We start from the raw sequence: 56,596 nt of genomic DNA on the forward strand, positions 1-56,596 counted from the left end.
GCCGCAGGGCGGCACGGGTGGGCGCGACGGCACCCCGCAAGCGCCGGGCCGCGCGAACACCCCCCGCCCAGCCCCCAACACCGGGCCACCGCCCAACCCACCGCACGGGTGGGCGCGACGGCACCCCGCCCACCAGCAACACCCGTCACGACACCGGCACGTGCACGGACGACACCCTGCTCGCGACCACCCGCTCCCGCTCCGCCCGCACCGCCCGCTTCCGCAACCGCAGAATCTGACTGACCCCCAGAACCTGCAGCACGAACACCGACGAGAACGCGACGCCGTAGTCGTCCCCCGTCGCATCCAGCAGCACCCCGACCGCGAACAACGTCGTCATGGACGCCACGAATCCCCCCATGTTCGTGATCCCCGACGCCGTCCCCTGCCGCTCGGCGGGATTCGCCGGCCGAGCGAAGTCGAACCCGATCATCGACGCCGGCCCACAAGCCCCCAGCACCGCGCACAGCACCACCAGCAGCCACATCGGCGCCGTAGCCGCCGGATAGACCAGAGTGACCGCCCACACCACGGCCGTCGCCCCCACCGTCCCCAGCGCCAGCGGCAGCCGCGCCCCGTGGTGCCGGGCGATGACCTGCCCGTAGACGAGCCCGAAGGCCATGTTGGACAGCACGACGAGGGTCAGCAGCTCACCGGCGGCCGCCCGGGACAGCCCCTGCGCCTCCACGAGGAACGGCATCCCCCACAGCAGCAGGAACATCATCGCCGGGAACTGCGTGGTGAAGTGCACCCACAGTCCCAGCCGCGTCCCCGGCTCCCGCCAGGAGAGGGCGATCTGACGGCGTACATAGGCCGCGCCCTGATGCGGAACCGGCTCCGGTTCGTACCCCTCGGGGTGATCCCTGAGGAACAGCACCAGCAGCACGAACACCACGACACCCGCCACCGCGCTGCCCGCGAACGCCGCCGTCCAGCCGACGCCGTGCAGCAGCCGGGCGATGACCAGCGTGGAGACGAGGTTGCCCGCCATACCGGCCAGCCCCGCCATCTGCGCGACCATCGGCCCGCGCCGGGCCGGGAACCACCGCGTGCCCAGCCGCAGCACGCTGATGAACGTCATCGCGTCACCGCAGCCCAGCAGCGCCCGTGAGGCGAGCGCCATGCCGTACGACGGCGACAGCGCGAAGCCGAGCTGTCCGGCCGTGAACAGCACGACACCGATGCCCAGCACCCTCTTGGTGCCGAGCCGGTCGACCAGCAGCCCGACGGGTATCTGCATGCCCGCGTAGACCAGCAGCTGAAGGATGGAGAACGTGGAGAGAGCCGAGGCGTTGACGTGGAAACGGTCGGCGGCGTCGAGGCCGGCGACCCCCAGCGACGTACGGAAGATGACGGCGACGAAGTAGACGGAGACGCCGATCCCCCACACGGCGAGCGCGCGCCGTCCGCCGGGAGGGTCCCCGGGCAGCTTGCCGCTCATCGCACCTCCCCCCTGGCCAGGTGGGAGAACCAGCCGACGTGCCGGTGGACGACCCCGACGGCCGCCTCCGCGTCGCCGGAACGCAGCGCTTCGAGGATCTCCTCGTGTTCGGCGAGGGTCTTGGCGATGCGGTCGGGGTGGGAGTGCATCACGGCGACACCCATCCGCAGCTGACGGTCGCGGAGCTGGTCGTAGAGGCGGGAGAGGATCTCGTTGCCGCCGCTGCGGACGATCTCGGCGTGGAAACAGCGGTCGGTGACGGAGGCGGCGGCGAAGTCACCGGCGGCGGCCTGCTCCTGCTGCCGGGCCAGCAGCTCCTCCAGGCGCGCGATGAGCGCGGGCGGCGCGGGTACGGCCTTCCTGGCGGCGTGCTCCTCGACGAGCAGCCGGGTCTCGACGACGTCGGCGATCTCCTGCGCGGAGACCGGCAGCACGAGGGCGCCCTTCTTCGGGTAGAGCTTGATCAGCCCCTCGGCCTCCAGCCGGAGCAGCGCCTCACGCACGGGGGTGCGCGAGACCCCCGTGGCCTCGGCCAGCTCGCCTTCGGTCAGCAGCGTCCCGCCCTCGTAACGGCGTTCCAGGACGCCCTGTTTGACGTGGGTGTAGACGCGGTCGGCGGCGGGGGGTTGCCTCACGGCGGCCATGCTCATGAGGACAGGATAGATACAACACGTACGCGTGGAAGAATCCGTCCACGATACGGACCCGGAAGTCCGGGAGAATCGACCTCCCCCTCCGCACAACCATGCGTCCCGCGTACGAGTCAGTTAGGTGCGGCCCCCTGCCTGCGGCCGCATCTGACTCGGCCGCACGGTACGGCCATTCCAGGTAATCGGGGTATTCGACTTGAAGATCGACATTCGGGGCGTCCGGCTCCGCAGAACCGTCGGCGCCGCCATGACCACCGGTGCCATGCTGGCCTCCGGAGCCCTCTACGCCACGCCCGCGCAGGCCGCCGCCGCGCCGTCCGTCGTCGCCAAGGGCGGCTACGTGATGAACAACGCGAACGGCAAGTCGTTGTACACGAAGGCGGCGGACACCCGCCGCTCGACCGGTTCGACGACGAAGATCATGACCGCGAAGGTCGTGCTCGCGCAGAAGAACCTGAACCTGGACGCCAAGGTCACGATCCAGATGGCGTACAGCGACTACATCGTGAAGAACAACGCGTCGTCCGCGCGGCTGATCGTCGGCGACAAGGTCACCGTGCGCCAGCTGCTGTACGGGCTGATGCTGCCGTCGGGCTGCGACGCGGCGTACGCGCTGGCCGACAAGTTCGGCTCGGGCTCGACGCGTTCGGCCCGCGTGAAGTCGTTCATCGGCAAGATGAACTCCGAGGCGAAGAAACTGGGCCTGAAGAACACCCACTTCGACTCCTTCGACGGCATCGGCAAGGGCAAGAACTACTCGACGCCGCGCGATCTGACGAAGATCGCGAGCAGCGCGATGAAGAGCTCCACGTTCCGCGCGATCGTGAAGACGAAGAAGTACACGGCGAAGACGAAGACCAAGACGGGCAGCACCCGCACGATGGCGCCGTGGACCAACACGAACACCCTGCTCAGCAGCTACAGCGGCACGATCGGCGTGAAGACCGGCTCGGGCCCGGAGGCCAAGTACTGCCTGGTCTTCGCCGCGACCCGAGGCGGCAAGACGGTCATCGGCACGGTCCTCGCCTCGTCCTCGTCCACCCAGCGTGAGAAGGACGCGAAGAAGCTCCTGTCCTACGGCTTCGGCAAGATCTGACCCACTGCGCCACAGGGGCCCATCCGACACGGGTGGGCCCCTTTCGCATGCCTCCGTCGCGGGACGCCGAGAGGGGCCTGAGACCGTGACTGGAAGTCACGGTCTCAGTGTTCACGCAGGTGAGAGCGTTGCTGAGAAATATCCATACACATGGCAATGAACCGTCGCAGCGGTTTCGTTCGCTTTCGCTCGCAGTCGTGAACATCATCGAACTGGCTGGCATATGCCCTCCACCGCGCCCTACGTTCCACAGCGGAGGTGGTTCATATGAACGAACCCAGCAAGCGACCGCGCTCTGCCGAGCGGCACGAGGCGATCGACGTCAGCGACTTCGTGTACGCGGCTACCGGGGCCCGGGTCCGGAGGCTGACGATGCCGGACGGGATGCACTGGTTTCCGGCGGTGGATGTCTGCAAGGAACTCGGACACACCAACTCTCGCAAGGCTCTCGCAGACCACGTTCCGGACGAGCATCGAGACATTCTTGAGACCGTAACTGGAGGTTACGGTCTCAGCATTCCCGCAGGTAGGGAGTGGCGTCGAGACTTGCAAGTCATCTCTCTGCAAGGCCTCATCCTGCTCGTCAACGCCTGCACCAAAGCGTCCTGCGCCCCCTTCAAGCAGTGGGTCGCCGAGGTGATCGAAACTGTCCAGCGAGAGGGTTCGTACTCTCTCGAAGAGGCCGAGGTGCAGCCCTCCGACCCCGGCGCTCCCCTCGCCTACGCCATGCCGGAGCAGGTCGCCGAGGCCATTGTCCGGTTGGAGACGCACAACCTTCGGCTCGATGAGGAACTGGCCGACGGGCAGCGCGAATCGCTCGCTTTGCAGAAGGAGATGCTCGCCGCCCAGCAATCCACGCTCGTCGTGCAGCAGTCCACGCTCGTCGTGCAGCAGTCCACCCTCGCCGTTCAGCAGGCCATGGTCCGGGCGCTGGAACGTATCGCGGACCGGTTCGACACCCTTGTCCTCGAGCGCCGGGCGCCCTTCGGGCACCTCACCGCGCGGCGCACCACCGAGTCCGTCCTTGCCGACTGGCGGCACCGGCTGTCCGTGACGGAGGACGTGTGGGCCGTGGCCGTGGTGATCGCTCCGGTGCTCGTCGAGCAGGGTGAACTGCGCGAGCCACTGGAGTCGATCGCCGCGCGTACGGGGCTTTCCGTGCGGCGTGTCAACGAGTGCCTGCGGCTGCTGCGCAAACACGCCTGCATCTCCTCGCGGGGCGGGGCCGAGGACGACGCCCCGGTGTGGGTGCTTCCGTAGGGCCGCTACAGCAGAAGGGGCGTCGCAATCCGAAGTTGCGGCGCCCCTCCTGTGTCATGAACCTAGTGGATCCATGGGCCTCAGGCCCAGCTGATCAACCTCTTCGGCTGTTCCAGGATCGCCGCCACGTCGGCCAGGACCTTGGAACCCAGTTCGCCGTCGACCAGGCGGTGGTCGAAGGAGAGGGCCAGGGTGGTGACCTGGCGGGGCTTGACCTTGCCCTTGTGGACCCACGGCTGGAGCTTGATCGCGCCGACCGCGAGGATCGCGGACTCGCCGGGGTTCAGGATCGGCGTGCCCGTGTCGACGCCGAAGACGCCGACGTTGGTGATCGTCACCGTGCCGGCCTGCATCGCCGCGGGTGAGGTCTTGCCCTCCCGCGCCGTGGAGACCAGTTCGGCCAGGGACTCGGCCAGTCGCGGCAGCGTCTGGGCGTGGGCGTCCTTGATGTTCGGCACAATCAGACCGCGCGGCGTGGCCGCCGCGATGCCCAGGTTGACGTAGTGCTTGACCACGATCTCCTGGGCCGCCTCGTCCCACGACGCGTTGATCTCGGGGTTCCGCTTGATCGCGACCAGCAGGGCCTTGGCGATCAGCAGCAGGGGGTTCACGCGCAGGCCCGTGAACTCCTTGTCCTGCTTCAGCTCCTCGACCAGCTTCATCGTGCGCGTCACGTCCACCGTCACGAACTCCGTGACATGCGGTGCCGTGAACGCGGAACCGACCATCGCCGCCGCCGTGGCCTTGCGGACACCCTTCACCGGGACACGGGTCTCACGCGCGGTGTCGTACGACACCGGGGCGGGAGCCCGCACCGCCTCGGCCGCCGCCGGGGCGGCCTCCGGCTCGGGCGCCACCGCCGCGTGGACGTCCTCGCGGGTGATGACGCCGTCCGGGCCGGTCGGGGTGACCGTCGCCAGGTCGACGCCCAGGTCCTTCGCCAGCTTGCGCACCGGGGGCTTCGCCAGGGGGCGTTCCCCGGTGGCGCCGTGGCCGTTCAGCTCCGGCCGGGCGGCCGTCTCCGGGGCGGCCGTCTCCGGGGCCGCCGCCTTGCGGGGGCGGCGGCGCGTCGAGGACGTCGCCACTCCGTAGCCGACCAGGACCGGCTGGCGTGCCGCCGGCTTCTCCTCGGGCTCGGTCGGCTCCTCGGCGGGGGCGGGTGCCTCCTCCTCCGCCACCGGCGCGGCGCCGCCCGACACGTCCACCGCGATGATGGACGTGCCCACGTCGACCGTGGTGCCCTCGGGGAAGTGCAGCTCGCGGACCACACCGTCGTACGGGATGGGCAGTTCGACGGCCGCCTTCGCCGTCTCGACCTCGCAGACCACCTGGCCGTCGGTGACCGTGTCACCCGGCTGGACGTACCACTTGAGGATCTCGGCCTCGGTGAGGCCCTCGCCCACGTCCGGCATCTTGAACTCGCGTACGGACGCGTTCGTCATCGTCGTCACGACCCTCTCCCTCAGTACGCCAGCGAGCGGTCGACGGCGTCGAGCACCCGGTCCAGGTCCGGGAGGTAGGACTCCTCCAGACGGGCCGGCGGATACGGGGCGTGGTAGCCGCCCACCCGCAGTACCGGGGCCTCCAGGTGGTAGAAGCAGCGCTCCGTGATCCGCGCGGCGATCTCCGCGCCGGACCCGAAGAACACCGGCGCCTCGTGGACCACGACCAGGCGGCGCGTCTTCTGCACCGACGCCTGGATCGCGTCGAAGTCGAGCGGGGAGACCGAGCGCAGGTCCAGCACCTCCAGGGAGCGGCCCTCCTCGGCGGCCGCGTCGGCGGCCTCCTGGCAGAGCTTCACCATCGGGCCGTACGCCGCCAGCGTCAGATCCGTGCCCTCGCGCACCACACGCGCGGTGTGCAGCGGGCCCGGGATGGCCTCCGTGTCGACCTCGCCCTTGTCCCAGTAGCGCCGCTTCGGCTCGAAGAAGATCACCGGGTCGTCGCTCTGGACGGCCTGCTGCATCATCCAGTACGCGTCCGACGCGTTGGACGGCGACACGATCTTCAGGCCCGCGACATGCGCGAACAGCGACTCCGGGGACTCGGAGTGGTGCTCCACCGCGCCGATGCCGCCGCCGTAGGGAATCCGCACGACGACGGGCATCTTGACCTTGCCCAGCGAGCGGGCGTGCATCTTCGCGAGCTGCGTGACGATCTGGTCGTACGCCGGGAAGACGAAGCCGTCGAACTGGATCTCCACCACCGGGCGATAGCCGCGCAGGGCCAGGCCGATCGCCGTACCGACGATGCCCGACTCGGCGAGCGGGGTGTCGATGACGCGGCTCTCGCCGAAGTCCTTCTGCAGGCCGTCCGTCACCCGGAACACGCCGCCGAGCTTGCCGACGTCCTCACCCATGACCAGGACCTTGGGGTCCGCGTCCAGAGCGTGCCTCAGCGACTCGTTGATCGCCTTGGCCAGGGCCATCTTCTGTGCCATCTCACTTACCCCCGTCCGCGTCCGCGAACGACGCCTGGTAGGCGGCGAACTGCGCACGCTCCTCGTCCACGAGAGCGTGTCCGTCCGCGTACACGTTCTCGAAGATGGCGAAGTGGTCCGGGTCCGGCATGGCACGGACCGCTTCGCGCACTCGTTTGCCCAACGCCTCGCTCTCGCTCTCCAGTTCCGCGAAGAATCCCTCGTCCGCGTGGTTTGCGGACTCCAGGAAGCGGCGAAGACGCAGGATCGGGTCCTTGGCCTCCCAGGCCAGCCGCTCCTCGTCGCCCCGGTAGCGGGTCGGGTCGTCGGACGTGGTGTGCGCGCCCATGCGGTACGTGAACGCCTCGACGAGCGTCGGACCCTCACCCGCGCGGGCCCGCTCCAGGGCCCACTTGGTGACGGCCAGGTTCGCCAGCACGTCGTTGCCGTCCACGCGCACGCCCGGGAAGCCGAAGCCCTGCGCACGCTGGTACAGCGGCACGCGGGACTGCTTCTCGGTCGGCTCGGAGATCGCCCACTGGTTGTTCTGGCAGAAGAACACCACCGGCGCGTTGTAGACCGCGGAGAAGGTGAAGGCCTCGGCCACATCGCCCTGGCTGGACGCGCCGTCGCCGAAGTAGGCGATGACCGCGCTGTCCGCGCCGTCCTTGGTGATGCCCATCGCGTAGCCGGTGGCGTGCAGCGTCTGGGAGCCGATGACGATCGTGTACAGGTGGAAGTTGTTGCCGTTCGGGTCCCAGCCGCCGTTGTTCACGCCGCGGAACATCCCGAGCAGATTGGTCGGGTCCACCCCGCGGCACCACGCGACGCCGTGCTCACGGTAGGTGGGGAAGACGTAGTCGTCGTCGCGCAGCGCCCGGCCGGAGCCGATCTGCGCCGCCTCCTGGCCCAGCAGCGAGGCCCACAGGCCCAGCTCGCCCTGGCGCTGGAGCGCGGTGGCCTCGGCGTCGAAGCGGCGGGTGAGGACCATGTCGCGGTACAGGCCGCGCAGCTCCTCGGCGGTGATGCCGTCGACGTACCTGTCGAACTCGGCGTTCTTGACGCGCTTGCCCTCGGGCGTCAGCAACTGGACGAGGGCGGGCTCGGCGCTCTTCCCGGCGCCGGTGGCCTTCTTGCTGGTGGTGCGCTTGGCGCCGGTGGTGCCGGCCTTCGTTCCGGCGCTGCGTCGCGGTGTGCGCGCGGCAGTGCTCTCCACGGTCACGTGTGCTCCTCCGTCGGTCCGGCCCCCGGGGTTGCCGGCAGGCCAGTGCGGCTCACCTGTTTCTCGACCACCGGGCACGGGGTGGGTGCCACTCGGCCGGGGAACAGGCGTGACAGGTGCCCCGGCGAGCGCCCTGCAAGAGGCACGGTACCCAGTGCTCCACACATCTGTGAAACCCCACCTGACCTGCGATTTTGCTTGGATTTCCAAGTAAATCGGGGAAGGTCTGGAAGGCGCGCTGGTCACAGCCTTGCAGGAGGCCGGGGCAACGGCACGTTATCCCGGCCACCCCGGGCACGGGAAGGGTCGAGTTTCGCGACCGAACGTGGTACTCCGCGCGAGGTGGACAGGGGCGCGACCGGAGCCGGAGGAGGCCGGCCGGTCGCGCCCGGACGGGGTCAGCCCGTCACGCCTTCGATGCTGCCCGCGCCGCCGTCCGCGGCACCGCCGTCCGCGCCGCCGTCCGCGGTGCCGCCGGTCTCCGTGCCGCCGTTCTCGGTCCCGCCGTCCTCGGTGCCGCCGTCCGCACCGCCGGGGCTGGTGCCGCCCGTCTCGGTCGGCTGGGTGGCGGACGGCTGGCCGGTCGGCTCCTCGGGCTGCGTCTCCGTGTACGTCGGCTCCTGCGACGGCGTGTACGGCTGGTCCCAGTTGCCGCCCGATCCGTTGCCGGGGTCGGTGCCGGTCTCGGTGCCCGGGTCGGTCGTCTCCTCGGTCGCCTCGTCGCTGGGGCTCTCGCTGGACTTCTCGTCCTCGGTGCTCTGCGTGACGGACGGGGACGTGTCGGGCTTGCCGCCGCCTCCGCCGCCGCCGTTGTTCATCGCCAGCGCGACACCCGCCGCGACGGCGATCACCGCGAGCACCGCGAGGATCCACAGCTTGCCGCGGCCACTGCCCTGGTTGCCGTGGCCCTCGAAGCCGCCGTCGTCCCCGTTGCCGTAGCCGGAGGGCAGGATCGGCTGCGGAATCGCCGCCGTACCGGCCATGTCCGGGTGCTGCATCGCGGTCGTGCCCGCGAAGCCCGCCGCGGAGGTGCGCGGACCCTCGTGCATGTCCACGGGGCCGGTGTTCCAGGTGCCGGTGTGGCCGCCCTGGTCGTAGAGCATCTGCAGCGCGTACTGGATCAGCCCGCGCATCTCCTCGGCCGTCTGGAAACGGTCGTCGGGCTCCTTGGCGAGGGAGCGCATGACCATGCCGTCCAGCTCCGGCGGGCAGGCGTCCGAGGCCTCCGACGGAGGCGTGGGGATGTCCTGGACGTGCTGGTAGACCACCGACAGCGGTGTCTCGCCCGTGAAGGGGGGCCGCAGTGCCAGCAGTTCGTACAGCAGGCAGCCGGTGGCGTACAGGTCGGACCGGTAGTCGACGGCCTTGCCGAGCGCCTGCTCCGGGGAGAGGTACTGGGGGGTGCCCATGACCATGCCGGTCTGGGTCATCGTCGTGGACGCGCCGTGCAGCGCGCGGGCGATGCCGAAGTCCATCACCTTCACCGCGCCGTTGTGCGTGATGATGACGTTGGCCGGCTTGATGTCGCGGTGCACGATGCCGTGCTGGTGCGAATAGGCGAGCGCCTCCAGAACACCGGAGACGATGATCAGCGCCTGCTCGGGGCCCGGCGCCTCCGCGTTCATCAGCAGGTCGCGGATGGTGCGGCCCTCGACGATCTCCATCACGATGTACGGCACCGACTGACCGCCGACGACGTCCTCGCCGGAGTCGTACACGGCGACGATGGCATGGTGGTTGAGACCGGCCACCGACTGCGCCTCACGCGTGAAGCGCGCTTTGGAGACGGGGTCCTCGGCGAGGTCCGCGCGGAGCAGCTTGACGGCGACGGTACGGCCGAGTCGTACGTCCTCGGCGGCGAACACCTCGGCCATGCCGCCCCGGCCGAGCCGGTGGGTCAGCCGGTACCGGCCGTCGCCCACGAGCCCGCCGTTACCCCAGTTGTCCGGCGCGTCCGAGATGCCGCCGCCAGTCGCCTCGGGGTCGGACGGGCCCTGAGCGCGCTGCTGCTGTGCCATCAGTCCTCGCCGTCGTTTCTGCCCGCGGTGCGCGCGGTGTTGTCACGGTCTTCGTCGGGCCACGCTACAGCCTCGGCGTGTGCCGCCGGTCCGGGACGGGCTCCCGGGTCCGGCACGAGACGGACCGGCCATGAAACCCGTTCTCCTTACTGTCGTGCAAATTCCGTGTACCGGTAGTACGACCGCTGTAACGCTTCCGCGACGCTTCCTTCGCGTACGGTCACGGAACGGGCACCGCGCTTGACGTGTCAGTGGCCTGGGGCAGACTTGGCCGGGAATAGCACATTGGATCTACGACGGATCGGCCACCGACGGCGGCGCCGGAGAGGCTACGGGGGACGCGGAACATGAGCCAGGACGGCGCACAGGGCCAGTACGCGGGGCGGGCGCTCGCCGGCGGACGGTACCAATTGCGGGACCTGCTCGGCCAGGGCGGCATGGCGTCGGTGCACCTCGCCTACGACAGCGTGCTGGACCGTCAGGTCGCGATCAAGACGTTGCACACGGAACTCGGGCGGGAGCAGGCGTTCCGTGAGCGCTTCCGCCGCGAGGCCCAGTCCGTGGCGAAGCTCACGCACACCAACATCGTCTCGGTCTTCGACACCGGCGAGGACGATGTGGACGGCATGACGACGCCGTACATCGTCATGGAGTACGTCGAGGGCCGCCCGCTCGGCTCCGTGCTCGACGAGGACGTACGGCAGCAGGGCGCGATGCCCGCCGACAAGGCGCTGAAGATCACCGCGGACGTGCTGGCGGCCCTGGAGATCAGCCATGAGATGGGGCTGGTCCACCGCGACATCAAACCGGGCAACGTGATGATGACCAAGCGCGGTGTGGTCAAGGTGATGGACTTCGGCATCGCCCGCGCCATGCAGTCCGGGGTCACGTCGATGACGCAGACCGGCATGGTCGTCGGTACCCCGCAGTACCTCTCCCCCGAGCAGGCGCTCGGCCGGGGCGTCGACGCGCGCTCCGATCTGTACTCGGTCGGCATCATGCTGTTCCAGCTGGTCACCGGTCGGCTGCCGTTCGAGGCGGACTCGCCGCTGGCCATCGCGTACGCGCATGTGCAGGAGGAGCCGCCGACGGCGTCCTCCATCAACCGTTCGCTGCCGCCGGCCGTGGACGCGCTGATCGCCCGCGCGCTGAAGAAGAATCCGAACGAGCGTTTCCCCAGCGCGGAGTCCATGCGCGGGGAGTGCCTGCGGGTGGCGCAGTCCTTCCAGCCGGCCCCGCCGAGCATCGTCCCGGGCTCCCAGGGACAGAGCGGCGCGGGTGTCGGTTCCGCGGTGTTCCCGCCGGTCGGCCAGGGCACCCCGGCGCCCACGGGCCCTGTGCAGACGCCGTACCAGCCGGCGCCGACGCCGAACCCGTACGGCACACCGTCCCCCGCCTACGGCTATCCGCAGCAGGGCGGCTACCAGACGCCCGCGCCCTCGCCGTACACGCCGCAGCCGGGCCCGTCGACCCCGGCGCCGTACAACATCACGCCCCAGACGTCCGGTTCGGGCGGCTCGGGCGGCGGCGGCTGGAACAAGCCGGTGATCATCGGTTCGGTCGCCGTCTCGCTCCTCGCCGTCGGCGGTCTGATCACGGCGCTGATGATGAACGGCGGAGGCGGTGAGGACCCGCAGGGCGGTGGAGGCGCCTCCACGTCGGCTTCGACCGGCCCGGTGGAGGGTTACCGCGGTCCGGACACGTCGAAGACGATCGACAAGGAAGAGTGCGAGGAGCCGCACGAGGCGTACAACGACCCCGACAAGATCCGGCTGCCGAACTTCAAGTTCAAGTACATCGGCTCGGTGAAGGAGTGCCTCCAGGCCGCCGGCTGGGGCGACTTCAAGATCGTCGACGTGGACGAGAACACCTACGGCGAGGGCTCCATCCGGGAGCAGTTCCCGCCGGCGGGCACGGACGTCGACCCCGAGGACATGCCGGAGATCACGTTCAAGGTCTCGACGGGCAACCCCCCGTCCTGACCCCGGCCGTACCGGACGACATGACGAAGGGGCCCGGCATCGGATGCCGGGCCCCTTCGCGCTGTCCGTGTCGTCCGGTACGGGCTTACAAGTACGGGTTCACCGGTCGGGGTCTACAGGTACGGGCCGCCCGCGCGCCCGCCCATGGTCGGGTCCTCCTGGCCGTCGCCGACACCCGGCGGAAGGGCGCGGCGCATCTGCTCCAGCTGGGCACGGGCGGCCATCTGCTGGGCGAAGAGGGTGGTCTGGATGCCGTGGAAGAGGCCCTCCAGCCAGCCCACCAGCTGGGCCTGGGCGATCCGCAGCTCGGCGTCGCTCGGGGTGCCCTCGTCCGTGAACGGCAGCGAGAGCCGCTCCAGCTCCTCGACCAGCTCCGGGGCCAGACCGTCCTCCAGTTCCTTCACCGAACTGGCGTGGATCTCCTTGAGACGGACCCGGCTGGCCTCGTCCAGGGGAGCCGCGCGCACCTCCTCCAGCAGTTGCTTGATCATGCTGCCGATCCGCATGACCTTCGCCGGCTGCTCCACCTGCTCCGTCACCGGGATCTCGCGGGAGTCCTCGTCCCCCGGACCTCCGCCGAGCGCCATGCCGTCCTGACCGACGACCAGGATCTGCGGATTATCGGGCGACCGTTCGTTCCTCGGCATCTCCATACGCCCATTGTCGCGCACGGCCCTGTGCCGCTCTGGCGGTGCCCCCGGAAGCGGGATCCCTCTGACGGCCGTATCCGGAATGCCGGACGTGTACGGGGATGCGAGGCTGTCAGGCGTCCATCCGGCCCATCTTGCCGACGGTGCGCACAGGTACCGGCCGGCGCGGGAGGTCACGGTCGTGACTCCATGGCTGCGTGTAGTGGGAGCGACGGTCGCTCTGGTGGCGGGGGCCGCGGTGCTGCCGTACGGCTCCGCCGCGGTGCCCTTCGGCCCGGGGGCGGCGTACGGGGCTCCGTCGACCCGGGCCCCGTCGGCCTCCTCGACGCCCCCGTCCTCTTCGTCGTCGTCCCCGTCGCGCGGGCCGTCGCCCTCCAGGGAGCCGTCACGGGCCGACCGGCCGGGTGAGGAGCGGGACCGGCCCGGGCGGCACAAGGACGCGCCGGAGCGGGAGCGCGGCGATCGGGACGGTACGGACGACGGGGGCCCCGGTGCCGTACCGCGGAAGCCGGGGCGGGCCGACGGCGGTGCGAGCGACCGGCCGGACACCGAGGACATGCCCGGTCCCGGGTACGACGAACAGGCCGTGTCCGAGGCACCGGACGCGGGCGGCACCGTCCCGGCGGCGCCCACGTCCCAGGCCGCGGTACCGGTGCCCTCCGCGACCTCGCGGGCACCCGGGCACGACACCGTCGCGGCCACCGAGCCCGTCCTGCGCATCCTGCCGCTGGGCAGCGGGCTGATGCTCATCGGGCTCGGCTTCGGCCTCGCCTTCGTGGCCCTGCGGATGCGGCAGGGGCGCGGCGCTTCCTGAGCCCCCGCGCGGGACTCAGTTCGGCGTGACCAGCAGGACCTTGCCGATGTGGCCGCTCTCCTCCACGACCCGGTGGGCGGCGGCCGCGTCCGGCATCGGGATCTCCCGGTCGACGACGGGACGCACGTGTCCGCCGGTGACGAGCGGCCACACGTGCTCGCGTACGGCCGCCACGATCGCCGCCTTCTCCTCCAGCGGCCGGGCCCGCAGCGAGGTCGCGCTGATCGCCGCGCGCTTGGCGAGCAGGGCGCCGATGTTCAGCTCCCCCTTCACCCCGCCCTGCATCCCGATGATCGCGAGCCGCCCGTTGACGGCGAGGGCCCGCACATTGCGGTCCAGGTACTTGGCGCCCATGTTGTCGAGGATCACGTCCGCGCCGGTGCCGCCGGTGGCCCGCTCCAGCTCGGCGACGAAGTCCTGCTCGCGGTAGTTGACCAGGATGTCGGCGCCTAGTTCGGCGCAGCGCTCCAGCTTCTCCTTGGTCCCGGCGGTGACGGCGACGCGCGCGCCGACGGCCTTGGCGAGCTGGATCGCCATCGTGCCGATGCCGCTGGAGCCGCCGTGCACCAGGAGGGTCTCACCGGGGCGGAGGTGGGCGACCATGAAGACGTTGGACCAGACCGTGCAGACGACCTCCGGGAGCGCCGCGGCCTGGTCGACGGTGAGTCCTTCGGGGACGGGCAGCAGCTGCCCGGCCGGTACGGCCACCTTCTCCGCGTAGCCGCCGCCGGACAGCAGCGCGCAGACCTCGTCGCCGACGGCCCAGCCGCTCACCCCGTCGCCGAGCGCGGCGATCCGTCCGGAGCATTCGAGACCGGGGTAGGGGGAGGCGCCGGGCGGGGGGTTGTAGAAGCCCTGCCGCTGGAGGATGTCGGCCCGGTTGACGGCACCGGCCACCACCTCGACCAGGACCTCACCGGGACCGGCCACGGGGTCGGGGACCTCGTCCCACACCAGGGCCTCGGGTCCACCGGGTTCGGGAATCGTGATCGCATGCATGAGGGGACGGTACTCCTGGGGAGGCGGTGGGCCGCGTTCATCGGCCCGGGGTACGTCCGGCACCTGCCGGCCACGGCGCCCGCGCGTCCGGCGGGAGTCCGGCGACCGTCGGGCCCCGCCTGACGGTCGGGCCCGGCGACCGTCGGGACGGGCGACCGTCGGGACCGCGCGCCCATGATGAGCCCGTGGGCCGCCTCAGACACGATCCCGCCGACCGGCCGCGGAAGCCCGGCCGCCCACCCCGAAAGCCCGGCGGCCGGCCCGATCACGAGCACGCCGTGAACCGGCTTGGGAAGTCCGTCTTCGGCCCGTGACGCGTCCACCGCCGGCCCACCCGACGAGTCCGGCTTCCGCCCGCGAAGCATCCGCCGCCGGCCCACCCGGCCGGTCCCGCGGTCGCCCCCGTCGCGAGCCCCTCCGGGGAGCACGGCGGCGGGCCGTCGGGCGTTCGGCGTAGGTCCGGGGACGGGGCGTTCTCGGTCGTGCGGCCGGTTCCGGGGAAAGCCGTGTGCGGGACCGATGAGTTTGCGGGACGGTAAAGGTCTGTCCATGCGTAGCCCAAGCACGCGGAAGGAACCGAAGCATGAGCACGCAGACGTCCGGCCTGGCGATCGAGACCGCGGGCCTGGTCAAGACCTTCGGTGAGACACGAGCCGTCGACGGTGTCGATCTCGCCGTACCGGCAGGCACGGTGTACGGGGTCCTCGGACCGAACGGCGCCGGCAAGACCACCACCGTGAAGATGCTCGCCACCCTGCTGCGGCCCGACGGCGGCGAGGCCCATGTCTTCGGCCACGACATCGTGCGCGAGGCGGACGAGGTACGCGGCCTGGTGAGCCTCACCGGCCAGTACGCGTCCGTCGACGAGGACCTCACCGGCACCGAGAACCTGGTCCTGCTGGGCCGGCTCCTCGGCCACCGCAAACCCGCCGCCCGCACCCGCGCCGCCCAGCTCCTGGAGGCGTTCGGCCTCACGGATGCGGCCGGGAAGCAGGTCAAGCACTACTCGGGGGGCATGCGGCGCCGTATCGACATCGCCGCGTCCATCCTCAGCACCCCCGACCTGCTCTTCCTCGACGAGCCGACGACCGGGCTGGACCCGCGCAGCCGCAACCAGGTGTGGGACATCGTGCGCGCGGTCGTCGCCCAGGGCACGACGGTGCTGCTGACCACCCAGTATCTGGACGAGGCCGACCAGCTGGCGTCCCGGATCGCCGTCATCGACCGCGGCAGGGTGATCGCCGAGGGCACCAAGGGCGAGCTGAAGGCGTCCGTCGGCGCCGGCTCCGTCCATCTGCGGCTGCGGGATCCGGAGCGGCGGGACGAGGCCGTACGCATCCTGCGGGACCTGCTCACCGCCGAGGTGCAGCGGGAACCCGACCCGGTGGCGCTGACCGCACGCCTCGGCGTGGCGGCGAGCGAGACCGCGGCCGACCAGGCCGCGCGGGCCCTCGGTGAACTGGCCCGGGCCGGCATCACCGTCGACAGCTTCTCCCTGGGTCAGCCCAGCCTCGACGAGGTCTTCCTGGCGCTGACCGGACACGACACCGGTCAGGGCGCAGGCCCCGAGACGAAGGACGAGGTGGCGGCATGAGCACGGCCACGAGCACCGAGAGCAAGGAACTCGCCCCGGTCAGCACCGAGTCGCTGGCCGCACTGCTCGTCGCGAAGGAGCGGCCGCCCCGGCCCGGCTCCCTGTCGACCTCGCTGACTTTCGGATGGCGCGCGATCCTCAAGATCAAACACGTCCCCGAGCAGATGTTCGACGTCACCGCCTTCCCGATCATGAACCTCTTGATGTTCACGTACCTCTTCGGCGGTGCGCTGGCGGGGTCGCCCCGTGACTACATCCAGTTCGTACTGCCCGGCATCCTCGTGATGTCGGTCGTGATGATCACCATGTACACCGGGATCTCGGTCAACGTCGACATCGAGAAGGGCGTCTTCGACCGCTTCCGCTCGCTGCCGATCTGGCGGCCGTCGGCGATGATCGGCTATCTGCTCGGCGACGCCCTGCGTTACACCATCGCGTCCGTCGTCATGCTCTCCGTGGGCCTGCTCCTCGGCTACCGGCCGGACGGCGGCATCGGGGGTGTGGTCGCGGGGATCGCGCTGCTGCTGGTGTTCTCGTTCGCGTTCTCGTGGATCTGGACGATGTTCGGGCTGATGCTGCGCACCGAGAAGTCGGTCATGAGCGTCAGCATGATGGTGATCTTCCCGCTCACCTTCCTGTCCAACGTCTTCGTCGACCCGAAGACCATGCCGGGCTGGCTGCAGGCGTTCGTCAACAACAGCCCCGTCACCCACCTGGCGTCCGCGGTGCGCGAACTGATGGCGGGCGACTGGCCGGCCGACGAGATCGCCTGGACGCTGGGCTGGTCCGCCGCGTTCGTGCTGGTCTTCGGACCGGTCACGATGCGGCTGTACAACCGGAAGTAGGGGCGGCCGCGGGGCCTGGGCGGACACGCGGCCGGGGGCAGGCGCGGCTGGACAACCGCGTGGGGACGGCCGTACGGCAGCCGCGGGCGGATGCCGCCGCCGTACGGCCGAGAGCCGCCGGCCTCAGCTGCGGAGCGGGCGGAAGTCGGGGGCGACCTGCGTGCCCGGCGACGCCCGCACGATGGTGATCAGCCGGTCCGTCAGCTCCAGCGTCCCGACGTCCCGGTCGTCGTAACCGAGCACCCGGTGCCCGCGGACCACGCTCACCACCAGGTCGCCGAGCTCGCGGGGGGTCTTTCCCACCTCGGCCTTTATGACCGGCCGCTCGACCATGTCGAGCCCGGAGCCCTGCTGGATGAGGTCCTCCATCACCATGCCGGCCGCGGGGCTGAGCACGGAGAGGCCCAGCAGCCGCCCGGCCGCGCTGGCACTGGTGATGACCGCGTCGGCGCCCGACTGCTTCAGCAGCGGGGCGTTCTCCTCCTCGCGCACCGCGGCCACGATCTTCGCGCCCCGGTTGATCTGCCGCGCCGTCAGCGTCACGAGGACAGCCGTGTCGTCGCGCTGGGTGGCGATGATGATCTGCCGGGCCCGCTGCACCTCGGCACGCATCAGCACCTCACTGCGCGTGGCATCCCCTATGACGCCCGCGTAGCCGTCCGCCGTGGCCGCCTCGACCGCCTTCGCACTGGGGTCCACGACGACGACCTGCTCCTTCCTGAGCCCGGTCGCGCAGACGGTCCTGATCGCGGACCTGCCCTTGGTGCCGAACCCGACGACGACGGTGTGATCCCGCAAGGTGGACCTCCAGCGGTTCAGTCGCCACTCCTCCCGGGTGCGTTCGGTGAGTGCCTCGAGGGTGGTGCCGACCAGGATGATGAGGAACAGCACGCGCAACGGCGTGATGACGAAGATATTGGTGAGCCGTGCAGCGTCACTGACCGGCGTGATGTCGCCGTATCCGGTGGTGGAGAGGGTGACGGTCGCGTAGTAGAACGCGTCGAGGAAGTCGATGGATCCGTCGGCGTTGTCGTTGTAGCCGCCGCGGTCGGCGTACACGACGAACGCCGTGACCACCAGCACCACCAGCGCCAGCGACAGCCGCTTGGCGACCTGGCGGATCGGGTGCTCCACCAGCTGCCTCGGGAGTCTCACCCGATGGGTCACCAGATGTTCGTCAGCCTGGCGGGCGATGGCGTCCTGGCCCGGAAGTTTCACGTGAAACACACCCCGATTCCCCCGGATGCCCAGGGCAGGTCGAGCAGTTCCGCCTCCTGGCCGGGCCGTGATCCGCCCGGAGGTACGACGGCGAGCGCGTCGGCCGCCGCGATACCGCGCAGCATGGCCGGGCCGTTGTAGAGCAGCGGCAGCGCCCGGTCGCCGCGCAGGGCTACGGGGATCAGCCGGGTGTCGTACGGGTGCCCCTGCACCGCGTCGCGCAGCGGCAGCGTGTACGGCTCGGGGGCGGGGCGGGCCGCGAGGGTGCGCAGCAGCGGCTCGGCGAGGGTGAGCAGGCCGGAGACGGCGGCGAGGGGGTTGCCGGGCAGCCCGACGAGGTGCTGGTCCTCCTTGGTGCGGGCCAGCAGCATGGGATGGCCCGGGCGCACCTTGACGCCGTCCACGAGGAGTTCCGCGCCCATGCGGCGCAGGGCGGGGTGGACATGGTCGACGGGGCCCGCGGCGGTGCCGCCGGTGGTGACGACGACATCGGCCTCGGACGCGGTGATCGCCTCGTACAGCGCCTGCTCGGTGTCGCCGACCCGGCGTACGGCGGTCACCTCGGCGCCGAGTGCGCGCAGCCAGGGCGGCAGCAGCGGGCCGAGCGCGTCCCGGATCAGCCCGTCGTGCGGGAGCCCCTCGGCGAGCAGTTCGTCGCCGAGGACGAGCACCTCGGCGCGCGGGCGGGGGACGGCGGTGAGGGTGTCGTAGCCGGCGGCTGCCGCCATGCCCAGCACGGGCGGGGTGATCAGGGTGCCGCTGGGCAGCAGCTGGTCGCCGCTGCGGCACTCCTGGCCGCGCGGGCGGATGTCCTGGCCGTGGGTGACGGTGTGCGGCGGCCGGGTGGCGGCGGTGACGTGCAGCCGGCCCTTGTCGTCGGTGCGGCCGTGTTCGCTGCGCAGTACGGCGGTGGTGTCCTGGGGGATGCGGGCGCCGGTGGCGATGCGGACGGCGCCGCCGTCGGTGAGGGGCTCGTGCGCGGTGTGCCCGGCGAGGACGCCCTCGTCCCGTACGGACCAGGGGCCGGGGCCGGAGACCGCCCAGCCGTCCATCGCCGAGGTGTCGAAGGAGGGCAGGTCGGTGAGGGCGGTGAGAGGGGCGGCGAGGGTGAGGCCCAGGGCGGAGCCGAGGGGGACGGCGACGGGGGGCAGACAGCCGGTGCGCCGTGCCGTGCCATGACGCGGAGCGCGTTCGGCGACGGCGCGGGCCTCGGCCCAGTCGGTGGCTTCGTGGCGCGGGCGGCGGGGGGCGCCGGTGGGGCCGCCGGGGTGTTCCTTCACGAGGGCGAGCGCCTCCTCGACGTCGAGGTCGTCGCCGTTCTGTCCGGCCCGGGCGGCGCGCGCGGTCATCCCGCGTCCGGGCGGGGCTCGGGAGCGGTGCCGGCGGGGGGCACGGGGTCCGGGGCGTCCGGGGTGTCCTCGTCGGCCCAGCGCAGGGCGAGCGCGGTGGCCTTGCGGGCCGCCTCGGCGACCGCCTCCGGGCCGCCGCCCGCGTGCGCGGCCGCGTAGCCGACGAGGAAGGTGGTCAGCGGTGCGGCGGGCCTGGCCACGCCGTGGGCGGCGTCACGGGCGAGGTCGAGCAGTACGCCGGTGTCGACGTCCAGGTCGATGCCCAGCTCGTCCTTGACTGCGGAGATCCATTCATCCAACACGTGTCCATGCTCCCTGATGCGTGCCCTCGCGGTGGCGATGTCGTCCCAGGTGTCGCAGTCGAAGGACGCCACCGGGTCGGGGATTCGGGTGAGGTCGAGCGAGCCGGTCAGCCGGCGCAGGGGGAGCCCCGCCAGATCGCCGTGGCGGCCGGTGAGCACGGCCAGTTCGCGGCGCAGGGAGGCGGTCCGGTACGCGGCGACGAGGGGCTGGTCCCGGCCGTCGGCGTCGGTCAGCAGCACACCGTCGGCGGTGGCGCCGTGGCCGAGGGGTGCCAGCAGTCCCCGGACCGTGCGGTGGTCGAGGAAGGGCAGGTCGGCGGAGAGCAGGACGACACGGTCGGCCGTGGTGTGCCGCAGTCCGGCGGCGAGCGCGGCCAGCGGGCCGCCGCCCGGGGGTTCCTCGCGCGCCCAGATCACGGGCCGGGCGGTGGGCCGGGGGCCGGCCACGACCACCGTGGTGCGGGCGCCGGCGCAAGCGGTGAGCACCCGGTCGAGCAGCGCCCGTCCGCCGACGCGCACTCCGGGCTTGTCCGCGCCCCCGAGCCGCCGGGCGGCGCCGCCCGCGAGCACGACGGCGTCGTACGCGGGACCGGGGTCCCCGCAGGCGCCGCCGGACGGCTCACCGGAGGAATCGCCGGGTGGCTGATACTCGGTCACCCTCCGAGTATGCGTGCCCCCGCGATCACAGGGAACGCGGGGGCACGAACAGACGCTCGCGGAGCACCGGTGACACGGTCCGGACTCCCGTAGTCCGCGGCGGCACCCGCCGATTCACCGCGGCCGTGACAGCACCGTCACCGGCTCACAGGGTCCGCAGCAGCACCGCCGGCTGTTCCACGCAGTCCGCCACATACCGCAGGAAACCCCCCGCCGTGCCGCCGTCGCAGACCCGATGGTCGAAGGTGAGCGAGAGCTGCACGACCTGCCGCACCGCCAGCTCGCCCTCGTGCACCCACGGCTTGGGGACGATACGGCCGACGCCGAGCATGGCGGCCTCGGGGTGGTTGATGATCGGTGTGGAGCCGTCGACGCCGAACACGCCGTAGTTGTTCAACGTGAAGGTGCCGCCCGTGAGATCCGCCGGCGTCAGCGCGCCGGTGCGGGCCGCCTCCGTCAGCCGGGCGAACTCGGCCGAGAGCGACTCGGCGTCCCGCGTGTGCGCGTCCCGGACGACGGGGACGACCAGCCCCCGGTCGGTCTGCGCGGCGAAGCCCAGGTGGACGGCCTCGTACCGGACGATCTCCCTGGCCCCGGTGTCCACCGAGGAGTTGAGCTCGGGGAAGCGGGCGAGTGCGGCGGCGCAGATCCGGGCCAGCAGGGCGATGACGGAGATCTTCGGCCCGCCGGCCGCGTTCATGACGGCCCGCGCGCGCATCAGCCCGGTCGCGTCGGCGTCCACCCAGCAGGTGGCATCGGGAATCTCGGTACGGCTGCGGGAGAGCTTGTCGGCGACGGTGCCGCGGATCCCCTTGAGGGGGACACGGGTGACGCCGGGGGTGTCCGCCGTCGGTGCCGGGGTGCGGGTGCGCGGTTCGCCGGCCGCCTGCTCCGGGCGCGCGTGTGCGGCGGCGCGCAGGGCGTACTCCACGTCCGCGCGGAGGATCAGCCCCTCCGGTCCGGAGCCGGTCATCTCCCGAAGATCCAGGCCGTTCTGCCGGGCCAGCCTGCGCACCAGCGGGGAGATCACGGGGACGGGTCCGTCCGCCGCGGCCGGGGTGCGGTCCCGCCCGTTCGCGGCCGGGGCGACCAGGGCGGCCGGGGCGGCCGGGGCCGTCTCCGCCGGACGCACCCGGCGGCGCCGGGCCGGCGCCTCCGAGGTGCCGTAGCCGACCAGGACGTTGCCGGAGCCCTCGGCGGGGGCCGTGGCCCGCTCGGGTTCCGCCTCCGCGGGGCTCGCTTCCTCGGTCCCCTCGCCCACCGCCACCGTCAGCAGCGGGGCGCCGACGGGCAGTTCCGTGCCCTCCGCGCCGAAGCGGGCCGTGACGACTCCGCCGTAGGGGCAGGGCACGTCCACCATCGCCTTGGCCGTCTCGACCTCGACGACCGGCTGGTCCACGGCGACGACGTCACCGACCTCGACCAGCCAGCGCACGATCTCCGCCTCGGTGAGCCCCTCACCGAGGTCGGGCAGCTTGAACTCCAGCACCTGTGCCATCAGCTCTCGGCCTCCCACTGCAGACGCCCCACGGCGTCCAGGATCCGGTCCACTCCGGGCAGGTGGTGGCGCTCCAGCATCGGCGGCGGATACGGCAGGTCGAACCCGGCCACACGCAGCACCGGCGCCTCCAGATGGTGGAAGCAGCGCTCCGTGACCCGGGCCGCGATCTCCCCGCCGGGCCCGCCGAAGCCACCCGACTCGTGGACGACGACCGCGCGCCCCGTCCGCCGTACCGAGGCGCTCACCGTCTCGTCGTCGAACGGCACCAGGGAGCGCAGATCGACGACTTCGAGGTCCCAGCCCTCGGCCCGGGCCGCCTCCGCCGCCTCCATGCAGACGGGCAGGGACGGCCCGTACGTGATGAGCGTGGCGCTCCGGCCCGAGCGCCGCACCACCGCACGGCCGATCGGTTCAACGGCCGACGGCTCCTCCGGGTTCCAGGAGTCCTTCGACCAGTACAGCCGCTTGGGCTCCAGGAGGACGACCGGGTCGTCGGAGGCGATCGCGGCGCGCAGCAGCCCGTACGCGTCGGCGACGGTGGCGGGCGTGACCACATGGAGCCCCGGAGTCGCCATGTAGTACGCCTCGGAGGCGTCGCTGTGGTGCTCGACCCCGCCGATGCCGCCGCCGTACGGGATGCGGATCGTGAGCGGCAGGGGCAGCTTCCCGCGCGTGCGGTTGCGCATCTTCGCGACGTGCGAGACGAGCTGCTCGAACGCCGGGTAGGCGAACGCGTCGAACTGCATCTCCACGACCGGCCGCAGCCCGTACATGGCCATGCCGACGGCCGTGCCGAGGATGCCCGCCTCGGCGAGCGGCGTGTCCGTGCAGCGGTCCGCGCCGAACTCCTCGGCGAGTCCGTCGGTGATCCGGAAGACACCACCGAGGGTGCCGACGTCCTCGCCCATGACGTGCACGGACGGGTCGGCGGCCATGGCGTCGCGCATCGCGCGCGTGAGGGCCTGCGCCATGGTGGCCGGCTTGACGGCGACGGTGGTCATCGCTGCGCCCCTTCCGGTGCGGCCCCGGCCGCCAGCTCGGCCCGCAGCTGCTCGCGCTGCTCGAGGAGCTGGGGGGTGGGCTCGGCGTACACGTGCGCGAAGAGGTCCATCGGGTCGAGCGCCGGGTCCTGGTTCATCCGGGCGCGCAGCGAGGCGGCCAGGGTCTCGGCGTCCTGGCGGGCGCTCTCCACGGCGGCCTCGTCGAGCACACCGCGTGCGGTCAGCTCCCGCTCCAGCAGGGCGATCGGGTCGTGCCGCTTCCAGGTCTCCACCTCGGCGTCGACGCGGTAGCGGGTGGCGTCGTCGGCGTTGGTGTGCGCCTCCACGCGGTACGTGATCGCCTCGACCAGCGTCGGACCGCCGCCCGCGCGGGCACGGCGTACGGCGTCGGCGAGGACCTCGTGCACGGCGGCGGCGTCGTTGCCGTCGACCAGGCGGCCGGGCATCCCGTAGCCGACGGCCTTGTGGGCCAGCGACGGGGCCGCGGTCTGCTTGGCGAGCGGTACGGAGATCGCGAAGCCGTTGTTCTGGACGAGGAAGACCACCGGCGCCTGCCAGACGGCGGCGAAGTTCAGGGCCTCGTGGAAGTCGCCCTCGCTGGTGCCGCCGTCGCCGACCATGGCGAGCGCGACCACGTCGTCGCCCTTGAGACGGGCGGCGTGCGCGAGCCCCACCGCGTGGGGCAGCTGGGTGGCGAGCGGGGTGCTCAGCGGGGCCACGCGGTGCTCGTGGGGGTTGTAACCGGTGTGCCAGTCGCCGCGCAGCAGGGTGAGGGCCTCGACGGGATCCACTCCGCGTGCGACGACGGCGAGGGTGTCGCGGTAGCTCGGGAAGAGCCAGTCCCGCTCGGCCAGGACGAGCGCGGCGGCGACCTCGCAGGCCTCCTGGCCGGTGCTGGAGGGGTAGACGGCGAGACGGCCCTGCTTGGTGAGGGCGGTGGCCTGCGCGTTGTAGCGGCGGCCCTTCACCAGCTCCGTGTACAGCCTGCGCAGCAGCTCCGGGTCGGCCTTCGCGGCCGCTTCGGTGCCGAGCACGCGGTACGGCTCCGCGTCGGGCAGCAGCGGCGCGGGGTCGGTACGGGGCTGCCAGGCGGGCGGCGGGGTCGGCCGGTAGGCCCCCCGCTGCTCCATGACCGTCATGACGGCACCTCCTCGTGGGAAGACGTCAGGCGCGGCGTCTGTGACGCGCCTCACCAACCGATTGTTCGGTCGCCGGCACATTTTGGCTACGGGTGGCGCCAGGCTGTGGACAAACGGTTCTCCACAGCCTGAGATGGATGCAGGACGTCCACGGCGGAGAGGTGGGGGCGGGTGGCAGCTGAACAAATGGCCGAGGGCCAGGAGGGGGGCGGCCCGCTCTCTCCCGCGCGGCCCCTGGACGCCATCGACCAGGACATCCTGCGGATGCTCCAGGCGGACGGCCGCGCGTCCGTGCGGTCGGTCGCCGAGCGGGTGCACGTCTCCCGCGCGAACGCGTACGCGCGCATCAACCGGCTCGTCGAGGACGGCGTGATCCGCGGCTTCGGGGCCCGCGTCGACCATGAGCGGGCCGGTCACGGGACATCCGCGTACATCACCCTGAAAATCGTCCAGAACACCTGGCGCACCGTCCGCGAGCAGCTCAGACAGCTCCCCGGCGCCTCGCACATCGCGCTGGTGGGCGGGGACTTCGACGTCCTGCTGCTGGTGCACACGCCCGACAACCGGGCGCTGCGCGAGCTGGTGCTGACCCGGCTGCAGGCGATCCCCGAGGTGCAGAGCACACGCACCCTGCTGGTGTTCGAGGAGGAGGACCTGGAACCGCAGGGGTGAGGGCTCAGGACGCCTTGCGGAGGCCTCCGAAGGCCACCTGGGTGACCGCGTCGGCGACCTCGCGCTCGTTCATACCGCGCCCGTCCGGCCGGTACCACTCCACGATCGAGTTGATCATCCCGAAGACCAGCCGGGTCACCAGGCGCACCTCTATGTCCTCGCGCACGTCCCCGTCGGCCGCCGCCGCCTTCAGCAGGGCGGCAACCCGGTGGTCGAAGTCGCGCCGCCGCTCCAGCGCCCACCGTTCGGTGTCGGTGTTGCCGCGCACGCGCAGCAGCAGCGTCACGTACGGCAGCTCGGCGATCAGCACCTCGACCATGCGCCGTACGACGTACTCCAGGCGCTCGGCGGCGCGCCCCACGCGCGCGTGCTCCTCGTCGAGGATGCCGAAGAGGCCGTCCAGGGCCCGGCTCACCGCGCGGCGCAGCAGTTCCTCCTTGCCGGCCACGTGGTGGTAGATCGACGACTTGGAGATACCGGCCGCCTTGGAGAGGTGCTCCATGGAGGTGCCGTCGTAGCCGCGGTCGTTGAACACCTGGACGGCGACGGACAGCAGCGTCTCCGGGGTGTACGTGTCGCGCTTGGCGGTGGTCACGAGGTTCCCTCCCGCTTGTCCGAGGCGTAGGCGTGGCGGTACAGGGCGAGGGAGGGCGCGTAGCGGCCGGACGGCTCGCACTGGTGCAGGTTGTCCAGCACGGAGCAGGCCCAGCCGCCGCCGAGGCGCCGGCTCCACTCCAGCGGGCCCAGCGGATAGTTCACACCCAGGCGCATCGCGGTGTCGATGTCCTCCTCGGTGGCCACGCCCTTGGCGACGGCGTCGTGCGCCAGGTCGATGATCCGGGCCACCGTCCGCGCGACGATCATTCCGGGGACGTCCCCGATGACGCTGACCTTCTTGCCGAGGGCCTGGAACAGGCCGGTGGCCTCGGCGACGGTCACCGGGGAGGTGTTCGGGGCGTGCGACAGGGCGATCCGCGTGGCCGCGCGGTAGTCGAGCGCGAGGTCGAAGTAGACGACGTCGCGGAACTCCACGGAGGTCTGGCCGTCGGCGAGCACCAGTTGGCCGCCGCCGGGCAGCACCAGCCGGGTGCCGTTGTCCTCGGCCTCCTCACGCACCTCGATGCCGGCCTCGCGGATCAGGGCGAGCAGTTCCGAGGCGGGCTCCAGGTCGCCCTCCGCGACGACGTACGCGGGCGGTGCGGCGGGCTCGGCGGTGTGCGGTTCGGGGCGCTCGGCTCCGTCGCCGTGGTCGTACCAGCCATGGCCGGTCTTGCGGCCGAGGCGGCCGGACTCGACCAGGCGGCGCTGCGCGAGCGAGGGGGTGAAGCGCACGTCGTGGAAGAACGACTCCCACACCGAGCGGGTGACCGACTCGTTGACGTCCTGCCCGATGAGGTCGGTCAGCTCGAAGGCGCCCATGCGGAAGCCGCCGGACTCGCGCAGGACCGCGTCGACGGTGGCCGGGTCGGCGCCCTGGGACTCGTAGACCGCGAAGGCCTCGGCGTAGAAGGGCCGGGCGACGCGGTTGACGATGAAGCCCGGGGTGTCCGCGCAGGCGACGGGCGTCTTGCCCCACGCGCGGGCCGTCTCGTACGCGCGTGTGGCGTGGGTGACGTCGGTGGTGAAGCCGGAGACGACCTCGACGAGCGGCAGCAGCGGCGCCGGGTTGAAGAAGTGCAGGCCGACGAAGCGGCCGGGCACGCGCAGGGCGCCGCCGATCGCGGTGACGGAGAGCGAGGAGGTGTTGGTGGCGAGCAGGCAGTCGTCGGGAACGACGTCCTCCAGCGCGCGAAACAGCTCCTGTTTGACGTCCAGCCGTTCCACGACGGCCTCGACGACCAGGGCGCAGTCGGCGAGTCCGGTGAGCTCGTCGACGGGCCGCAGCCGGGCCCGTGCCGCGTCCCGCCGGTCGGCGGTCAGGCGCTCCTTCTCCACCAGCCGGTCGAGCCGGGCGCCGATCGCGTCGGCCGCCTGACGGGCCCGCCCGGGAACGGCGTCGTACAGCCGCACGGGATGGCCCGCGATCAGCGCGACCTGGGCGATTCCCTGGCCCATGGTGCCGGTGCCGACCACGGCCACGGGACTGCTGAGGTCGAGTGCTGTCATGTGCGCGATCCTCCCGCACGGGGTTTTCCACAGATGCGGCGGACCCCCTTGTCCCGACCGATCGTTCGGTTACTCTAACCCTGACCGCCCGTTCCTGACTACGTTTCCGCACCGGTCCATGAACTCGACGAAGAGTTCCTGAGACGAGGAGTTGGTCCCGCATGGCCGCCGAACTCACGGCGCACGAGCTGATCGCCCGCCACCGCCCCACCCTGGACCAGGCGCTGGAAGCGATCCGCACACGCGCGTACTGGTCCCCGCACCCCGAGCACCCCAAGGCCTACGGGGAGAACGGCAGCCTGGACATGGCGGCGGGCAAGGCCGCCTTCGACGCCCTGCACGGCACCCGCCTCGACCTCGGCCAGCCCGGTACGGACGGCTGGGTGGACGGCGAGACCTCCCCGTACGGCATCGAGCCGGGCGTGACCTACCCGCACGCGGACCTCGACGAACTGCTGCCCGCCATGAAGGCCGGGATGCGGGCCTGGCGGGACGCGGGCGCGGAGACCCGCGCGGTGGTCTGTCTGGAGATCCTCAAGCGGATCGGCGACCGGACGATGGAGTTCGCCCAGGCGGTCATGCACACCTCGGGCCAGGCGTTCATGATGGCGTTCCAGGCGGGCGGACCGCACGCGCAGGACCGCGGCATGGAGGCGGTGGTCTACGCCTACGCGGAGCAGGTCCGCACGCCCGGCACCGCGGAGTGGACCAAGCCGCAGGGCAAGCGCGATCCGCTGGCGCTCACCAAGGAGTTCGTCCCGGTCCCGCGCGGCGTCGCCCTGGTCATCGGCTGCAACACCTTCCCGACGTGGAACGGCTATCCGGGCCTGTTCGCCTCCCTCGCCACGGGCAACGCGGTGCTGGTCAAGCCGCACCCCCGCGCGGTGCTGCCGCTCGCGCTGACCGTGCGGGTGGCCCGCCAGGTGCTCGCCGAGGCGGGGTTCGACCCGAATCTGGTGGCGCTGGCCGCCGAGCGGCCCGGTGAGGGCATCGCCAAGGCACTGGCCACCCGGCCGGAGATCCGGATCATCGACTACACCGGCTCCACGGAGTTCGGCGACTGGCTGGAGGCCAACGCCCGTCAGGCGCAGGTGTACACGGAGAAGGCCGGCGTCAACACGGTGATCGTGGAGTCGACCGACGACTACAAGGGGATGCTCGCCAACCTGGCGTTCTCCCTGTCGCTGTACAGCGGCCAGATGTGCACCACGCCGCAGAACCTGCTGATCCCTCGCGACGGCATCACCACCGACCAGGGTCCCAAGTCCTTCGACGAGGTCGCCGCCGACCTGGCGAAGGCGGTCGACGGCCTGCTCGGAGACGACGCGCGTGCCAACGCGCTGCTGGGCGCGATCGTCAACCCGGACGTGAAGGCCCGCCTGGAGGCGGCCGCGGGGCTCGGCGAGGTCGCCCTCGCCTCCCGCGAGATCACCAACCCGGAGTTCCCCGGCGCCGTGGTGCGCACGCCGGTGATCGTGAAGCTGGACGGCGCCAAGCCGGACGCCGAGGCCGCCTACATGAGCGAGTGCTTCGGCCCGGTCTCCTTCGCCGTCGCGGTCGACTCGGCCGGTGACGCGGCGGAGCTGCTGCGGCGCACGATCCGCGAGAAGGGCGCCATGACGGTCGGCGCGTACACGACGTCCCCGGAGGTCGAGGAGACGGTGCGGGAGGTCTGCCTGGAGGAGGCCGCCCAGCTCTCCCTGAACCTCACCGGCGGGGTGTACGTCAACCAGACGGCCGCCTTCTCCGACTTCCACGGCTCCGGCGGCAACCCGGCGGCCAACGCGGCCCTGTGCGACGGCGCGTTCGTGGCGGGCCGCTTCCGCGTGATCGAGGTGCGCCGGGAGATCTAGACCGCGCGGGGTGCGCCCCCGGTGGCGCTCCAGTGGTACAGCGTCATGGCGACACTGGTCGCGAGGTTGTAGCTGGAGACCTGGGGGCGCATCGGCAGCGCCACCAGCCGGTCGGCCCGCGCGCGGAGCTCCGCCGACAGTCCGCTGCGCTCGGAGCCGAAGGCGAGCAGCGCGTCGTCCGGCAGCTTCAGCGAGCGGATGTCCTCGCCCTCCGGGTCGAGCGCGAAGACCGGTCCGGGCGGCAACTCCCCGGCGGTCAGCCGTTCCACGGCGGTGGCGAAGTGCAGCCCCGCCCCGCCGCGTACGACGGTGGGGTGCCAGGGGTCGAGGGTGCCGGTGGTGACGACCCCGGTGGCGCCGAAACCGGCGGCCAGCCGGATCACCGCCCCCGCGTTGCCGAGGTTGCGCGGATTGTCGAGGACCACCACGGGGGCGGTGCGCGGGGAGTGCGCCAGCCGCTCCAGGTTGCCCGCGCGGGAGGGGCGTACGGCCAGCGCGGCCACGGCGGTGGGGTGCGGGCGCGGCACGAGCGCCGTGTACGTCTCGTGGGGCACCTCGGTCAGCAGTGCCGCCAGCGTGTCCCGTACGTCCCCGGCCAGCTCGTCGGCAAGGGCGAGTGTGGCGGCCCGGTCGGCGGTGAGCGCCATGCTCACATCGGCCCCGAAGCGCACGGCGTGCTTGAGGGCGTGGAAGCCGTCGAGCAGGACGGCGCCGCCGACCAGCCGGCGCCAGGCGGACACGGGGTCGGCGGCGGTCTCGGGTCCGGTGCTGCGGGCGGGGTCGTCCATGGCGTGCAGCCTACGTGCGCGGGCCGGGCGCTCCGTCCGGTGCGAGGGCCGCCTCCACCGGGTCCGCTCCGGCCGGGGAGCGAGGCCGCGGGACCGGCGCCCCGCGCGGGCGCAGCCACCCACGCGCGCGCGGCGCCAGGTTGCCCAGGCGGCGCAGGAACGACGTCGGCAGGAAGACCGCGTCGGCCGCGATCATCGCCAGGGAGAAGAAGGGCAGTCCGAGCACGACGGCGATGACCGCGTGCTCCATGATCATGAAGCCCAGCAGGACGTTCTTGACCCGCCGGTTGAACAGCGTGAACGGGAAGGCGACCTGCATGACGACCGTGCCGTAGGTCACCAGCATCACCATGGTGCCGCTGGCCGTCAGCAGGTCCCCGAGGGCCGGCCAGGGGGAGAAGTACTCCAGGTGCAGCGGGTAGTGGACGGCGGTGCCGTCCTGCCAGCGGGAACCCTGAACCTTGTACCAGCCGGCCGTGGCGTAGATCAGACACGCCTCGGCCATGATCACGAGCAGTGCGCCGTTGTGCACGATGTTCGCGACGACGTCCAGCAGAATCCTCGGCTGTCCGGTCCTCGCGCGGCGCCCGACCAGCCACCACAGCGCCTGTCCGAGCCATACGGCCCACAGCAGGGCCGGTATGAACCGGTCGCCGTCCATCCGGCCCGCCAGCGTCGCCACGGCGAGCACGAGGCCGAGGACACCCCATAGCAACGGTCCGACCCGGTCACGCGGCCGCTCGCCCCGCGCGCGTGCCCGCGCCGCGCGGCGTGCGTCCAGGGACCAGACCTGGCCGCAGCGGGTGAACACCAGGTAGATCGACATCAGGTGCAGGACGTTGTCACCGCCGTCGCCCATGAAGACGCTGCGGTTCTGCAGCGCCAGCACCCCCACCATGAACAGCACCGACATGGTGCGGGTGCGCCAGCCGAGCAGCAGCAGGAGGCTCGCCAGCACGGCCAGCGCGTACACGGCCTCGAACCAGACCTGGCCGTCCGACCAGAGCAGCGGGGTGAAGGCGTTGTTCGTGGCGACCAGCTGGTCGGCGAGATCCCAGCTCCAGGGGCCGTCGGGGCCGTAGAGCTCCTGGCGGTGGGGGTACTCGCGCAGCAGGAACAGCAGCCAGGTCAGGCTGAAGCCGATGCGGATCACGGCGCTCTGGTGGGGGCCGAGCGCCGCGTCGGTGACACGGGCGATCACCCGGGACAGCGCCAGCGAGAAGCGGTTCACCCGATGCCTCCGAGCGCCTCGTCCTCGGGTACGGACCACCAGGGCAGCGTGCGGTACACGGGCGTGGTGGAGATCTTCTCCGTGCTCCAGTCGGGCGGGGGCACGTTGGCGGTGCGTGAGCGTATCTGGACGCGCGCGACGGAGCCGTCCGGGCCGGCCGCGTCCGCGCGGTCCAGGCGCAGCACCGTGATCCGGCGCAGATAGGTCTCGGACAGCGCCCCGCGCAGGCCCACCGGCCGGTTGTCCTCGTCGTGCGTGGCGACGAAGAGGTCCCACGCGCGGCGCAACGCGTTCTGCTGGGTGTGGCTGGGCAACAGGTTGCCGTCGATGGCCCGGCCGTCCTGCGCGGACAGGTCGTACCAGCCGGTGGTCCGGACCTCCCCGCCGGCCGTCAGGACCTCTGCGCGCACCTGGACGGCGATGTTCTGCTGCAGCGGGTTCGGCGCGAACAGTTTCCAGTTCTGCTCGAACTCCGGGTAGATCCAGTCCTCGACCGTCCCGCTGTGCTCCTTGCTGACCGTGTTCGGGGGCGCGACGTGCAGGAACGCCATGCCGAGGTGCACGCAGACCCCGACCGCGACGACCGCGAGCGCCACCGCGGCGCCGATCTGGTAGCGCAGGGAGAGGGCGGCCACACCGGTACGGGACTCGGCGGGCGGGGCGGCGGGTGAGGCGGCGGAGGGCAGCTCGGGGGGCGGCCCGGCGGGGCGCCCGGGGGCGGGCGGAGGGGCGTCGGGTGCCGAGGCGTCGGCCGATGGCAGAGGGCCGGGCGAAGGGGTACGGGGCGCCGGGAGGTCCGTCGATGACGCGGGGCCGGGCTCACAGGCGGGCAGCGCCGGGGCGTCCGCCGGTGAGGCGGGGCCGGGCAGGGCGGGGCCGGGCAGGGCGGGGCGGGGGGCCGGCACGTCCTGCCCGGCAGGGCCGTGCCGGGCGTCCGAGCCCTTGTCGTACGCGTTCATCCCGCCCCGATCCACCGATCCCGGTCCGTCACCGCTTCCGCCCCGCCACGGGGGCCCGGCGCCAGTCCGCCGTGTCGCACGGAACGGTACTCAGCACCGGCCGTCCGGGCACAGTCCCGTCGGTGACCCGTTCCCCGGCCGTCACCGCACCGCGACCCGATCCCGGTTGTCCACAGGTGACCACCGCAGGTTATCCACAGCGGTTGACACCTTGCGGCGCCCGTCCCACCATGGAATCGCACGAACCGAACGATCGGTCGGGAGCGTGCTCCGGGAAGCATCCAGGTCGAGGGGGAACCTCATGGCGACAGCAGCCGCCCGCGATACGGCCGGCGGCCGGGCGTACGACGCACCGGCCGACGACATCGCGGACTTCCAGCGCGCCTTCGACGCGGCCGTGGCCGCCGACGAGCGGATCGAGCCGCGCGACTGGATGCCGGACGCCTACCGGGCCACGCTCGTCCGGCAGATCGCCCAGCACGCGCACTCCGAGATCATCGGCATGCAGCCGGAGGCCAACTGGATCACCCGCGCGCCCTCGCTGCGCCGCAAGGCGATCCTCATGGCCAAGGTGCAGGACGAGGCCGGGCACGGCCTGTATCTGTACAGCGCCGCCGAGACTCTCGGCACCAGCCGCGACGAGTTGCTCGACAAGCTGCACTCCGGCCGCCAGAAGTACTCCTCGATCTTCAACTACCCGACGCTGACCTGGGCCGACGTCGGCGCGATCGGCTGGCTGGTGGACGGCGCGGCGATCACCAACCAGGTGCCGCTGTGCCGCTGCTCCTACGGGCCGTACGCGCGCGCGATGGTCCGCGTCTGCAAGGAGGAGTCCTTCCACCAGCGCCAGGGCTACGAACTGCTGCTGGCCCTCAGCAGGGGCACCCCGGAGCAGCACGCGATGGCGCAGGACGCGGTGGACCGCTGGTGGTGGCCGTCGCTGATGATGTTCGGCCCGCCCGACGACGAGTCCCAGCACTCCGCGCAGTCGATGGCCTGGAAGATCAAGCGGCACTCCAACGACGAGCTGCGCCAACGCTTCGTCGACATCTGCGTCCCCCAGGCCGAGTCCCTCGGTCTCACCCTCCCCGACCCGGACCTGAAGTGGAACGAGGAGCGGGGACAGCACGACTTCGGGACGATCGACTGGACGGAGTTCCGGAACGTCCTCAAGGGCAACGGCCCGTGCAACGAGGAGCGGCTGACCCGGCGCAGGCGGGCCCATGAGGAGGGCGCCTGGGTCAGGGAGGCCGCGGCGGCCCACGCCGCCAAGCACAGGAACAGCGAGACAGGAGCGGCACGCGCATGACCCACACCGACTGGCCCCTGTGGGAGGTCTTCGTGCGCTCGCGCCGGGGCCTGTCCCACACCCACGCCGGCAGCCTGCACGCCCCGGACGCGGAGCTCGCCCTGCGCAACGCCCGCGATCTGTACACCCGGCGCGGCGAGGGCGTCTCCATCTGGGTCGTCCCGTCGTCCGCGATCACCGCCTCCTCGCCCGACGAGAAGGACCCGTTCTTCGAACCGGCAGCCGACAAGCCCTACCGGCACCCGACGTTCTACGAGATCCCCGAGGGGGTGCGGCACCTGTGACGACGACCCCCGCCAAGGACACCGCCCACACGGCGGCCGCACTCGCCCTCGGTGACGACGCGCTGGTGCTCTCCCACCGCCTGGGCGAGTGGGCCGGGCACGCCCCCGTGCTGGAGGAGGAGCTCGCCCTCGCCAACATCGCGCTGGACCTGCTGGGCCAGGCCCGGGTACTGCTGTCGACGGCCGGTGACGAGGACGAGCTGGCGTATCTGCGCGAGGAGCGCGCTTTCCGCAACCTGCAGCTGGTGGAACAGCCGAACGGCGACTTCGCCCACACCATCGCCCGCCAGCTGTACTTCTCCGCCTACCAGCACCTGCTGTACGGCGAACTGGCCACCGGTGACGGCCCGTTCGCGCCGCTGGCCGGCAAGGCCGTCAAGGAGACCGCCTACCACCGCGACCACGCCGAGCAGTGGACGCTGCGGCTGGGCGACGGCACCGACGAGAGCCACGCCCGGATGCAGCGGGCCGTGGACGCCCTGTGGCGCTACACCGGCGAGATGTTCCAGCCCGTCGAGGGCGTGGACGTCGACCCGTCCGGCCTGGAGACGGCCTGGCTGGAGCGGGTCTCTGAGGTGCTGCGCCGGGCCACCCTCACCGTGCCCGACGGCCCGCGCACCGGGGCGTGGACGGCCGGTGCGGGCCGGCAGGGCCTGCACACCGAGTCCTTCGGCCGGATGCTCGCCGAGATGCAGCATCTGCATCGCAGCCATCCGGGGGCGACATGGTGACCACCACCCCGCTGGAGGCGGAACTGCTGGAGCTCGCCGGTTCGGTGCCCGACCCCGAACTGCCCGTGCTGACGCTGCGCGAGCTGGGCGTCGTCCGCGCGGTGCACGCGCGCGGGGCCGGCACCGTCGAGGTCGAGCTGACCCCGACGTACACCGGCTGCCCTGCCGTCGAGGCGATGAGCATGGACATAGAGCGCGTGCTGCGCGAGCACGGGGTGCGCGAGGTCACCGTGCGCAGGGTGCTCGCGCCCGCCTGGTCGACCGACGACATCACCGACGAAGGGCGCCGCAAGCTCCGGGAGTTCGGCATCGCCCCGCCGCGGACACGGACGGCCCCCTCCGGGCCGGTCCCGGTGGAGCTCGGAACGCCCCGCACCCAGGAGACGGGGCCAAAGGACCACTCGGACCCCGTGCGCTGCCCGCACTGCGGCTCGGCGGAGACCGAACTGCTCAGCCGGTTCTCGTCCACCGCGTGCAAGGCGCTGCGCCGCTGCCTGGCCTGCCGTGAACCGTTCGACCACTTCAAGGAGTTGTGATGGCCCGCTTCCACCGGCTCCGGGTGGCCGCGGTCGACCGGCTCACCGACGACTCCGTCGCCCTCACCCTCACCGTCCCCCCGCACCTGGGCGAGGAGTTCCGGTACGTCCCCGGTCAGCATCTGGCCCTGCGGCGCGTCGCGGACGGCGAGGACATCCGGCGCACCTACTCCATCTGCTCCCCCGCCCCCGACGGCGAGGCCCCGAGCACCCTGCGGGTCGGCGTGCGGCTGGTCGACGGCGGTGCCTTCTCCACCTACGCGCACAAGGAGATCGGCCTCGGCGACGAGCTGGAGGTGATGACCCCGGCCGGCCGCTTCACGCTCCCTCCGGCACCCGGCCGGTACGCGGCGATCGTCGGCGGCAGCGGCATCACACCGGTGCTGTCGATCGTCTCGACCCTTCTCGCGCGCGAGCCCCGGGCCAGTTTCTGTCTGATCCGCAGCGACCGGACGGCCGCCTCGACCATGTTCCTGGAGGAGGTCGCCGATCTGAAGGACCGCTACCCCGACCGGCTTCAGCTGGTGACGGTGCTCTCCCGTGAGGAGCAGCAGGCGGGACTGCCGTCCGGGCGGCTGGACCGGGAGCGGCTGACCGCGCTGCTGCCGGCCCTGCTGCCGGTGGAGCGGGTCGACGGCTGGTTCCTGTGCGGGCCGTACGGCCTGGTCGGGGGCGCCGAGCGGGCGCTGCGCGGCCTGGGTGTGGCGCGCTCCCGCGTCCATCAGGAGATCTTCCATGTGGACGCCGGTACGGAGACCGTCGTCACGGCCCCCGCGCCCGCGCACAGCACGGTCACCGCCCGGCTCGACGGACGCGGCGGCAGCTGGCCCGTCCAGGACGGCGAGTCCCTGCTGGACACGGTGCTGCGCAACCGGCCCGACGCGCCCTACGCCTGCAAGGGCGGGGTGTGCGGCACCTGCCGCGCGTTCCTCGTCTCGGGCGAGGTGCGGATGGACCGCAACTTCGCGTTGGAGACGGAGGAGACGGAAGCGGGCTATGTCCTGGCCTGCCAGTCCCACCCGGTCACGGAGCGGGTGGAGCTGGACTTCGACCGGTAGCGGCGGGCGTTACAGCACGTGCCCCGGGGTCCCGTCGTCGGTGACGACGGGACGGCCGGCGGCCTCCCACACCTGCATGCCGCCGTCCACGTTCACGGCGTCGACGCCCTGCTGACCCAGATACATGGCGACCTGGGCCGACCGTCCGCCGGACCGGCAGATCACATGCACCCGGCCGTCCTGCGGGGCGGCCTCGGTCAGCTCGCCGTAGCGGGCCACGAACTCACTGATGGGGATGTGCAGCGCTCCCGCCGCATGACCGGCCTTCCACTCGTCGTCCTCGCGGACGTCCAGCAGGAAGTCGCCGTCCTTCAGGTCCGCGACCCGGACCGTGGGCACCCCAGCTCCAAAACTCATGCCCCCGACGCTACCGGAAGGGACCGATCCCGGGCTCAGGCCAGCAGCGCCGCGAGCTCCGCCTCGCGTTCGACGACCTCGGCCCGCAGCTGTCCGGCGATCTCCTCGAGCAGCCGGTCGGGGTCGTGCGGAGCGAGGCGGAGCATGGAGCCGATGGCTCCGTCCTCCAGTTCGCGGGCGACGAGGGTGAGCATTTCCTTGCGCTGGGCGAGCCATTCGAGGCGGACGTAGAGCTCCTCGCTCGCGCTCGGCCCCCGCTTCAGCTCCGGACCCGCGGCCCATTCCGCGGCGAGTTCACGCAGCTCGTCCTCGTTGCCGCGGGCGTAGGCGGCGTTGACACGGGTGATGAACTCCTCGCGGCGGGCGCGTTCCGCCTCCTCCTGCGCCAGGTCCGGGTGGGCCTTGCGGGCGAGGTCGCGGTAGAGCTTGCGGGCCTCCTCGCTGGGCCGCACCCGCTGCGGGGGCCGGACGGGCTGGTCGGTGAGCATGGCGGTGGCCTCGGGGAAGAGGCCGCCGTCGTCCATCCAGCCGTTCAGCAGTTCCTCGACGCCGGGGATGGGCAGCAGCCGGGCGCGCGCCTCGTCGGCCCGGCGCCGGTCCTCGGGGTCGTCACTGCGGGCCGCCTTGGCCTCCAGGATCTGGGCTTCCAGTTCCTCGAGACGGGCGTACACCGGACCGAGCTTCTGTTCGTGCAGCCGGGAAAAGTTCTCGACCTCGACGCGGAAGGTCTCCACGGCGATCTCGAACTCGATCAGCGCCTGCTCGGCCGCGCGTACGGCCTGCTCCAGCCGCTCCTCGGGCCGTGCCGCACCACCACCGCCCGGCGCGTTCTCCGCGCCGGCGCCGCCACCCTGCTCACCTTCCGAGGTCGTCACCCGGACAGCGTAGGCCACCCGCCGGGCCGCCACGCGCCGCTCCGGCGGCGCACACCCCGGCCGAACCCCGCGTCCCCGGCGTGATCCGCCGGACAGGACCCGGGACGGCGCAACCGCGCCGCCCGCCCGCTCACACCCCCGTCTCCGCCGCGATCCGTCCCGCGCGCACCGCGGTGACGAGGTCCGCGTGGTCCGCCTCGGTGCGGTCGGCGTAGGCGACGGCGAAGTCCGCCACCGCCTCGTCCAGCTCGTCGTTCTTGCCGCAGTAGCCGGCGATCAGGCGGGGGTCGGCGCTGTGCGCGTGGGCGCGGGCCAGCAGGGCGCCGGTCATCCGGCCGTAGTCGTCGACCTGGTCGGCGGCCAGCGCGGCCGGATCGACACTGCCCTTGCGGTTGCGGAACTGGCGTACCTGGAAGGGGCGTCCGTCGACCGTCGTCCAGCCGAGCAGGTTGTCGCTTATCACCTGCATGCGCTTCTGGCCGTGCACCACCCGCCTGCCCTCGTGGCCGGCCTCGGGGACGTCGAACCCGGCCGCCGGCAGATGCGGCACCAGCGCCGAGGGGCGGGCCTCCTTCACCTGGAGGACCAGGGGCTCGCCCCGGTGGTCGAGGAGCAGCACGACATACGAGCGGGTGCCCACACTGCCGGTGCCGACGACGCGGAACGCCACGTCGTGCACCGCGTGCCGGGCCAGCAGCGGGTGGCGGTCCGGCGGGAGCGTGCCGAGGTACTCCTCCAGCGAGGAGGCCACCGCGGCGGCCTCGGCGTCGGATATCCGGCGCAGCACCGGTGGCGCGTCGACGAAGCGGCGTCCGCCGTCCTCGGTCCGCTCGGTGGACTTGGCCGCGAACCGGCCGCTGGTGTTGGCGCGGGCCTTCTCGGAGACCCGCTCCAGGGTGCCCAGCAGGTCGTGGGCGTCGGTATGGGAGACCAGTTCCTCGTCCGCGATGGCGTTCCACGCGTCCTGCGCCGACAGCTTCGACAGCAACCGCATCGTGCGGCGGTAGGCGCCCGCGGTGTCGCGTGCCGCCGAGCGGCAGGTGTCCTCGTCGGCGCCGGCCTCGCGCCCGGCGAGCACCAGTGAGGTGGCGAGCCGCTTGAGGTCCCACTCCCAGGGGCCGTGCACCGTCTCGTCGAAGTCGTTCAGGTCGATGACCAGTCCGCCGCGCGCGTCGCCGTAGAGGCCGAAGTTGGCCGCGTGCGCGTCGCCGCAGATCTGCGCGCCGATCCCGGTCACCGGCGTACGGGCCAGGTCGTACGCCATGAGGCCGGCCGATCCGCGCAGGAACGCGAACGGCGTGGCCGCCATCCTGCCCACCCGCAGCGGCGTGAGCTCGGGCAGCCGCCCCCGGCTGGACTCCTCGACGGCGGTCACGGCGTCCGGGCGGGAGCCGTCCGGAGCGAAGGCGGCGTGTGCCGCGCGGGGAACACCGCCGCGCAGCGCCTTGCCCTCGTCCTTGGGGCTGCCCCCGGCGGACTGTCCGGCGAATCCCGGCACCCGCGGCAGCCCTCGCGCCGGAGCCACACCGGCGGGCTCACGAGTCCCGGACACCTGGGCAACGTCATCGGTCACGGGAACCGCCTCCCCCGTACATACGTGCCGTACGCACGCTTCGACATCGATCGTGCCGACCGTACAGCCGGTGGCCGAAACGCGTCACACCCTGTGGACAACTCCTCCGCTGTGGAAAAGCCCCGGACGCCGAGGACCTACCCGGCCTCCGCGACCTGGCCCTCCAGCGGCAGCGGCCGTCCCTCGGCCAGCAGCCGTCCGGCACGGTCCTGCGTGATCTCCAGCCGGGCCAGGACGGCCGGAACGGCCACGCCCGGCAGCAGGTGGTGGAACAGCACGACGACCCGGTGCTCCAGGTCCTGCCGCTGACAGCGCACCTGCGACAGGAGTTGCACCCCGGAGAAGCTCGCGACCAGCAGTTCCGCCGTCTCCGTGGCGTCGACGTGCGGCAGCAGCTCGCCCCCCGCCTTCGCCTCGGCCAGCGTGCGGGTGGTCTGGTCGATCCACATGCCGAACGCCGGAGTGCGGTCCAGCCCCAGCGCCCCCTGGTCGAGGGCCAGTCCGACACTGGCCCGCACCAGCGGCTCGGTCCGCAACCGCAGCGCCAGCACCAGTCCGGAGTCGACCAGCTCCTGCAGCTTGCTGGACTGGGACGGCAGGGAGATCGCCAACTGTTCCTCGAACACGCCCAGCGCCAGCTCCTCCTTGGAGGCGAAGTGGAAGTACAGCGCGCCCTTGGTGACCCCGGCCCGCTCCAGGATCTCCCCGATGGTCGCCGAGGTGTAGCCGCGTTCGTCGAAAACGGCCGCCGCCGCCTCCAGAATGGTCCGCCGGGTGCGGATCGCGCGCTCCTGTCGCGCCATCGGGGGTGCCTCCTGATCTGGGTGGATCTCATGAATCTCGTGGTTCGCACCGTGCGGTCACGGTGAAGCCTCCGTGAAGCCCTCGTGAAGCCGCCGGGTGGTTCTCGTGTCGTGCGGGGCGCGTAGGCTCGTCTCCGGCGATGTCGATCACCTTGGAAAAAAACCAACTCGTCCGTATCTTAGTGCGAACCGACCGGAGCCTGATTGTCGATCCCGGGGGTTCCTCATGCCGCAGCCGGATTCCTCGAGCGCACCCATGGATCAGACCGGACAGCGGGCCTCGCCCGCAAACGCCGCCGGCGGCTCCCGGCCCGGTGACCGCACGCGCGTCACTACGGAACTGGCCCATCGCCCCCGCACCGCGGACGTCTTCCCGGTCGACTGGGTACGGCTCTCCGACACGCGCTTCCGCGTGAGCGCCCACTGGCCCGCCGACCACTCCTTCTTCGGCCCTGTCGACGACCGCCGCCTGGATCCGATGATCGTCGGCGAAACGTTGCGTCAGACGTCGATGGCCCTCGCCCACGCGGAGTTCGGCGCCCCCGCCGACACCCACTTCGTCATGCGCGACCTGGAGATCTCCACCGATCCGGACCGGCTGCTGCTCGCGGACGCGGCCGAGCCGGTCACCGTCGACGTCGTCTGCTCCGAGGTCCGCCGCCGGGGCCGCGGCCTGAACGGCATGCGCACCACGATGGAGTTCCACCGCGCGGGACGCCTCGTCGCCCACGGCACCGGCAGCACCGGCTGCACCTCCCCGGCCGCCTACCGCCGCCTGCGGGCACGCCGGCCGGCCGTGCCGGGGGCCCGAATACCGCTGCCTGATCCGGTGTCACCCGAACTGGTGGGCCGTCACCACGCGGAGGACGTCGTCCTCGCCCCCGCCGACCGGCCCCGCTCCTGGCTGCTGCGCGCGTCCACCGGGCATCCGGTCCTCTTCCCGCGGCCCAACGACCACGTGCCCGGCATGGTCCTGTTCGAGGCCGCCCGCCAGGCCGCCACCGCGGCATCGGGTCTGCTGCCCTTCCTGCCGTCCGAACTGGCCGTCTCCTTCAGCCGCTACGCCGAACTGGACAGCCCCTGCCGGATCGACGCCGAGGTGCTCGACAAGGGCGAGGACGGGGTGACGGTACGGGTGTCGGGCAGGCAGGACGACGAGCCCGTCTTCGCCGCCACCCTCATCTGCGCGCCCACGGCCCCGGTACGGTCCCTGCCGTGACCGTCGACCTCCTGCTCACCGGCGCCACGGGCTTCATCGGCGCCAGGGTCGCCGCCGCGGCCCGCGCCCGCCCCGGCGTCCGCGTCCGCACACTGTCCCGCCGGGCGCCGGCCGGGCCGGCGGACTCCACCACGGTGCCCGGGGACCTCGCCGACCCCCGCACGCTGCACGGCGGTTGCTCCGGTGCCGACGTCCTCGTCCACTGCGCCTCCCGCGTGGGCGGCGATCCGGAGTCGGTCACGGCGGTCAACGACCTCGGCACGAAGGCCCTGATGGAGGAGGCCGTACGGGCGGGTGTGCGCCGGATCGTGTACGTGAGCACCGCCGCCGTCCACGGCCGGGGCCCCTTCCGCGGCGTACGGCCCGGCGAGGCCCCGATCGCACCCGCCTCCGCCACCAGCCGCACCCGCGCGGCGGCCGAACGGCATGTCCTCGACGCGGGCGGCCTGGTGCTGCGCCCGCATCTGGTGCACGGCGAGGGCGATCGCTGGGTGGTGCCCGGACTGGTGGGACTGCTGAGGGAGTTGTCGGCGACCGTGTCCGGCTGCGCGGCGCTCCAGTCGATGATCGACGTCGACACGCTGGGCCGGGCGGTCGTAGCGGCGGCCCTGTCCCCGCACCACGGGCCCGGTGCCCACTACGTCGGGCACCCGGACCCCGTCCCCGCCTCCGAGCTGCTCGCGGCCGTGTGCGAGCGCGTGGAACGGCCCGGCGGCGGCGCGGCGGTCGACGTGGACACCGCCCGCGCGCGGGCCGCCGGCTCCCCGCTCGCGCTGCATCACCTGGGCATGCTGACCGTGGACCACTGGTTCGCGGACGACGGCTTCTGGAAGGACCTGGGCTGCTCACCGGGTGAGGGTTTCGCGCGGACGTTCGCGCGGTCGGCGCCCTGGTACCGGGCGTATGTGACGAAGGGCCGGTAAAGAAACCGACCAGTCGGTTTCTTTACCTCACTCCCGCAAGTACGCGAGCACCGCCAGCACCCGCCGGTGCGTCTCGTCCGTCGGCGGCAGGTCCAGCTTGGTGAAGATGCTGCCGATGTGCTTGCCGACGGCGGCCTCCGACACCACCAGAGCGCGGGCGATCGCCCCGTTGGACCTGCCCTCCGCCATCGACGCCAGCACCTCCCGCTCGCGCGGGGAGAGCCTCGCCAGCGGGTCACGGCGGTGGCGCAGCAACTGCCGTACCACCTCGGGATCGATCACCGTGCCGCCGTCCGCGACCTGGCCGAGCGCGGTCACGAACTCCTCGATCTGGCCGACCCGGTCCTTCAGCAGATAGCCGATGCCGGTGCCGTCGCCGGAGTCCAGCAGGTCGGCGGCGTACCGGCGCTGTACGTACTGGCTGAGCACGAGGACGGGCAGCGCGGGCCGCCCGGTGCGCAGCCGCACGGCCGCCTGCAGGCCCTCGTCCTGGAAGCCCGGGGGCATCCGCACGTCCGTCACCACGATGTCGGGCCGGTGCGCACCGGTTTCGGCGATCAGTGCCTCGGCGTCGCCGACCGCCGCGACGACCTCGTGCCCGCACCTGTGGAGCAGGCCGATCAGGCCCTCGCGCAGCAGCACGCCGTCCTCGGCCAGCACCACGCGCAGCGGCCGGCCGGCCGTCAGGGGGAGCAGGGGGCGCAAGGGATCTCCACACGCAGCAGGGTCGGTCCGCCCACCGGGCTGGACAGCGTGAGTCTGCCATCCAGCACCGACACCCGGTCGGCGAGTCCGGTCAGCCCGCTGCCCTCCCCGGGCCGTGCGCCGCCCCGCCCGTCGTCGCGCACCTCCAGCAGCAGCCGCCCGTCGCGGTGCCCGCCGCCCACCCGCGCGCGGCTCGCCCCGCTGTGCCGGGCGACGTTGGCGAGCGCCTCGCACACCACGAAGTACGCGGTGGCCTCGACCGGCGTGGGCAGCCGCCCGGTGAGATCCAGGTCCACGTCCACGGGTACGGCGGACCGGTCTGCGGCGTCGGCGACGGCGGCCTCGAGACCGTAGTCGGCGAGGACCTGGGGGTGGATGCCGTGGATGAGCTCCCGCAGTTCCCGAAGCGCCCGCCCGGCTTCGTCGTGGGCCCGGGCGAGCCGGTCGGCGAGCGGGCCCGGCGGCGCGTCCAGGCGGGCCAGGCCCAGTGTCATGGTCAGGGCGACCAGACGCTGCTGGGCCCCGTCGTGCAGATCGCGTTCGATGCGCCGCCGCTCCGCCTCGAAGGCGTCCACCAGCCGCGCCCGGGACCGGGTCAGTTCGGTCACCCTGGCCCCCAGCTCGGCCTCGCGCGGGGCGAGCAGCAGCCGGGTCAGGCCCGCGCGGGCACCGGCGGCGGCCCCCAGCAGATAGGCGCCCGGGGCGAGCAGGAGGAGTCCGAGCAGGGCGGCGCCGGCCGCCGAGGGCCAGGTGGTGACCGTCCACAGCTTGAGGATCTTCGCCTCCTCGCCGCCGCCGGCCGTGGCCATCAGCAGGGGCGTGGCGGTGACGGCCGCGGGGGCGAGCAGGCCGGCCGTGAGCGCGAGGGCGTCGACGGGCCACAGCAGGACCGCGAAGAGCAGGGTGTGGCCGAGCTCCCGCCAGGTGGCCCGCTCCCCGAGCCGGGTGGTCAGCCAGGCCCGCAGGCCCGGTGCGGCGGGCGTCGGGTGCGGGTCGGCGGCCGGGTCCCGGTCGACGAGCCGCAGCCTCCACCGCTCCAGCCGCGCGACCGGCAGTCCCGCGAGGGCGGTGCCGAGCAGCAGCGGCAGCCCGACCAGGGCGAGCGCGAGCACCCCGCCGGCCACCAGCGACACCACGACGCCCAGGAGCACGACCGCGCCGGTGAGCGCGCCCGTGAGCAGGTATCCGGCCGCGCGCCACGGCCACGGGGACAGGACGTAGCCGGGGCGGGACATGGCCTGCCAGGGGTTTCGAGGCTGCATGCGGATCACCGTAGAAGCGGGCGCCGCGCGGGGCCATCGCCCTGGACCGAGGCTTCGGGGTATGCCTGGCCCTACCCCCTTTTCTCGCCCCTGCCGTACTGCGCCCACCGGCCCCCGCGCGGTTTCGTTCGGGAAGGCGTCCGGCGTGCAGCGGCCGGGCCGGACGAGGGGAGTAGGCACATGGGCCCGAGAGACGGCGACGCGGTCGCCCTGCGGCGGGTGAGCCGCCGGTACGGCGCCGTGTACGCGCTGGACGAGGTGTCCCTCGCGTTCCCGCGCGGGAGCTTCACCGCCGTGATGGGCCCGTCCGGCTCCGGCAAGTCGACGCTGCTGCAGTGCGCCGCGGGCCTCGACCGGCCCACGTCGGGCTCGGTCACCGTCGGCGGCACCGAGCTGACCGGGCTCGGCGAGAGACGGCTGACCCTGCTGCTCCGGGAGCGCGTCGGCTTCGTCTTCCAGTCGTTCAACCTGCTGCCGGCGCTGACCGCCGAGCAGAACGTCGCCCTCCCGCTGCGGCTGGCCGGCCGGCGCGTACCGCGGGCCCGGACCCGGGAAGCGCTCGCCCGGGTCGGCCTCGGGGACCGTGCCCGGCACCGGCCGGCCGAGCTGTCCGGCGGGCAGCAACAGCGGGTCGCGCTGGCCCGTGCGCTGATCACCCGCCCCGATGTGCTGTTCGCCGACGAGCCGACCGGCGCGCTGGACTCCCGCACCGGCCACGAGGTGCTCACGCTGCTGCGCGCCATGGTGGACCGCGAGGGGCAGACGGTCGTCATGGTGACCCACGACCCCGTGGCCGCCTCCCGTGCCGACCGCGTGGTCTTCCTCGTCGACGGCCGCCTCCACGGCGAGCTGACGGGGGCCGGCGCCGACGCCGTAGCCGCGCGGATGACCGGACTGGAGACCGTGACGTGCTGAGCCTCGCCCTGCGCACCCTGCGCGCCCGGTGGATCACCTTCGCGGGCAGCTTCATCGCCCTCGCCCTGGGCGTGGCCCTCCTCACCGTCATGGGGCTCGCCCTCGCCTCCTCCCTCGACGCCCCCGCGCGGGAGCCCGAACGGTTCGCCGCCGCCCCGGTCGTGGTCGAGGGCGCGGACACCCTGCGCGTACCGACCCCGAACGGCGACCGCACCGAGAAACTGGCACACCCGCGCGCCGTCCCCGACGCCACCGTGGCAAGGCTGCGCCGGCTCGGCACGGTCGTCGAGGACCGCTCCTTTCCCGTCCTCGCGAAGGGCGCTCCCGGCGAACTGACCGGCCATCCCTGGTCCACCGCCGCGTTCGCCCCGTACGAGATCGAGTCCGGCCGTGCGCCCCGCGCGGACGACGAGGTGGTGATCGGCGGCGACTGGGCGCGGCCCGGCACACGGGTGCGCACGGATCACGGCACCGTGCGGGTCGTGGGCACCGTGGCCGGCCGCGGCTTCGAGCACCCCCTCTTCCACACCGACGCGCGCGCCGCCGAGCTGTCCCCGGCCGTCGACCGCCTGGTCGTCGACGCCGGCCCGGCGGCCGTACGCGAGGCCGTGCGCGGGACCGACGGTGTACGGGTCCTCACCGGGACGGACCGCCGGTACGCCGACCCCGGTCCGGAGCGCGACAGCGAGGCGCTGACCGCGATGAACGCCCTGTTCGGCACGGCGGGCGGGGTCTCCGCCTTCGTCTCGGTGTTCGTGGTGGCGTCCACCTTCGCCTTCGCGGTGGAGCGGCGGCGCCGGGAGTTCGGGCTGCTGCGCGCCACGGGGGCGACTCCGGGGCAGCTACGGCGCATGGTGGCCGCCGAGGCCCTGCTGGTCGGCGTACTCGCCTCGGCAGCGGGCTGCGCGCTCGGCGGCCGTGCGGCGCCCGCGCTGGCCGCGTGGGTGGCCGAGGTGGAACTGGCGCCGCGCTGGTTCACGATCGGCGACGCCGACTGGCCGTACCACGTGGCGTTCTGGACGGGGCTCCTGGTCGCCCTGAGCGGTGCCGTCGCGGCCTCCTGGCGGGCGGGCCGCACAAGCCCCCTACAGGCGCTGCGCGAGGCGTCCGCCGACGGCGGGGCCATGACGCCGGGACGGTGGCTGTGCGGTGCGGCTCTGCTGCTGACCGCCGGGGTGACGCTCGCCCTGGCGCTGCTCGGCGACCCGGGCGGCCTGCTGCACCGCAAGACCTACGTCAGCCGGCCCATGCTGCTGATCACCGCCGCCGCACTGCTCGCCCCGCTCGCCGTGCGTCCCCTCACTCGACTGCTGACGGGGCTGCCGGGGGCGATCGGCACGCTGGTGCGGGAGAACACGGCCGCCGGGGCGCGTCGTACGGCGGCGGTCGCGGCCCCCGTGCTGGTCATGGTCGCCCTCGCGGGCTCCCTGCTCGGCGCCACCGCCACCCTGGACCGGGCGAGGGCCGCGGAGACGCGGGAGCGGACCGCGGCGGCGTTCGTCGTCACCCGCGTGGGCGACGGGGCCTTCCCTCCCGGGACGCTGGAGCGGCTGCGCGCGGTGCCGGGCGCGCGGATGTCGGCGAGCGCGCCGAGCGCGGTGTACGTCCTGGAGGAGGGCGTGGCACTGGTCAGGTCCGAGGCGCGGACCGTCGGCCCCGGCGCGTCGGCGGTCACCGCGCGGTTGCCGCTCACCGCGGGGAGGATCACCGACCTCGACGACGGTTCGATCGTCGTCAACGAGGAGTGGGAGCGGCACACGGTGGGGCAGCGGGTACGGGTGTGGCTCGGGGACGGCACGGAGCGGACGCTGCGGATCGCCGCGGTCATGGCCACCGGCACCGGTGACAACGGTGTCTACGTCACTCCGGCCAACGCGCCGGGCGCCCGCGTGGACCGGGTGGACGTCACCCTCACGGCCGGCGCCGACGCGCGTGCGGTGGCCTCCGGCCTGGAGCGGGCGGTACGGCCCGTCGGCGGGCGGGTCCGCACCGGGGAGCAGTGGGCGTCCGCCACGGATCCCGGGAGCGAACGCACCACCCGGTACGGCTTGCTGCTGGTTCTCGGCATCGCCCTGCTCTACACGGGCCTCTCCGTGGCCAACACCATGGTGACGGCCACCTCCGGCCGGCTGCGCGAGTTCGCGGCACTGCGGCTGGCCGGCGCCACCCGGTGGCAGGTGCTGCGGATGGTGGGCGCGGAGGCGCTGGCGGTGGTCGCGTTCGGGGCGGTACTGGGCCTGACGGTGGCCGTACTCAACCTGGCCGGCGTCTGGGGCGCCCTGACGCTGCTCTCGGCCCCCGCCGTGCTCATCGTCCCCTGGGCCGCCCTGGCCGTGGTCGCAGCGGCCTGCGCGGTACTGTCCACGACCGCCGCGGTCGTCCCCGCGGCCCTCGCCCTACGCCACCCCCCGCTGTCCTCGGCGGGCGTACGCGAATGATCCCGCGCGGGACGTCTCCCCGCGCTCCCCCTCGCCCCCGCGTGGCCCTCCCGCATCCCCTCACCCGGCGCCCGGCGGCGCACCCGAGCACCCCTCCGCGGCAAAAAGGATCATGAGATGTTCCTCACACGCCACCCCGCCCCCGCACTCCCTCCGAGCGTGTGAGACGGGCCAACGAAACGGGCATGCGAAACGGGCGGCATCCGATGGATGCCGCCCGTTCGACGATGTGCGCGAGGGGGGAGTTGAACCCCCACGCCCTTGCGGGCACTGGAACCTGAATCCAGCGCGTCTGCCTATTCCGCCACCCGCGCATTGGGTGTTGTCTTCCGACCCTGCCCCTTGGGGGCCTTGCGCCTTCCGACATCCAGAACATTAGCACGCTGGTCCGGGTGCGTTCACATCCCTTTTCGCCGCCCCGCCCCGACCGGCCCCGATCCCGTCCGCCGGGCCCCGGACCGCCTCCGGACCGCCCCCCGCGCGGTCCGCGATGTCGCGGCGACGATTGCTTCACGTATCAACCTCGTACCGGTAGCCCCCGTCTCCCCCTGAGCCGGACGGAGTCCACAGCCGGGTGCGGGACACTGGTCTGCGGCCCCCTCTACGATCCATGGCAGAACAACGCGCACGGACCCGGCCGGTGGAGTTCGAAGAGGGGCTTCGGAGGGAACTTCGTCAGGCGTCGACACCCGTCGACCGTGCCGACAGGGGGAACCAGCCGATCGACCGGCGCGTGGATACGATCAGTAAGCAGTACCAGGTAGGCGGTGCACGAAACAGTGCGCCGGGCAGTACACAGGACGGCAGCTACGGAGGAGGTGCCCCATGGGAGTCCTGAAGAAGTTCGAGCAGCGTCTCGAAGGTCTGGTCAACGGCACCTTCGCCAAGGTGTTCAAGTCCGAGGTGCAGCCCGTGGAGATCGCGGGAGCGCTCCAGCGGGAGTGCGACAACAACGCCACCATCTGGAACCGCGACCGCACCGTCGTACCCAACGACTTCATCGTCGAACTGAGCACACCGGACTTCGAGCGGCTCAGCCCGTACTCCGGCCAGCTCGGCGACGAGCTCGCCGGGATGGTGCGCGACTACGCCAAGCAGCAGCGCTACACCTTCATGGGTCCCATCAAGGTGAACCTGGAGAAGGCGGACGACCTCGACACCGGCCTCTACCGGGTCCGCAGCCGTACGCTCGCCTCCTCCGCCAGCCAGGCGGCCCCCGGCGGCGCGCCGGGAGCACCGGGCGCACCCGGCGGCGCACCGCCCGCCGGCCGCCCCGGGGGCTACGGCTACCCGTCGGCCGGTCCCACGGGCGCCCCGCCCATGCCGGCCGCGCCACCGCCCCCCGGCGGCGGCTACGGCTATCCGCAGCCCGCGGCGGCCCAGCGGCCGCCCGCCGGGCCCGCGTCCGGCGGACGCACCCGCTACTGGATCGAGATCAACGGCACCCGCCACCAGATCTCCCGCGCCACCCTCGTGATGGGCCGCAGCACCGAAGCCGACGTGCGGATCGACGACCCCGGCGTCTCCCGCCGGCACTGCGAGATCCGGACCGGAACGCCCTCGACGATCCAGGATCTCGGATCCACCAACGGCATCGTGGTGGACGGGCAGCACACCACCCGCGCTACGCTCCGCGACGGCTCGCGGATCGTCGTGGGCAGCACCACCGTTATCTATAGGCAAGCCGAAGGGTGAAGCGGGGGCAATGTCAGAGCTGACCCTCACGGTCATGCGGCTGGGGTTCCTGGCCGTACTGTGGCTGTTCGTGATCGTGGCCGTGCAGGTCATCCGGAGTGACCTGTTCGGCACTCGCGTCACGCAGCGCGGAGCACGGCGGGAGGCCGGCCGGCCACAGCAGGCCGCCGCCCGTCAGGCGCCGCCGCCGCAGCGCCAGCAGTCCGGCGGCCGCCGCGGCGGCCGCAACACCCCCACCAAGCTGGTCGTGACCGAGGGCACCCTCACCGGCACCACCGTCGCCCTCCAGGGCCAGACCATCACCCTGGGCCGGGCACACGACAGCACGATCGTGCTGGACGACGACTACGCCTCCAGCCGCCATGCCAGGATCTACCCGGACCGCGACGGCCAGTGGATCGTCGAGGACCTGGGCTCCACCAACGGCACCTACCTGGACCGGACCCGGCTGACGACCCCCACAGCGATTTCGCTGGGCGCCCCGATCCGCATCGGCAAGACCGTTATCGAGCTGCGGAAGTAGTGCCACGTCATGAATGAGCGCGAGCGGAGCGAGCACGCAGTGGGGGTCCCCGACCAGGGGCCCTGCGCGCTCCCGACCGGAGGGTGGGCAGTGTGGCTCGACACGACCGGCTGTACCCGGAGCCGACGGGCGAGGTGCGCATGAGTCTGTCCCTGCGCTTCGCCGCCGGATCGCACAAGGGCATGATCCGGGAGGGCAACGAGGACTCCGGTTACGCCGGTCCCCGGCTGCTCGCCATCGCCGACGGCATGGGCGGCGCCGCCGCCGGCGAGGTCGCCTCCTCCGAGGCGATCTCCACCATCGTCGCCCTCGACGACGACGTGCCCGGCTCCGACCTGCTCACCTCCCTCGGCACCGCCGTCCAGCGCGCCAACGACCAGCTGCGCATGATGGTCGAGGAGGACCCCCAGCTCGAGGGCATGGGCACCACCCTGACCGCCCTGCTGTGGACCGGTCAGCGCCTCGGCATGGTGCATGTCGGAGACTCCCGCGCCTACCTCCTGCGCGACGGCGTCCTCACCCAGATCACCCAGGACCACACCTGGGTGCAGCGTCTGGTGGACGAGGGCCGGATCACCGAGGAGGAGGCCACCACCCACCCGCAGCGGTCGCTGCTGATGCGGGCCCTCGGCAGCGGCGAACACGTCGAACCCGACCTGTCCATCCGCGAGGTCCGGGCCGGCGACCGCTACCTGATCTGCTCCGACGGCCTGTCCGGCGTGGTCTCCCACCAGACCCTCGAGGAGGCCCTGGCCAGCTACCAGGGCCCCGAGGACACCGTCCAGAGCCTGATCGAGCTGGCCCTGCGCGGCGGCGGCCCCGACAACATCACCGTGATCGTCGCCGACGTCCTCGACCTCGACACCGGCGACACCCTCGCCGGGCAGCTGTCCGACACTCCCGTCGTGGTCGGCGCCGTGGCCGAGAACCAGAACCAGCTGCACGACAACGGCATCATGCAGACCCCCGCAGGCCGCGCCTCCGGCCTCGGCCGCCGGCGCGGCCAGGGCGGCGGGGGCGAGTTCGGCCCGCCCGGCAGCGGAGACGTCACCGGCTTCATCCCCACCGACGGCTTCGACTACGGCGACGACGACTTCACCAAGCCCGGCAAGGACCGCAGGTGGCTCAAGCGGTCCGTCTACAGCCTGCTGGCCCTCGCCGTCCTCGGCGGCGGCCTCTACGGCGGCTGGCGCTGGACCCAGACCCAGTACTACGTCGGCACCAACGGCGCACACGTCGCCCTGTACCGGGGCATCAGCCAGGACCTGGCGTGGGTCTCCCTCTCCGACGTGGAGAAGGACCACCCCGAGATCGAACTCAAGTACCTCCCGCCCTACCAGCGCAAACTGGTCGAGGCGACCATCGCCGAAGGCGACCTCTACGGTGCCCGCGAGAAGATCGAGGAACTGTCGGTGCAGGCCTCCGCGTGCAGGAAGGAGGCCGAGCGGCGCGACGCCGAGAGCGAGAAGAACGCGAAGACCGGCGAGGGCGAGGCCGGAGGCACCACGGGAACCACTCCCGCCTCCTTCACGTCCAAGGCCTCGCCGACGCCGAACCCCTCGGGTTCGGCACAGGCCCCGGAGCAGTCCACGCCCCCGTCCACGACCGCACCCACTTCCAGCCCCGGCCCCAGCCTCTCGGAGGAGGAGCAGAAGGTCGTCTCGCTGTGCGGTAAGCAGTAGGCAAGCCGTGAGAGGCCCTGTCACACGATGAGCAGTACTACCAACCCGTCGCCGCAGCACACGTCCACGATCGGCGCGATCGGAGCGCCCAGCCGACGCAACACCGAGCTCGCGCTCCTGGTGTTCGCCGTCGTCATCCCGGTCTTCGCCTACGCCAACGTGGGACTGGCCATCAACGACCAGGTGCCCGCCGGGCTGCTGAGCTACGGCCTGGGCCTCGGTCTGATGGCGGGCGTCGGCCATCTCGCCGTACGGAAGTTCGCCCCGTACGCGGACCCGCTGCTGCTGCCGCTGGCCACCCTGCTCAACGGCATCGGTCTGGTCGCCATCTGGCGCCTGGACCAGTCGAAGCGGCTGCAGGCGAGCAGTACGTTCGTCGAGGCGGCACCGCGCCAGCTGATGTACTCCGCGCTCGGTGTCGCGCTGTTCGTGGCCGTCGTGTTCTTCCTCAAGGACCACCGCGTCCTGCAGCGCTACACCTACATCTCCATGGTCGGCGCGCTGATCCTGCTGCTCCTGCCGCTGGTCCCGGGCATCGGGCACAACGTCTTCGGCGCCCGGATCTGGATCAAGATCCCCGGACTCGGCACACTGCAGCCCGGTGAGTTCGCCAAGATCGTCCTGGCGGTCTTCTTCGCCGGCTACCTCATGGTCAAACGCGACGCCCTGGCCCTCGCCAGCCGCCGCTTCATGGGGCTCTACCTCCCGCGCGGACGCGACCTCGGCCCGATCATCGTCGTCTGGATCATCTCCATCCTGATCCTGGTCTTCGAGACCGACCTCGGTACCTCGCTGCTGTTCTTCGGCATGTTCGTGATCATGCTGTACGTCGCCACCGAGCGGACCAGCTGGATCGTGTTCGGCCTGCTGATGTCCGCGGTCGGCGCCGTCGGTGTGGCGAGCTTCGAGCCGCACATCCAGACCCGAGTACAGGCCTGGCTCGACCCGATGCACGAGTTCGAGCTCAGCCGCGCCGGCGTCCAGGACGGCATCGTCCACTCCGAGCAGGCCATGCAGGCGCTGTGGGCGTTCGGCTCCGGCGGCACCCTCGGCACCGGCTGGGGCCAGGGCAACTCCGACCTCATCGGCTTCGCCGCCAACTCCGACTTCATCCTCGCCACCTTCGGCGAGGAGATCGGCCTGGCCGGCGTCATGGCGCTGCTGCTGCTGTACGCGCTGATCGTGGAGCGCGGCGTACGCACCGCCCTCGCCGCCCGCGACCCGTTCGGCAAGCTGCTCGCCATCGGCCTGTCCGGCGCCTTCGCCCTCCAGGTCTTCGTCGTCGCCGGCGGCGTCATGGGCCTGATCCCGCTGACCGGTATGACGATGCCCTTCCTGGCGTACGGCGGTTCCTCCGTCATCGCCAACTGGGCGCTGGTCGGCATCCTGCTCAGAATCAGTGACACCGCCCGCCGCCCGGCGCCCGCTCCCGCCGCCAACCCCGACGCCGAGATGACCCAGGTGGTCCGCCCGTGAACAAGCCCCTGCGCCGGGTCGCGATCTTCTGCGGCCTGCTCATCCTCGCCCTCCTCGTCCGGGGCAACTGGCTGCAGTACGCCCAGGCCGACAAGCTGAGGACTGACGAGGAGAACCGCCGCGTCGCCATCGAGCGCTACGCCTCACCGCGCGGCGACATCATCGTCGACGGTGAGCCCATCACCGGGCACAAGGCCACCACGGGCGACTTCAAGTACAAGCGCACCTACAAGGACGGCGCCATGTGGGCGCCGGTCACCGGCTTCGTCTCCCAGGCCTTCGGCGCCACCCAGCTGGAGTCCATCGAGGACGGCATCCTCACGGGCAACGACGACCGCCTCTTCTTCCGCAACACGCTCGACATGCTCACGGGCAAGAACAAAGAGGGCGGCAACGTCGTCACCACCCTCAGCGGCGCCGCACAGAAGGCCGCCTACGACGGTCTGAAGAAGCAGGGCGCCAAGGGCTCCGTCGTCGCCCTCGAACCGTCCACCGGCAAGATCCTCGCCCTGGCCTCCTACCCGTCCTACGACCCGTCCACGATCGCCGGCAACAGCCTCGACACGGACACCAAGGCGTGGCAGAAGCTCCAGAAGAAGAACAACCCCGCCGACCCGACGCTCAACCGGGCGCTGCGCGAGATCTACCCGCCCGGCTCCACCTTCAAGGTGCTCACCGCGGCCGCCGCCCTGGAGTACGACCTCTACGACAACGCGGACGAGAAGACCGACTCGCCGCTGCCGTGGACCATGCCGGGCACCACGACCGAGCTGAAGAACGAGGGCAACATCCCCTGCGAGAACGCCACGCTGCGCGAGGCGCTGCGGGTGTCCTGCAACACCGTCTTCGGCAAGGTCGGCTCCGACCTCGGCAACGACAAGATGCTGGAGATGGCCAAGAAGTTCGGCTTCACCGAGGAGCAGTTCACCCCGGTCCGCTCCAACGCCTCCGTGTTCTCCGAGGACATGGCCCCCTCCGAAGTCGCCCTCTCCTCCATCGGCCAGTTCAACACCGCCGCCACCCCGCTGCAGATGGCCATGGTCTCCGCGGCGGTCGCCAACAACGGCACCCTGATGAAGCCGTACATGGTCGACGAACTCCAGGCCCCCAGTCTCGACACCATCGAGAAGACGGACCCGGAGGAGATGAGCAAGCCGATGTCGGCGGAGACCGCCCAGACCCTCCAGTCGATGATGGAGACGGTCGTCAAGGAGGGCACGGGAACCAACGCCCAGATCTCCGGCGTCACCGTCGGCGGCAAGACCGGTACCGCACAGCACGGCGAGAACAACAGCAAGAACCCCTACGCATGGTTCATCTCCTACGCCAAGACCTCCGACGGCAGCTCGCCGGTGGCGGTCGCCGTCGTGATCGAGGACGAGAACGCCGTGCGTGACGACATCTCCGGCGGTGGCCTCGCCGCACCGATCGCCAAGAGCGTGATGGAGGCCGTCGTCAAGGGCAAGCAGTGACCCCGATCACGTCTGCTTCACATCGGTGCACGTTGCGGTACCGGTCCTGTATCGGCTGGCGCACTTGGCCAGGTCACACAAAGCGAGCCGGGTACGGTAGGGCCCGGACGGCAGCCTCCGGCGGCACACGCGTGCTGCCCGGGACCGACGGAGAGGGCTGGTAGGTAGCTATGGAAGAGCCGCGTCGCCTCGGCGGCCGGTACGAGCTGGGCCCGGTGCTCGGCCGTGGTGGCATGGCGGAGGTTTACCACGCTCATGACACCAGGCTCGGGCGCCAGGTGGCGGTGAAGACGCTCCGCGCGGACCTCGCGCGCGACCCGTCCTTCCAGGCCCGGTTCCGCCGTGAGGCCCAGTCGGCCGCCTCGCTCAACCATCCCGCGATCGTGGCGGTCTACGACACGGGCGAGGACTACATCGACAACGTGTCGATCCCGTACATCGTCATGGAGTACGTCGACGGTTCCACGCTCCGTGAACTCCTGCACAGCGGCCGCAAGCTGCTGCCGGAGCGCACACTGGAGATGACCATCGGCATCCTCCAGGCGCTGGAGTACTCCCACCGGGCCGGCATCGTCCACCGTGACATCAAGCCGGCCAACGTCATGCTGACGCGCAACGGCCAGGTCAAGGTCATGGACTTCGGCATCGCCCGCGCGATGGGCGACTCCGGCATGACGATGACCCAGACGTCGGCCGTCATCGGGACCGCGCAGTACCTCTCGCCGGAACAGGCCAAAGGCGAGCAGGTCGACGCCCGGTCCGACCTCTACTCCACCGGCTGCCTGCTGTACGAACTGCTGACCGTACGGCCGCCCTTCGTGGGCGACTCCCCGGTCGCGGTCGCCTACCAGCATGTGCGGGAGGAGCCGCAGCCGCCGAGCGTCTTCGACCCCGAGATCACGCCCGAGATGGACGCGATCGTGCTGAAGGCGCTGGTCAAGGACCCCGACTACCGGTACCAGTCGGCCGACGAGATGCGCGCCGACATCGAGGCCTGCCTCGACGGCCAGCCCGTCGCGGCGACGGCCACCCTGGGCGCGGTCGGCTACGGCGGCTACCCCGACGACCAGCCGACGACGGCGCTGCGCGCGGACGGCGGGGCCGGGGCGGCGACCTCGATGCTGCCGCCGATGAACCCGGACGACGGCGGCTTCGGTTACGACGACCGTCAGGGCCGGCGCCGCCAGCCGAAGAAGAACAACACCTCGACGATATTGCTGGTCGTGGCGGGTGTCCTGGTCCTCATCGGCGCGATCCTGATCGGCCGCTGGGCCATCAGCGGCAGTGGCGGAGTGGACAACAGCAAGGTCGACACCCCGAACTTCATCGGCGCGACCAAAGCGGACGCCGAGAAACAGGCGACCAACGCCGACTTGAAGCTCACCTTCGAGGAAAAGCCCTGCGAGGACCAGAGCAAGGGCAAGATCTGCGACCAGAACCCCGCCGCGGGTACCGAGGTGGACAAGGACTCCACCGTCAGCGTGGTGGTCTCCACGGGTGCGCCGAAGGTCGAGGTGCCGGATGTCAAGGGCCTCACCTACGACGACGCGGAAGAAGCCCTGAAGGAGAAGGGCTTCGAGGTCGAGCAGCAGAGCGAGGAGTCCACTGAGGCCCCCAACACGGTTCTCTCCCAGGACCCTGCGGGCGGCACATCGAAGGAAAAGGGCTCCACAGTCACGCTCACCATTGCCAAAGAGACAGCCCAGGTGACCGTGCCCAACCTCTTGGGCAAAACCCCCGAAGAGGCCAAGGGGCTGCTGGAGTCCAAGGGTCTGGTGCTCGGCGGTCAGACGGAGGAGGAGTCCACCGCCCAGGCTGAAGGAACCATCTTCGAGCAGGGCTTCGCACCGGGCACGGACGTCGACCGCGGCAGCACGGTCACAATCAAGATTGCGAAGGCGCCGCAGAACGAGACGTTCGCCATGCCGAAGGTCACACAGATAACGGTCGCCCAGGCCAAGCAAGTACTGGCCGAGAACGGCCTGCAACTCGAACGGATCCAGGGCGGAGGCGACGACAACGCCGTGGTGCTGCAGAGTAACCCACCAGAGGGCCAACAGGTCAGGAAGGGCGACAAGGTCACCCTGATCGCTCTCGGCGGCCAGCAGGGCGATAACGGCGGCAACAACGGCGGCGGCTTCTTCGGCGGCCCCACCGGGGGCAACGAGGACGACTGACCCCTCCACGGCACAGAGCCCCGGCACCCTCAGAGGGTGCCGGGGCTCTGTGCCGTGCCGCGCTGCGTCAGCGCAGTTCCTTCGGCGGGGTGCGCTCGTCGTTCACCTTCTCCGTGCGGACCAGTTCGCCCCATACGATGTAGCGGTACTTGCTGGTATACACCGGCGTGCAGGTGGTCAGCGTGATGTAGTGGCCGGCCTTCGTCCTGCCGGACTCCTTCGGGATCTTCCCGAGGACGTCGACGTTGTACTTCGAGGTCTCGGGGAGGATGCCGTAGACCTTGTAGACGTACCACGTGTCCTTCGTCTCGAAGACGATCGGGTCGCCCTTCTCGATCTTGTGGATGCCGTGGAACTTCGCGCCGTGACCGTCCCGGTGGGCGGCGAGGGAGAAGTTGCCCTCCTTGCCGCTCGTCGGCAGGGCCGCCTTCACGGGGTCCGTGTAGTAGCCGGCGACACCGTCGTTGAGGACCTTGTTGGACGTGCCCTTCTCGACCAGGATCTCGCCACCGCTCATCGCGGGCACGTGCAGGAAGCCGATCCCGTTCTTGCTGTCGAACGAGACGGGGCCGCCGGCGCCGTCACCGCCGCCGGACTCCTGCGCCCACGAGTCACGGACCTTGTCCGCCTGCTTGTCCGCCGCGCGGTCCGCGACGACGTTCGTCCACCACAGCGAGTAGACAACGAACAGGCCGAGCAGCAGGCCCACGGTGATGAGGAGTTCGCCGAAGAAGCTGACGACCATCGCCACCGGGCCCAGCCGGCGCCGACCCGGCGGCGGGGACGCGGGCCGATGGATGTGTCCTGTGGTGCCGTC

Annotated in this window: 49 protein-coding genes and 1 tRNA gene (1 of these 50 cut by a window edge); 23 read left to right on the top strand and 27 right to left on the bottom strand. The window is 71.9% G+C overall.

Annotation, left to right across the window (positions count from 1 at the left end):
* Positions 1–145 precede the first annotated feature (145 nt).
* Both ACGFR9_RS22120 and ACGFR9_RS22125 read right to left on the bottom strand, forming a co-directional pair.
* A complete protein-coding gene (locus ACGFR9_RS22120; RefSeq protein ID WP_393211283.1) occupies positions 146–1,441 on the bottom strand; it encodes a nitrate/nitrite transporter in 1,296 nt (431 codons plus the stop codon).
* The gene (locus ACGFR9_RS22125) at positions 1,438–2,091 is read right to left on the bottom strand and encodes a GntR family transcriptional regulator (RefSeq protein WP_311641689.1); all 654 of its coding nucleotides are present in this window, start codon (positions 2,089–2,091) and stop codon (positions 1,438–1,440) included. The genes ACGFR9_RS22120 and ACGFR9_RS22125 overlap by 4 nt, the downstream gene beginning before the upstream one ends.
* Positions 2,092–2,338: 247 nt before the next feature.
* Between ACGFR9_RS22125 and ACGFR9_RS22130 the strand changes: the two genes are divergently transcribed.
* Positions 2,339–3,187 (top strand): D-alanyl-D-alanine carboxypeptidase family protein, encoded by an 849-nt coding sequence (locus ACGFR9_RS22130; protein WP_393211808.1) that lies wholly within the window; start codon positions 2,339–2,341, stop codon positions 3,185–3,187.
* Positions 3,188–3,454: 267 nt separating this feature from the next.
* Positions 3,455–4,447 carry a Bro-N domain-containing protein gene (locus tag ACGFR9_RS22135; RefSeq protein ID WP_393211286.1) on the top strand — a complete coding sequence of 331 codons (993 nt, stop codon included), beginning with the start codon at positions 3,455–3,457 and terminating at the stop codon, positions 4,445–4,447.
* 80 nt (positions 4,448–4,527) lie between these two features.
* Here the strand turns inward: ACGFR9_RS22135 and ACGFR9_RS22140 are convergent, their stop codons facing one another.
* The 4 genes from ACGFR9_RS22140 to ACGFR9_RS22155 form a co-directional block, all read right to left on the bottom strand.
* On the bottom strand, positions 4,528–5,898 hold the full coding sequence (locus tag ACGFR9_RS22140) for a dihydrolipoamide acetyltransferase family protein (protein WP_393211289.1): 1,371 nt from the start codon (positions 5,896–5,898) through the stop codon (positions 4,528–4,530).
* 11 nt (positions 5,899–5,909) lie between these two features.
* On the bottom strand, positions 5,910–6,887 hold the full coding sequence (locus ACGFR9_RS22145) for an alpha-ketoacid dehydrogenase subunit beta (RefSeq protein WP_393211292.1): 978 nt from the start codon (positions 6,885–6,887) through the stop codon (positions 5,910–5,912).
* Between the two features lies 1 nt (position 6,888).
* Positions 6,889–8,088 (bottom strand): pyruvate dehydrogenase (acetyl-transferring) E1 component subunit alpha, encoded by a 1,200-nt coding sequence (pdhA, locus tag ACGFR9_RS22150; protein WP_393211294.1) that lies wholly within the window; start codon positions 8,086–8,088, stop codon positions 6,889–6,891.
* Positions 8,089–8,486: 398 nt separating this feature from the next.
* Positions 8,487–10,106 (bottom strand): protein kinase, encoded by a 1,620-nt coding sequence (locus ACGFR9_RS22155; protein WP_393211296.1) that lies wholly within the window; start codon positions 10,104–10,106, stop codon positions 8,487–8,489.
* 347 nt (positions 10,107–10,453) lie between these two features.
* On the opposite strand from ACGFR9_RS22155, the gene ACGFR9_RS22160 reads away from it, so the two are divergent.
* Complete coding sequence (locus ACGFR9_RS22160; protein ID WP_393211299.1) at positions 10,454–12,088, top strand: protein kinase; 1,635 nt, start codon at positions 10,454–10,456, stop codon at positions 12,086–12,088.
* Between the two features lie 113 nt (positions 12,089–12,201).
* Here the strand turns inward: ACGFR9_RS22160 and ACGFR9_RS22165 are convergent, their stop codons facing one another.
* Positions 12,202–12,741 (bottom strand): bacterial proteasome activator family protein, encoded by a 540-nt coding sequence (locus ACGFR9_RS22165; RefSeq protein ID WP_393211302.1) that lies wholly within the window; start codon positions 12,739–12,741, stop codon positions 12,202–12,204.
* Between the two features lie 178 nt (positions 12,742–12,919).
* On the opposite strand from ACGFR9_RS22165, the gene ACGFR9_RS22170 reads away from it, so the two are divergent.
* Complete coding sequence (locus ACGFR9_RS22170) at positions 12,920–13,552, top strand: hypothetical protein (RefSeq protein WP_393211305.1); 633 nt, start codon at positions 12,920–12,922, stop codon at positions 13,550–13,552.
* A 15-nt stretch (positions 13,553–13,567) separates the two neighbouring features.
* Here ACGFR9_RS22170 and ACGFR9_RS22175 read toward each other — a convergent pair whose 3' ends face one another.
* Positions 13,568–14,551 carry an NAD(P)H-quinone oxidoreductase gene (locus tag ACGFR9_RS22175; protein ID WP_393211308.1) on the bottom strand — a complete coding sequence of 328 codons (984 nt, stop codon included), beginning with the start codon at positions 14,549–14,551 and terminating at the stop codon, positions 13,568–13,570.
* A 583-nt stretch (positions 14,552–15,134) separates the two neighbouring features.
* Between ACGFR9_RS22175 and ACGFR9_RS22180 the strand changes: the two genes are divergently transcribed.
* Positions 15,135–16,145: an ATP-binding cassette domain-containing protein gene (locus ACGFR9_RS22180; protein ID WP_393211311.1), complete on the top strand. Its 1,011-nt coding sequence runs from the start codon at positions 15,135–15,137 to the stop codon at positions 16,143–16,145.
* Positions 16,142–16,990 carry an ABC transporter permease gene (locus ACGFR9_RS22185; RefSeq protein WP_393211314.1) on the top strand — a complete coding sequence of 283 codons (849 nt, stop codon included), beginning with the start codon at positions 16,142–16,144 and terminating at the stop codon, positions 16,988–16,990. Before ACGFR9_RS22180 ends, ACGFR9_RS22185 begins: the two co-directional genes overlap by 4 nt.
* Before the next feature lie 123 nt (positions 16,991–17,113).
* Here the strand turns inward: ACGFR9_RS22185 and ACGFR9_RS22190 are convergent, their stop codons facing one another.
* The 6 genes from ACGFR9_RS22190 to pdhA (ACGFR9_RS22215) all read right to left on the bottom strand — a co-directional run bounded on the left by ACGFR9_RS22190 (position 17,114) and on the right by pdhA (ACGFR9_RS22215) (position 24,157).
* Positions 17,114–18,208, bottom strand: a complete 1,095-nt coding sequence (locus ACGFR9_RS22190; protein ID WP_393211317.1) for a potassium channel family protein — start codon at positions 18,206–18,208, stop codon at positions 17,114–17,116.
* Positions 18,205–19,557 (bottom strand): molybdopterin molybdotransferase MoeA, encoded by a 1,353-nt coding sequence (locus ACGFR9_RS22195; RefSeq protein ID WP_393211320.1) that lies wholly within the window; start codon positions 19,555–19,557, stop codon positions 18,205–18,207. The genes ACGFR9_RS22190 and ACGFR9_RS22195 overlap by 4 nt, the downstream gene beginning before the upstream one ends.
* Positions 19,554–20,516, bottom strand: a complete 963-nt coding sequence (locus ACGFR9_RS22200; RefSeq protein ID WP_393211323.1) for an NTP transferase domain-containing protein — start codon at positions 20,514–20,516, stop codon at positions 19,554–19,556. The genes ACGFR9_RS22195 and ACGFR9_RS22200 overlap by 4 nt, the downstream gene beginning before the upstream one ends.
* A gap of 145 nt (positions 20,517–20,661) precedes the next feature.
* Entirely contained in the window at positions 20,662–22,014 is a 1,353-nt protein-coding gene (locus ACGFR9_RS22205; RefSeq protein ID WP_393211326.1) for a dihydrolipoamide acetyltransferase family protein, read from the bottom strand.
* Positions 22,014–23,018, bottom strand: coding sequence for an alpha-ketoacid dehydrogenase subunit beta (locus ACGFR9_RS22210; RefSeq protein WP_030215271.1), 1,005 nt, complete (start codon positions 23,016–23,018; stop codon positions 22,014–22,016). The genes ACGFR9_RS22205 and ACGFR9_RS22210 overlap by 1 nt, the downstream gene beginning before the upstream one ends.
* The gene (pdhA, locus tag ACGFR9_RS22215; RefSeq protein WP_393211329.1) at positions 23,015–24,157 is read right to left on the bottom strand and encodes a pyruvate dehydrogenase (acetyl-transferring) E1 component subunit alpha; all 1,143 of its coding nucleotides are present in this window, start codon (positions 24,155–24,157) and stop codon (positions 23,015–23,017) included. The genes ACGFR9_RS22210 and pdhA (ACGFR9_RS22215) overlap by 4 nt, the downstream gene beginning before the upstream one ends.
* Before the next feature lie 186 nt (positions 24,158–24,343).
* On the opposite strand from pdhA (ACGFR9_RS22215), the gene ACGFR9_RS22220 reads away from it, so the two are divergent.
* Positions 24,344–24,829, top strand: coding sequence for an Lrp/AsnC family transcriptional regulator (locus ACGFR9_RS22220; RefSeq protein ID WP_030215276.1), 486 nt, complete (start codon positions 24,344–24,346; stop codon positions 24,827–24,829).
* Between the two features lie 4 nt (positions 24,830–24,833).
* Here the strand turns inward: ACGFR9_RS22220 and ACGFR9_RS22225 are convergent, their stop codons facing one another.
* Complete coding sequence (locus ACGFR9_RS22225) at positions 24,834–25,424, bottom strand: TetR/AcrR family transcriptional regulator (protein ID WP_030215279.1); 591 nt, start codon at positions 25,422–25,424, stop codon at positions 24,834–24,836.
* On the bottom strand, positions 25,421–26,935 hold the full coding sequence (locus ACGFR9_RS22230) for a 3-hydroxyacyl-CoA dehydrogenase (RefSeq protein ID WP_393211332.1): 1,515 nt from the start codon (positions 26,933–26,935) through the stop codon (positions 25,421–25,423). The genes ACGFR9_RS22225 and ACGFR9_RS22230 overlap by 4 nt, the downstream gene beginning before the upstream one ends.
* 161 nt (positions 26,936–27,096) lie before the next feature.
* Here ACGFR9_RS22230 and paaN point away from each other — a divergent pair, with 161 nt between their 5' ends.
* Positions 27,097–28,788 carry a phenylacetic acid degradation protein PaaN gene (gene paaN, locus ACGFR9_RS22235; protein WP_393211335.1) on the top strand — a complete coding sequence of 564 codons (1,692 nt, stop codon included), beginning with the start codon at positions 27,097–27,099 and terminating at the stop codon, positions 28,786–28,788.
* Here paaN and ACGFR9_RS22240 read toward each other — a convergent pair.
* The 3 genes from ACGFR9_RS22240 to ACGFR9_RS22250 are packed head-to-tail and all read right to left on the bottom strand — an operon-like array spanning position 28,785 to position 31,766.
* A complete protein-coding gene (locus ACGFR9_RS22240) occupies positions 28,785–29,576 on the bottom strand; it encodes a TrmH family RNA methyltransferase (RefSeq protein WP_393211338.1) in 792 nt (263 codons plus the stop codon). The two genes, paaN and ACGFR9_RS22240, sit on opposite strands and share 4 nt — an antisense overlap.
* A 10-nt stretch (positions 29,577–29,586) precedes the next feature.
* Positions 29,587–30,807 (bottom strand): HTTM domain-containing protein, encoded by a 1,221-nt coding sequence (locus ACGFR9_RS22245; RefSeq protein WP_393211341.1) that lies wholly within the window; start codon positions 30,805–30,807, stop codon positions 29,587–29,589.
* A complete protein-coding gene (locus tag ACGFR9_RS22250) occupies positions 30,804–31,766 on the bottom strand; it encodes a DUF5819 family protein (protein ID WP_393211343.1) in 963 nt (320 codons plus the stop codon). The genes ACGFR9_RS22245 and ACGFR9_RS22250 overlap by 4 nt, the downstream gene beginning before the upstream one ends.
* A 301-nt stretch (positions 31,767–32,067) precedes the next feature.
* Between ACGFR9_RS22250 and paaA the strand changes: the two genes are divergently transcribed.
* Genes paaA through ACGFR9_RS22275 form a run of 5 tightly spaced genes read left to right on the top strand, consistent with a single transcriptional unit; the run spans position 32,068 to position 35,684 of the window.
* On the top strand, positions 32,068–33,075 hold the full coding sequence (gene paaA, locus ACGFR9_RS22255; RefSeq protein ID WP_393211346.1) for a 1,2-phenylacetyl-CoA epoxidase subunit PaaA: 1,008 nt from the start codon (positions 32,068–32,070) through the stop codon (positions 33,073–33,075).
* Positions 33,072–33,359 carry a 1,2-phenylacetyl-CoA epoxidase subunit PaaB gene (gene paaB / locus ACGFR9_RS22260; RefSeq protein ID WP_030215302.1) on the top strand — a complete coding sequence of 96 codons (288 nt, stop codon included), beginning with the start codon at positions 33,072–33,074 and terminating at the stop codon, positions 33,357–33,359. The genes paaA and paaB overlap by 4 nt, the downstream gene beginning before the upstream one ends.
* Entirely contained in the window at positions 33,356–34,090 is a 735-nt protein-coding gene (gene paaC / locus ACGFR9_RS22265; RefSeq protein WP_393211349.1) for a 1,2-phenylacetyl-CoA epoxidase subunit PaaC, read from the top strand. Before paaB ends, paaC begins: the two co-directional genes overlap by 4 nt.
* Positions 34,084–34,626, top strand: coding sequence for a 1,2-phenylacetyl-CoA epoxidase subunit PaaD (paaD, locus tag ACGFR9_RS22270; RefSeq protein ID WP_393211352.1), 543 nt, complete (start codon positions 34,084–34,086; stop codon positions 34,624–34,626). The genes paaC and paaD overlap by 7 nt, the downstream gene beginning before the upstream one ends.
* The gene (locus tag ACGFR9_RS22275) at positions 34,626–35,684 is read left to right on the top strand and encodes a 2Fe-2S iron-sulfur cluster-binding protein (RefSeq protein ID WP_393211354.1); all 1,059 of its coding nucleotides are present in this window, start codon (positions 34,626–34,628) and stop codon (positions 35,682–35,684) included. The genes paaD and ACGFR9_RS22275 overlap by 1 nt, the downstream gene beginning before the upstream one ends.
* 9 nt (positions 35,685–35,693) lie before the next feature.
* Here ACGFR9_RS22275 and ACGFR9_RS22280 read toward each other — a convergent pair whose 3' ends face one another.
* The 4 genes from ACGFR9_RS22280 to ACGFR9_RS22295 all read right to left on the bottom strand — a co-directional run bounded on the left by ACGFR9_RS22280 (position 35,694) and on the right by ACGFR9_RS22295 (position 39,292).
* The gene (locus ACGFR9_RS22280; protein WP_393211811.1) at positions 35,694–36,023 is read right to left on the bottom strand and encodes a rhodanese-like domain-containing protein; all 330 of its coding nucleotides are present in this window, start codon (positions 36,021–36,023) and stop codon (positions 35,694–35,696) included.
* Positions 36,024–36,076: 53 nt separating this feature from the next.
* Positions 36,077–36,916 carry a hypothetical protein gene (locus ACGFR9_RS22285; protein WP_393211356.1) on the bottom strand — a complete coding sequence of 280 codons (840 nt, stop codon included), beginning with the start codon at positions 36,914–36,916 and terminating at the stop codon, positions 36,077–36,079.
* Between the two features lie 130 nt (positions 36,917–37,046).
* Complete coding sequence (locus tag ACGFR9_RS22290) at positions 37,047–38,468, bottom strand: DUF2252 domain-containing protein (RefSeq protein WP_393211813.1); 1,422 nt, start codon at positions 38,466–38,468, stop codon at positions 37,047–37,049.
* A gap of 158 nt (positions 38,469–38,626) precedes the next feature.
* Positions 38,627–39,292: a ScbR family autoregulator-binding transcription factor gene (locus ACGFR9_RS22295; RefSeq protein WP_311641649.1), complete on the bottom strand. Its 666-nt coding sequence runs from the start codon at positions 39,290–39,292 to the stop codon at positions 38,627–38,629.
* A 256-nt stretch (positions 39,293–39,548) separates the two neighbouring features.
* Between ACGFR9_RS22295 and ACGFR9_RS22300 the strand changes: the two genes are divergently transcribed.
* Both ACGFR9_RS22300 and ACGFR9_RS22305 read left to right on the top strand, forming a co-directional pair.
* Positions 39,549–40,511 (top strand): ScbA/BarX family gamma-butyrolactone biosynthesis protein, encoded by a 963-nt coding sequence (locus ACGFR9_RS22300; protein ID WP_393211360.1) that lies wholly within the window; start codon positions 39,549–39,551, stop codon positions 40,509–40,511.
* A complete protein-coding gene (locus tag ACGFR9_RS22305; RefSeq protein WP_393211363.1) occupies positions 40,508–41,434 on the top strand; it encodes an NAD-dependent epimerase/dehydratase family protein in 927 nt (308 codons plus the stop codon). Before ACGFR9_RS22300 ends, ACGFR9_RS22305 begins: the two co-directional genes overlap by 4 nt.
* 27 nt (positions 41,435–41,461) lie before the next feature.
* Here ACGFR9_RS22305 and ACGFR9_RS22310 read toward each other — a convergent pair whose 3' ends face one another.
* A complete protein-coding gene (locus tag ACGFR9_RS22310; RefSeq protein WP_393211815.1) occupies positions 41,462–42,094 on the bottom strand; it encodes a response regulator in 633 nt (210 codons plus the stop codon).
* Between the two features lie 23 nt (positions 42,095–42,117).
* Positions 42,118–43,401: a sensor domain-containing protein gene (locus tag ACGFR9_RS22315; protein ID WP_393211366.1), complete on the bottom strand. Its 1,284-nt coding sequence runs from the start codon at positions 43,399–43,401 to the stop codon at positions 42,118–42,120.
* 180 nt (positions 43,402–43,581) lie between these two features.
* Between ACGFR9_RS22315 and ACGFR9_RS22320 the strand changes: the two genes are divergently transcribed.
* Entirely contained in the window at positions 43,582–44,316 is a 735-nt protein-coding gene (locus tag ACGFR9_RS22320; RefSeq protein ID WP_393211368.1) for an ABC transporter ATP-binding protein, read from the top strand.
* Positions 44,310–46,754, top strand: a complete 2,445-nt coding sequence (locus ACGFR9_RS22325) for an ABC transporter permease (protein ID WP_393211371.1) — start codon at positions 44,310–44,312, stop codon at positions 46,752–46,754. The genes ACGFR9_RS22320 and ACGFR9_RS22325 overlap by 7 nt, the downstream gene beginning before the upstream one ends.
* A 230-nt stretch (positions 46,755–46,984) precedes the next feature.
* On the opposite strand, the gene ACGFR9_RS22330 is transcribed toward ACGFR9_RS22325, so the two are convergent.
* Positions 46,985–47,068, bottom strand: a tRNA-Leu gene (locus tag ACGFR9_RS22330).
* A gap of 511 nt (positions 47,069–47,579) precedes the next feature.
* Between ACGFR9_RS22330 and ACGFR9_RS22335 the strand changes: the two genes are divergently transcribed.
* The 6 genes from ACGFR9_RS22335 to pknB all read left to right on the top strand — a co-directional run bounded on the left by ACGFR9_RS22335 (position 47,580) and on the right by pknB (position 55,779).
* Positions 47,580–48,449 carry a DUF3662 and FHA domain-containing protein gene (locus ACGFR9_RS22335; RefSeq protein ID WP_311641642.1) on the top strand — a complete coding sequence of 290 codons (870 nt, stop codon included), beginning with the start codon at positions 47,580–47,582 and terminating at the stop codon, positions 48,447–48,449.
* Positions 48,450–48,459: 10 nt separating this feature from the next.
* Positions 48,460–48,972, top strand: coding sequence for an FHA domain-containing protein (locus ACGFR9_RS22340; protein ID WP_311641641.1), 513 nt, complete (start codon positions 48,460–48,462; stop codon positions 48,970–48,972).
* A gap of 140 nt (positions 48,973–49,112) precedes the next feature.
* Complete coding sequence (locus ACGFR9_RS22345; RefSeq protein WP_393211817.1) at positions 49,113–50,654, top strand: Stp1/IreP family PP2C-type Ser/Thr phosphatase; 1,542 nt, start codon at positions 49,113–49,115, stop codon at positions 50,652–50,654.
* Between the two features lie 27 nt (positions 50,655–50,681).
* Entirely contained in the window at positions 50,682–52,130 is a 1,449-nt protein-coding gene (locus ACGFR9_RS22350) for an FtsW/RodA/SpoVE family cell cycle protein (protein WP_393211375.1), read from the top strand.
* Complete coding sequence (locus tag ACGFR9_RS22355; RefSeq protein WP_393211378.1) at positions 52,127–53,602, top strand: peptidoglycan D,D-transpeptidase FtsI family protein; 1,476 nt, start codon at positions 52,127–52,129, stop codon at positions 53,600–53,602. The genes ACGFR9_RS22350 and ACGFR9_RS22355 overlap by 4 nt, the downstream gene beginning before the upstream one ends.
* 170 nt (positions 53,603–53,772) lie before the next feature.
* Complete coding sequence (gene pknB / locus ACGFR9_RS22360) at positions 53,773–55,779, top strand: Stk1 family PASTA domain-containing Ser/Thr kinase (protein ID WP_393211381.1); 2,007 nt, start codon at positions 53,773–53,775, stop codon at positions 55,777–55,779.
* Positions 55,780–55,846: 67 nt separating this feature from the next.
* Here the strand turns inward: pknB and ACGFR9_RS22365 are convergent, their stop codons facing one another.
* Positions 55,847–56,596 carry the 3' portion of a class E sortase gene (locus ACGFR9_RS22365; protein WP_393211384.1) on the bottom strand. It continues 15 nt past the right edge of the window, so 750 of the gene's 765 nt are visible here — the last part of the coding sequence; the start codon falls outside the window, past its right edge — the gene reads right to left on this strand; it ends in the stop codon at positions 55,847–55,849.

It is taken from the genome of Streptomyces sp. NPDC048584, assembly GCF_043199595.1.
GTDB lineage: Bacteria > Actinomycetota > Actinomycetes > Streptomycetales > Streptomycetaceae > Streptomyces > Streptomyces edwardsiae.

Coding starts and splice junctions, on each gene's coding strand:
- ACGFR9_RS22120 (WP_393211283.1), bottom strand. CDS start 1,441: ATGAGCGGCAAGCTGCCCGGGGACCCTCCCGGCGGACGGCGCGCGCTC.
- ACGFR9_RS22125 (WP_311641689.1), bottom strand. CDS start 2,091: ATGAGCATGGCCGCCGTGAGGCAACCCCCCGCCGCCGACCGCGTCTAC.
- ACGFR9_RS22130 (WP_393211808.1), top strand. CDS start 2,339: ATGACCACCGGTGCCATGCTGGCCTCCGGAGCCCTCTACGCCACGCCC.
- ACGFR9_RS22135 (WP_393211286.1), top strand. CDS start 3,455: ATGAACGAACCCAGCAAGCGACCGCGCTCTGCCGAGCGGCACGAGGCG.
- ACGFR9_RS22145 (WP_393211292.1), bottom strand. CDS start 6,887: ATGGCACAGAAGATGGCCCTGGCCAAGGCGATCAACGAGTCGCTGAGG.
- ACGFR9_RS22155 (WP_393211296.1), bottom strand. CDS start 10,106: ATGGCACAGCAGCAGCGCGCTCAGGGCCCGTCCGACCCCGAGGCGACT.
- ACGFR9_RS22160 (WP_393211299.1), top strand. CDS start 10,454: ATGAGCCAGGACGGCGCACAGGGCCAGTACGCGGGGCGGGCGCTCGCC.
- ACGFR9_RS22165 (WP_393211302.1), bottom strand. CDS start 12,741: ATGGAGATGCCGAGGAACGAACGGTCGCCCGATAATCCGCAGATCCTG.
- ACGFR9_RS22175 (WP_393211308.1), bottom strand. CDS start 14,551: ATGCATGCGATCACGATTCCCGAACCCGGTGGACCCGAGGCCCTGGTG.
- ACGFR9_RS22180 (WP_393211311.1), top strand. CDS start 15,135: ATGAGCACGCAGACGTCCGGCCTGGCGATCGAGACCGCGGGCCTGGTC.
- ACGFR9_RS22185 (WP_393211314.1), top strand. CDS start 16,142: ATGAGCACGGCCACGAGCACCGAGAGCAAGGAACTCGCCCCGGTCAGC.
- ACGFR9_RS22195 (WP_393211320.1), bottom strand. CDS start 19,557: ATGACCGCGCGCGCCGCCCGGGCCGGACAGAACGGCGACGACCTCGAC.
- ACGFR9_RS22205 (WP_393211326.1), bottom strand. CDS start 22,014: ATGGCACAGGTGCTGGAGTTCAAGCTGCCCGACCTCGGTGAGGGGCTC.
- ACGFR9_RS22210 (WP_030215271.1), bottom strand. CDS start 23,018: ATGACCACCGTCGCCGTCAAGCCGGCCACCATGGCGCAGGCCCTCACG.
- pdhA (WP_393211329.1), bottom strand. CDS start 24,157: ATGACGGTCATGGAGCAGCGGGGGGCCTACCGGCCGACCCCGCCGCCC.
- ACGFR9_RS22220 (WP_030215276.1), top strand. CDS start 24,344: ATGGCCGAGGGCCAGGAGGGGGGCGGCCCGCTCTCTCCCGCGCGGCCC.
- ACGFR9_RS22230 (WP_393211332.1), bottom strand. CDS start 26,935: ATGACAGCACTCGACCTCAGCAGTCCCGTGGCCGTGGTCGGCACCGGC.
- paaN (WP_393211335.1), top strand. CDS start 27,097: ATGGCCGCCGAACTCACGGCGCACGAGCTGATCGCCCGCCACCGCCCC.
- ACGFR9_RS22240 (WP_393211338.1), bottom strand. CDS start 29,576: ATGGACGACCCCGCCCGCAGCACCGGACCCGAGACCGCCGCCGACCCC.
- ACGFR9_RS22250 (WP_393211343.1), bottom strand. CDS start 31,766: ATGAACGCGTACGACAAGGGCTCGGACGCCCGGCACGGCCCTGCCGGG.
- paaA (WP_393211346.1), top strand. CDS start 32,068: ATGGCGACAGCAGCCGCCCGCGATACGGCCGGCGGCCGGGCGTACGAC.
- paaB (WP_030215302.1), top strand. CDS start 33,072: ATGACCCACACCGACTGGCCCCTGTGGGAGGTCTTCGTGCGCTCGCGC.
- paaD (WP_393211352.1), top strand. CDS start 34,084: ATGGTGACCACCACCCCGCTGGAGGCGGAACTGCTGGAGCTCGCCGGT.
- ACGFR9_RS22275 (WP_393211354.1), top strand. CDS start 34,626: ATGGCCCGCTTCCACCGGCTCCGGGTGGCCGCGGTCGACCGGCTCACC.
- ACGFR9_RS22295 (WP_311641649.1), bottom strand. CDS start 39,292: ATGGCGCGACAGGAGCGCGCGATCCGCACCCGGCGGACCATTCTGGAG.
- ACGFR9_RS22300 (WP_393211360.1), top strand. CDS start 39,549: ATGGATCAGACCGGACAGCGGGCCTCGCCCGCAAACGCCGCCGGCGGC.
- ACGFR9_RS22315 (WP_393211366.1), bottom strand. CDS start 43,401: ATGCAGCCTCGAAACCCCTGGCAGGCCATGTCCCGCCCCGGCTACGTC.
- ACGFR9_RS22320 (WP_393211368.1), top strand. CDS start 43,582: ATGGGCCCGAGAGACGGCGACGCGGTCGCCCTGCGGCGGGTGAGCCGC.
- ACGFR9_RS22335 (WP_311641642.1), top strand. CDS start 47,580: ATGGGAGTCCTGAAGAAGTTCGAGCAGCGTCTCGAAGGTCTGGTCAAC.
- ACGFR9_RS22340 (WP_311641641.1), top strand. CDS start 48,460: ATGTCAGAGCTGACCCTCACGGTCATGCGGCTGGGGTTCCTGGCCGTA.
- ACGFR9_RS22345 (WP_393211817.1), top strand. CDS start 49,113: ATGAGTCTGTCCCTGCGCTTCGCCGCCGGATCGCACAAGGGCATGATC.
- ACGFR9_RS22350 (WP_393211375.1), top strand. CDS start 50,682: ATGAGCAGTACTACCAACCCGTCGCCGCAGCACACGTCCACGATCGGC.
- pknB (WP_393211381.1), top strand. CDS start 53,773: ATGGAAGAGCCGCGTCGCCTCGGCGGCCGGTACGAGCTGGGCCCGGTG.